We start from the raw sequence: 57671 nt of genomic DNA, 5'->3' as shown, positions 1-57671 counted from the left end.
TTTAAGTGAAAATAAAAATGAAATCGCTTGGGTGAAAGACTTATTCCCTGAGCAGCAAGGTTATCTGGATGTTTATCATCACTTTGGCTTAACCGGTTCGCATTCGGTCTTTGCCCACTGCGTGCATTTAGAAGAGGCTGAGTGGGACTGCATGCATCAGACTGACTCTGCCATTGCTTTCTGTCCGACCTCCAACCTATTTTTAGGCAGTGGATTATTTCCATTGAATAAGACTTGGGACAAGCAGGTAAAAGTTGGGCTGGGTACAGACATTGGTGCAGGGACCTCTTTTAACCAACTACAAACCCTCAATGAAGCCTATAAAGTGCAGCAGCTTCAGGGCAATAAACTGTCCGCGTTTGAATCGCTCTACCACGCTACACTGGGCGGTGCCAAAGCACTGAGCTTGGATGATAAACTCGGTAACTTTAATTTGGGCAAAGAAGCCGACTTTGTAGTGCTCGACCTCAAAGCAACCGCGCTGCAAGCATTACGTCAGCAACGTGCAAAAGGGATTGAAGACGCGTTATTTGCCCTAATGACCATGGGTGATGACCGTAATATTCATGCGACTTATATTTTTGGTCAGAAAGCCTATGTGCAAAACTAAGTAGCAAATAGCGAAAATTTAAGCAGCTAATCGAGTTTTGAAACAACTTTGATTTTCGCCTCTAAACCAAGCAGCATCCCGCCTGCAATGAAATGATTACATTTCCAGCGGGCAAAAGGGGGTGCATCTCGTTTAGAGATATATTAAAATTAATGCATATATAGAGGTGTTGCAGGTCAACGCCTTTTTTATTTTTGATTTTTTTTAATTTTTTAGGTATCTACCCATGACCGTTCAAATGAGCGTAATGATTTCTACTGAAGAGATTCAAGCGAAAGTAAAAGAGCTTGGTGCACAAATCGATGCGCATTATGCAAACAGTGATAAGGAACTCGTACTGATTGGTTTATTACGTGGTTCAGTCATTTTCATGGCAGACTTATGTCGTACCATTTCAAAACCCCATGAACTCGATTTCATGACGGTTTCGAGCTACGGTGGCGGTACGGTATCTTCACGTGATGTAAAAATTTTAAAAGATTTAGACGGTGAAATTCGCGGTAAAGATGTCTTGGTCATTGAAGACATCATCGACTCAGGCAACACCTTGAGCAAAGTATTAGAAATTTTAGAAACACGCTCTCCCAACTCAATTGAACTATGTACCTTAGTCAGCAAACCTTCACGCCGTGAAATTGAACTCGATGTGAAGTTTTTAGGCTTTAATGTCGAAGATCGATTCATTGTGGGTTATGGCCTAGACTACGACCAAAAGTACCGTCATTTGCCATTTATTGGTGAAATTGGTCTTTAAGATCAATCGACAAAAGAGTGGCCGAAGGCCACTTTTTTTATTTTTATCGTGAGCTAAGTACATAAAACATACAGTTTTTAGCAGATTTGCTCTACTGCAAAGCAGCATTATGCCCGATAATATTTTTGCACATGATGTAAAAACAAAGACATGATAAAAAAAGGAGCTGGCTCATGTGGTCACTTATTGTTGCAATCGTGATTGGTTTTATTGCAGGTCTCATCGCACGTGCTATCCATCCTGGCGATGACAAAGCAGGATTTATTGTCACCACTTTACTGGGGATTGCTGGTTCTCTCGTAGCCACTTATGGTGGTCGTTTACTCGGTCTCTATAGTGAAGGCTCTGCCGCAGGCTTTATTGCTTCAGTTATTGGAGCCATTGTTATTTTATTCATCTACAACATGATCACCAAAAAAACCTAAACTCAGACATTAAAAAAAGCACCGTTTCAGGTGCTTTTTATCTGTATATTTGAACTCTTATAAGCCCAATTCACGCCACATATTTTCAATGGTGGTTGAAGGCACAGCGCCATTCACCTTAAAGCCATTTGAGAAAATAACCACGGGCGTCCCTTGTAAACCCAGACTACGACCAAGTTGAATGTTGCGCTCAATTGGATTGGCACACGGTTTTTTCGACGTTGGCTGAGTCCCTTTTGCAATCAAATTTTTCCATGCGAGGGCAGGGTCTGCTTCACAAAACACTTGTTTCGACGGTGCAATCGATTGCGCCTTAATGGCATAAATAAAGGTATAGATGGTCACATCATTCAGTTTATTCAGCTCAGCCTCTAACTGCTTACAGTAAGGACAGTTTGGGTCTGAAAAAACCGCCAATTGGCGTTTGCCGTTGCCTTTAACGCTTTTAATGGCATCTTTTAGCGGCAGCTTGTTCCAATCAAGCGAGTTTTGTTGCACATATAAGGCAGCACTTAAATTTTTCTGATCTTTTAAACGTACCATCGAACCTGCAATCACATGCTCAGCCGCTTCGCCTAAATACACAATTTCGCCATCTAAAGATCCGCTATAAATGCCCGACATTTCTGTTTTTTGAATATTTTGAACATTAATATTTGGATAATTCTTTTTTAAGTTAGCTTGAACACTTTCTACACTGGCCATACTCATGCTTGCAATTGCACTTGTGAGTAGTGCCAAACCCAGTTTTTTTATCATCACTTTTTGCTCTTTCAATCGGAGAACCACGGCGCTAGTGTAGAGCGTATTATTCAAGCATTGAATCATTTTTTCCACGGCTTTACCGAAACCCAACACGCCTTGCTTATGAACTGGCCAAAGTTTCACGTGGAACAGTTAGAGCCTTGCCATTAACTTCCACCGAGACATGAACAATTTCCTCATGAATCGAGAGCATTGCCCGCACGCGATCCGCAGTTAAGTCTACCGTCGTTTCTAAAGCCAAAATACAGGAAAACTTGCCTTTGCCTACTTTCCAAACATGTAAATCGGTCAAGGTCGTATGCGGTAGTTCTGCCAACACTTCGCGAATTTCATCCACCACATGATGATCCATTTCAGCATCTAACAAGGTTTTTCCCGTTTCTTGCATTAAGCTCAATGCCCATTTAGCCACCAGTATTGAACCTACGATCCCAAGGGCAGCATCAAGAAAATCCCAGCCCAAATATTTACCAAAAATCAGTGCGATAATGGCAAAAATGGAAGTCACGGCGTCTGCCACTACATGCATAAAGGCAGCTTTCTGATTTAAATCATGATGATGGCTATGTACTTCTGATGCATGATCATGATGGTGATGGTGATGGTGATGGTGATGGTGATGGTGATGGTGATGGTGATGGTGATGGTGACCATCATGCAGCAACCATGCACAGATTAAATTCACCAATAAGCCTAAAATCGCAATTGGAATCGCTTCGTTATAATGAATTTGTACAGGCGAGAATAGACGCTGAATCGAGTGAAAAGCCATAAAACCCGCCACCACCATCAGCAAAATAGCGCTGCTGTAGCCTGCAAGAATTTCAATTTTCCATGTGCCGAAACTAAAGCGCTGATCATGGGCATAATGCCGTGCAGCACGATAAGCAAAATAAGCCAAACCCAGTGCCAACATATGCGAACTCATATGCCAACCATCCGCCAGCAAAGCCATTGATTGGAAAATCCATCCACCAATCACTTCTAATAACATCATGACTGCCGTTAAAATGGTCGCCATTAAAATCCGTTTTTGTGCCAGTGGATTACCGTCATCAAAATGATGCGTATGCTGACGTGATGGGGTATTTTGCATTTAAAATCATTCACCAATATACTCCCCCTTAGTATATTTATTTTTGGAGCAATGTGTTGAGTCATTTGCATGAAGATAAAAAAATTTTAAACCGTGTGAAACGCTTACAAGGGCAGGTCAACGCCGTTGAACTCTCGATCACACATCCCGATGCCAGTTGTATCGATGTTTTACAACAAGTCGCTGCTATTAAAGGCGCGGTCAATGGGCTGATGAATGAACTGGTTGAAGCACACTTACGCCATCATGTATTAGCACAAGCTGAACAGGTCAATGAAGAGGAGTTGGCTGAGTTCTTAAAACTGCTGAAACGCTATGGCTAAGTTTTATTGTGTTCTTTTTCAAGTTTTTAGTTGACCATTTTTTCCACAAACCGATACACTGTTGCACTCTATCCTTTTTCTCTTGGGCATCAAAATATTCTTGTTTTGACCGAGAGAGCCGCATGGCATTTGCATGACAACAACCACTTCTTGGCGTCCATTTTGTATGGTCAGCCTCGCCTTAATGATGGGAACGATGGGGACTGCCTTAGCCAGTCCACTTTACCCGCTGTATCAAGCCTTATGGCATCTGGTGCCGAGTCAGATCACCTATATTTTTGTGGCTTATATGTTTGGTTGTCTCGCTACTTTACTGTTTCTTGGTCGGACCAGTAATAGCATTGGCTATTTACGCACCTTACAAGTAGGGTTGGTGTTTATCAGTATAGGGTTGGTGATTTCCGCCTATGCTTCTGATGCTCTCATCTTATCTTTGGGGCGCTTTATTATTGGTATTGCATCTGGTTTGATGACCACTTCAGCCTTACTGGGACTGATGTATACCGTGCCCAAAAGCCATCAACAGATTGCGCCGCAGCTCAGTTCGATTATTACCGCAGTAGGCTTTGGCTTAGGCCCGCTGATTGGCGGCCTGATTGCTCAATTTTCAGAATACCCTTTGGTCAGTCCTTATCTACCCGTTATTCTTGGCGCTGTACTGTGTTTCTTTGGTTTATTTTGGGTTCAATCTCCCACGTTTACCGCACAGCCCTTTAGTATCGCCCCAAAGCTACTCCGACCAGAAGTGCAATATCATCAGTTGTTTTTGATTGTTGGATTTACCGCATTTAGTGCCTTTGCCGCGTTTAGCTTGTTTGCATCCTTATCTCCTTCATTTGTGCGGGATATTTTGCCGTGGCACGGCCCCCTCATTAGCGGTTCTGCCATTACCAGTATTCTCATTGTCTCTGCCGTGGTGCAGTATTTTGCCAGAAGTATTCCTGCTTATAAGTGCCTTAACTATGGCTTAATCACCTTGATTGCAAGCTTAGGCATTTTGGCGCTGTGTATACTATTTCAACTGAGTGCATTTTTCTTTATCAGTGATTTTCTCGTTGGTGTCGGACATGGCCTGACCTTGATTGGTTCCTTTGGTCTCATTCATGCCATGACCACCTTAGAGAATCGTGCTGCAGTGATGTCGACTTATCTTTTTATTGGTTATTTGGGTACGATTGTACCCATTGTAGCTGTGGGTTATTTGGCAGATCACTTTGGATTAAGCTTCGGGGTCATTAGCTTTTGCATTGTCATCGCTTTATTGTGTTTTTATCTGTGGTTTGCGCATAAGGGCAGTATACGTCTGGCTTAAAGATCAAAAGCCCTGATCAGAGGGCTTTTTCATCAATAGCAGTGTTATTTTCCAATACAGAAGGTTATTTAAAAAATAAAATTAATAAAAATCAAACAATTATAATTTAAAAATAAAATTAGTGACTACTTAGTGACTTTCTATATCAAACATATATAACTGTTTTTATTTATTCTTATTAACCTTTTTACAATCTTATCAATCAAATTAGTGAGGTCAAATCTAGAACTTTCACCTTATGTACATGATGATTACTTATATCTTCAATAAGTTATAATGTAGTCAATTTATACAAAAATTTTGGTTATAGAATAAATGACTTTAGAAATAAAGGATCTCTTTGACTTACAAACTTTGGCTGAATCCGAAGAGGTAGAATTTAAACTTGCAGCTGGTCAGGACGGTAATGGAGCTTTACCCAAAGACTTTTGGAGCTCATATTCTGCTTTAGCCAACAGTCGTGGAGGTTGGATTATTTTAGGAGTTAGAGAAAAAAAGGGATGTTTTACAATTGAAGGGGTTAAGAATTATGAAAAAGTACGTACAGACCTATTCAACCAATTAAATGACAAAGGCAAAGTAAGTGTAAATTTATTACAAGGTACATCAGATGCCGAATTCATTAATTTTAATGGCAAAACCATTATTGCTATTAGAATCAGAGCTGCTTCAAGGACACAAAAACCCGTATACCTGAACAAGTCTCCTTTAGGTAACACATATATCCGTCAAGATGATGGTGATAGACAATGCGATGAAATCACTGTTAAACGAATGTTAGCTGAACAACTATATGAAAGTCGCGATAATTTGATCCTTTCAGAGCATTATTCATTTGAAGAAGACATTAATCAAGATAGCTTAAAAAGTTACAGAAATTTATTATCGTCACATAATCCTCAACATCCATTTCTTGAACTAGATTTAAAAGATTTCTTTAAGAAAATTGGAGGATGGAGAAAAGACAGAGAAACAGGAGTAGAAGGTATTACTTTAGCTGGAATGTTAATGTTTGGAGAATGGGAGGCTATAACTTCTGCAGCCCCGAATTACTTCATTGATTATCAAGAGCGGCCTGAAGCAAAAACTGAAAATCGTTGGATTGATAGAGTTGTTCCTGACGGTACATGGTCTGGAAATCTATTTGACTTCTATCGTAAAGTATTTTCAAAAATAACCTCCGATCTAAAAATTCCTTTTGTACTTCAAGACGGACAGAGAAAAGGTGATACCCCTGTACACACAGCTCTACGTGAAGCATTAGTTAATACAATTGTACACTCTGATTACTCGGAACCAGTCCCTCTCTTAATCGTTAAACGTCCTGACCTTTTTGGCTTCAGAAACCCTGGAATACCGAGGATTCCTCTAGAAGATATTATTGAGGGAGGCGTAAGTGACTGCAGGAATCGTCTATTACATCAAATGTTTCTTTTAGTTGGTTTAGGTGAACGTGCTGGTTCAGGAATGCCTAAAATTTTCAGTGGTTGGAAATCCGTTAATTGGCGAACACCTAAAATTTGGGAAAAACAAACACCGGCCCAAACTATTCTGGAACTTTCTACTGCTAGCCTGATTCCTGAAGATGCACTGACATTATTGGATATACTCTTTGGTGACCAACTAACATACCTTACGCAACTTGAAATACTTATTCTAACTACTGCGTTAATAGAAGGATGGGTAAATCACGAGAGAGCATGTCAACTTACAAGCTTATCTTCTCGTGATGTAAGTGCATCATTAGCTAAATTAACATCTCGCGATTTTTTGGTATCATCCGGTGAATATAAGCAAAAAATCTATACTTTACCTGGTACCGAGGTACCATCTGCAGACCAAATCTTTGCAGGTGTTGAACTGACTCATAATTTAAATTTACTTAATAAATCTAACTATCTCGGAAATTCACATTCAGATAGCTCCACAGATAACAGTAGTAGCTCCACAGATAACGGTAGTAGCTCCACATATAACGCTGATAGCTCCACATATAACGCTGATAGCTCCACAGATAAAGATGAAGCTTATAATACAGCCACCTCAACGCATGAAAGAGATCAAAAAGGGCGTTTAATCAGTGAACATTTTGATGCACCCTACATCGACTCCTTAACAGCATTAGATCCTGAGTTTAGAGAGTTTCTTTTTGAAAAAGCAAATGAATCAAGAACTAAGCGTAGATTATCCCCTGAAAGCATGACTGAAATTATTCTAAGAATAAGTCAAGAGCACTATATTTCAGCTTCAGCACTGGCCACTATCTTAGATAGAAATGCTAACTCAATTAGACAACAATACTTGACACAATTAGTTGACCAGGGGAAATTAAAATTAGCAGTTCCTCAATATAAAAATGACCCACGTCAAGGATATATGGCATGTAGTAAAGATCAATAAAAAAAAATTTAAACCAATAAAAAAGCATCTAATCTGATGCTTTTTGCGGATGGTAATATATTTTTTATTTCATCTTTAGACTTTACCAAAAGTTGTTTGGAGCGCTAACCCCTTATCGGCCATACGGTGAAATTACAATAATCACTGATAAGTTTCTTTATTTCAACGAAGTATTTAATAATGATAGAAAGTTATAAGAAATTTTTAAAAGGTTTTCATAAGGATGATGGCATTCCGTTTAACTGCCCAGAATGCGAGAAAAATACCTTATGCCTAGATCAAGACTCTTGGTTCCAGAAAGAAAGGGTTTCTAGTATTTTGGAGAGGGAGCATATTGATGTTTTTGAGGCTGAATGGGTGAAATACTCCTACACAGGGACCTTTAAATGTCTAAATCCAAAGTGTGGAGAAATTGTTATAACATCTGGATCGGGATCAGTAATAGAGGAATATACTGATTATTGTTTAGATAAAGATGGTTATCCAGCGCCGTGTGAAAGTGAATATAGGGATATATTTTTTCCTAAATATTTTTATCCAACTTTAAATTTCTTTAATATTCCAGAAAAAACCCCAAAAGATATTAGGATTGCCATTACTGATGCTTTTAGCCTAACCCCTAACTCACCAAGTGCAGCAGCAAATAAAATTAGGGTGGCTGTTGAAATATTAGCTACGGAGTTTGGAATTCCTTCAAAAAAAGCTGATGGTGGTTTTATTACCCTGGATCAAAGGATAAGAAGTATAAAAGATCAAGAGAATGAACTTTACGAGCACAAGGATCTAATGCTGGCCATTAAATATATTGGTAATGCTGGTAGCCATGAAGAAGATAATGTTAGCTTTGATGAGTTATTTGATTCATTCCAAATTATAGAGGACCTACTAAAAAGAATTTATCAAGAAAAAAGTATGATCAATGAAATGGTTAGGGTTATTACTAGTAGCAAAGCGCCTATGAGTCGAGAACAACGAAAAAGTATCAGGACAAATAGATAGAAGGGATGGATAAAGGGGAAATTCCCATAACTATCCAATTTTGTAAAGGCTTAAGCATTTTATTCACCTGGTGATACCTGCTCCACCACTTGATGAGGGATTCAGACTCTGGTCCTTTATGGTGAAGCTCCTCTTTTTTAAGGCTCTTATGCTACTCGTCATTTTTGACGGCCAGGTTCACCAGTGTGATTTTGGATTTTAAATCTGCATTCAAATATAGGATTAACTTGCCCACCCTCAAACTGAGGATGGGATTTGGCTAGCAAAAAAAGATATATCCAATTTTGGATGTGCCTAAGATATTCATTCATTCAACGAATTTCTTAGCTTATTACATTCCATTGCTTACTTTTGAGCTGGGAGTGGCCACCTTCACCATACCTAATTGTTTTTAAAGGTAAATGCAATTTAGCGCTGACGTGCTACGAAACTTTCGTAGTTTGTTACTTGATTGGGAAATGACACGGCTTCTAATCAAACAATATGAGCGCCGTAGCCCAGAAGCAAGCTAGGATATAACAATACTTGTGGATCAAAGACGAAAGGACTATGAAGCTAAAATATCGGCACTGGTAGACAAGTTCTTTGCCAAGTGGACGGCGGTATGAAGGCATATTAGGAAAATAACCATGCAGGGAATATGCAATCCTCTAAATTTTTTTAAAAAATAATTCATTAATTTTCAGTTGATTATGAGTATGTATTTTTTTACATCCAATTAGCCCTAAAAATTTAGTAGGCTATTTTGAATACATTCAACAGGAAGTAACTATGATCATCTTAAATCATTACTTGGGTGCCGTTTTAGGTGGTATTCGAGAAGGTAGACAAATAACACAAGCTCAACTCGGGGAAAGTCTTGGGTGTAGAGGTAGTTTTATTTCAAATCTAGAGCATGGCAATAATGGGGACATTAGCCGAGATATGGTTGAGTTTTATTCGCAGCACTTAAAGGTGCCAGTTGATGAAATTTATAATCTAGCTATGGAATATCAGCTCGAATATTCCAATCGTGATGGGATGTTCTATGAACTAACAAGAGACATTATAAAACGAAGATTAAAAGCTAAATATCATCAAGATCGGTTTGAGCCTAGAACACGGACTATTTTTAATAGACGAATTGGGCACTAAAGATCAATAGGCTATCCATAATCTAGGGAATGATAGTGCAATTTTGCGCTGTCATTGGTGCTCAAAACCTTATAGAACCTAATGTACAAAGATACCCAGGTATGAATGCTCAAACGCTTTGAACCTGTCAAAACCTGTTATTTAAAATGCCGTGCCTGTTATCAATTGTTATGATCTGGAGTTAGTAATAAACAAGTGTGAGAACGTATTTGATTATCACCCATTATCTGCGTTGCGATTTCCACAACGCAGGTCGCAAAACAAAAAAATAGTAGATTGATTGGCTTATGCCATGTTTTGACATGTATTTGCTTACTTAAAGTCTGGAAGATATTCCAGGATAAAACTGACATACTATTGACCTATTTGCCGGTGCTCATAGCCATACATAAAACTTATAACTAAACATGTCATTTTGATGTGGTAACAGGAAACGTTACAAATGAATAAATGAGGTAGTAACAACAATATTTTGATGTAGTAACATAGTCAATGTATATAAAATAACCAAAAATTAGTCAATTCTAAGCGAAATAAAGTAAATAGTGGGAGACAGGACATGCGCAGACTCTTTAGTTTTAAAAAATGACCCTAAGTTGCAAAAAATGAAACAACAGGTCAATCGGCGTGTGAGTGACCCACATATAGTCATCTACGACCATAAAGATAAAAAATAAAACAGTATAAAAATGAAAGGGATGAAGGCGAAGAATCGAAAGAAGATGAAGGTGAATTGCTAGATTTTGACGTAATGATGGAGATTATTGATAGTGAAAAACGCGCCATCAAAAATCTACTTATGACATCCCAAATCAAGCGCAGAAACATGGCTGAGGTGATTCTTAAAGCCCGTAAGCGCATGTCCATCATGAATGATTTTTCGGACATCCTATCCGATGAACTGGCGTTAAATTTCCAGTTATTAAACTCAACACAATTTAGACAGGTGTTAGGTGAGAACGGGGCTGAGTTCCTTAACAATAAAATGAAAAGGCTGGGCCAAGTTGCATCGGTATTTAATGAACTTTCTTTTAACCGCCGTGAGGCCTTGAAGTTTGAATTGTCTCTATACGGCGTAACCATTGAAGACCTTCAAAAAGCGGGTGAAACCAGTAAAGCGATACCAATGGACGATAACACGGCGTTTGAAGCGCAGAGAGAGAAATTGCGACAAGAGAAAGAGCGTATTGCTGAGCGTAAGCGTTACATTGAATCTGGTGGGCTTCAGTCAGATGTTGATGAAGAGGTGAAAAAACGCATGGCTGAGGCTGATATAGAAAACGCTGAGGTTATAGAGATGGAGTAACTTTACCCGATTTGGGTATCCGATTGCTTTTGGGAGAGGGCAATCGGATTTTTTAGGAAGTGGGTATACTGAGTGCTCTTAATCTTTATAAGAACTTATACTATGAAAAAATCTATCATTTGTTTGGTTGTTGGGGGCGCTATGAGTATGTACTCTTTTGGCGGAAATCTAACACAAGCTCAATTTGAAAAAGTAGCGGGTGATATGATGTTTAACATGCTTGATTCAAGTAAACGAGCTGATCAAGCACTAGAAAAAAATAATCTTAAAGAGTTTACTAAGCACCAGTGTCGCCTTTTAAACATACTTGAGGATATGCAAGATATTTCAAAAGAAAATAAGGGCTTGAATAAGGCATATGATTTAAAGTTATTGGCGGATGAGCGCCTACGCGAAGAAAATGCTCGAATGGCAGAAGGTGGGGCAGACAAAGACAGTGTTTGCAGTTATAGCGTATCCTAACCTCACGAGAGGGTAGATTAAACCGCCATTTTTGGCGGTTTAATTTTAGGGGGTGTTAAGCGTATTTGTGTTCACAAACGCTTCGGTTTTTCAGATCAATGCATGCTTGGCTGGTTATAGTTTTGCCAATCTGCTTTTTAATGGATGATTTTGCGGTATTGGTGGCCGTAATCATTTGAGTAGCACCTGTTTAATTAAAGATTTTTCACATATTCGCCATGCTTCAAAGTATGGCTCTAAAATTTTCAAGATGCGCTGAGAATCATCTGCTAATACTGGAAGGTGTCTCATTTCAAATTTGGCAGGACTAGCGCACAGATCAAACTTTCAAAGATAATAATGACAACAACGGATATTAAAATACAAAAAGCCCGCTATTAGACGGGCTTAATGTAGCAACGCTTCCTAAGTCGGGAGTGTCACAAGATAAACTTGCTAAACTGATCCGCAACGCTGGTTGCCAGCTTGATAGCAGTATAGAAAAACATCAAAAGCTAGTCAATTCCAAACTAGATAAAGCAAATAGCGAAAGGTTGGACACATACTAATTCTTTAGTTTTAAAAAATGACGCTGAGTTAAAAAAATTGAGGAAGAGCGTCAATTGGCTTGTGAATGACACGCATATAGTCATCTACGACCATAAAGATAGAAAAATAAAACAGCATAAAAATGAAGAGGATGCAGACGAAGAATCGGAAGAAGATGAAGGTGAACTACTAGATTTTGACGTAATGACGGAAATTATTGATAGTGAAAAACAGGCTATCAAAAATCTACTTATGACATCGCAAATCAGGCGCAGAAACATGGCTGAGGTGATTCTTAAAGCCCTTAAGCGCATGTCCATCATGAATGATTTTTCGGGTATTATACCCGATTAATTAATAATCAATTTCCAATTGTTAAGCTCTACACAGCTTCGATAAGTGATGGTGAAATGCCTGACCTTGTGAGATTGACTAAAGGACTATATAGAAAGAGCGAACTACCATACGGCCAATAATTTAACGGTAAGTTATTTTATTTGGACGAAGTATGGCTATTAACTACGATTCAGGCGGGTTCATTATTGGGGAGCATCGCGCAAAAGAAATTGCTGATGGGGTGAATCAGACCAATGACACAACAAAGCAAATCCTAGATTTTCTCAAAAACACCATGACAGAACTGCAGGCTACGGCTGAAGAAAGAGCCAAGGCGAATAAATCTGATTTAAACAGACAAAACCGTCATGGTCGGTTAGTAGATGCAAGCAGTAGGGAGGCTGGTGCGATCCGTCAGGTGGTTGACGCATCTGAGAGCTTGGCAAGAGCAACCGAAAGAGTAAGAAGCGCGGCACAGGGGCTTGGTACTGAGTCTTCAGGTCGCTTAGGTGGTGTATCTGGCACCAGAGAGCGTTCAGAGCAAGCGCTGGAGCGTGACTCTAAGGGGCGTTTCATTGGTGCTGGGGGCATTCCTTGGGCCAGTGGGGGCTATTGGTGGTGCGGGCTTAGGTCACTATCTGGGCGGTATCTTTGGCAATAAGGTGGGCAAATGGGTTGATGAACTCAGAACGGCCGACTTGCCGACCATGTTTAAAGAGCTGGTTAAGGGTGTACTGAAGACAAATCCCGTTACAGGCATCCCATATCGTTTAGGTAAAAAGGCCTATAGTGCTGGTCAATCAATACTTGATTGGTTTGGCGGGAGTGGGGATATTGGTATAGCCAGTGGTGATTTTGCCCCTTTGCTTGATGTAATTGCTAATGGTGAGTCAAGAAGTGGAGCATTTGGCACCAGTGGCTATGATGCAATTTATAGTGGTGCCAAGATCAAGCCAAATAAGCCAAATAAGCCAAATAAGCCAAATAAGCCAAATAAGCCAAATAAGCCAAATAAGCCAAATAAGCCAATTTCACAAATGACTGTTGCTGAAGTAAAGGCTTATCAACAAAAGCTGGTGGATTCTGGACATGCTTCTACGGCGGTAGGGCGTTACCAGTTCATTAGGAATAAGGGCGCTTTTTCAAAAATGGCAGCACAGGCTGGACTAAAAGATACGGATATATTTGATGTAAAAGCACAAGATAAGTTGGCTATTCACTATTTAGGTGGTGAAAAGCAACTTAATGAGTGGATTAGAACTGGAAATAACAAGGCGCTTGCGAATAAAACTGCCCAACAGTTTGCATCAATGAAAAATTCTAGCGGTCGTGGAAACTATGATGGAGACGGTTTAAATACGGCACATCATGGAGGTGTTGATGTGATGCGTGGTGTAAGTGGTCAGATCAGAGTCAATAAAGTGAAACCAAATAAACCCCTCAATACGGCCAAAGCCAAGGCTCAAGAGGTTCCTTTATTTAATCGTCCAGCAACAAGCGGTATGGGCCCTATTCAGGTGCCAAAAGTCACAGCAGAACTTGTCAAGATTAGCCGTAATACCACGGCGCAAGCGAAGAGTAGTACACCAACTGACGTTGGTATAGGACAAGCCATTTCTGACCGTGGACTGGCTCATATTATAAGTGGTGGTATTGGTTATGACCGATATTCATAGCTACTCTTAGAGATGGATCCGTAAATTTGAACAACTCCTATAAGTGATATTCTGCTCCTCAAATGATGTTATAAACATCAATATATGGAGTATTTTATGGCACGTAGACCAAGAAGAAATCATTCAAATGATTTTAAAGCTAAGGTAGCACTTGCTGCGATTAAAGCAGAAAAAACACTTGCTGAATTGAGTGCTGAGTTTGATGTTCATCAAAACCAAATTATTGACTGGAAAAATCAATTGATCTCAGCTTCCTCGCAAGCTTTCGATCAATCAAAAGCTCCAACAGAACCACCCATCGATCTAAAAAAACTACATGCAAAAATCGGTGAGCAGGCATTAGAAATTGATTTTTTAGAAGGTGTGTTGAAGAAACTGGGCCGCTTCAACCACAAAAGTTAATCGACGACTCACTTCAGATTTCAGTATCTAAGCAAGCTAAGCTGCTGAAAGTCTCCCGTGGTTGTTATTACTATCGCCCAAAACCTGTGAGTGCATCAGATCTGAAGCTGATGCGATGTATTGATGAATTACATATGCAATATCCTTTTGCAGGCAGTCGTATGATGCGTGATTTGTTGAATCGTCAAGGACATCATATAGGACGACGTCATACACGTACTTTAATGAAGAAAATGGGTATTCAGGCGTTATATTGCAAACCAAATTTAAGCCAGGCTAATCAAGCTCACCGTAAATATCCATATCTGCTCAAAGGGTTGGCTATTCAGCGCAGTAATCAAGTGTGGTCTACGGATATAACGTATATCCCTATGGCAAAAGGCTTTGTTTATTTATGTGCTGTGATTGATTGGCATAGCCGCAAGGTACTTGCGCATAGGGTATCGATTAGTATGGAGGTGGATTTTTGTATTTCGGCTTTAAATGAAGCGATTGAAAAATATGGATGACCTGAAATATTTAATACAGACCAAGGCAGCCAGTTTACCAGTGATGCATTTATTGATGTATTGAAATCAAATGGCATTCAAATCAGTATGGATGGTAAAGGTCGATGGGTAGATAATGTGATGGTTGAACGATTATGGCGGAGCGTTAAATATGAAGAGGTGTATCTCAAAGCTTATAGCAGTGTCACAGATGCGAAAAAGCAATTAAGTGCATATTTTGAGTTTTATAATTTGAAACGACCTCATTCGAGTCTAGACAAAATGACACCAAATGAGTTTTACTATGATCAGCTACCCCAACAAAACAAGGTGGCTTAACTAGAGCGGAATATCACTTATAAATACGCTTTTAGTTGTTCAAACAAGTGGGACCACCTCTCTTTTTATACGCACATACATTCTCATTCTGAGTCAGAAGCATATGAGATTTGACATTATCTTTTAAGTCATTCAAATAAAGTGAAGGAATAAAGCCCCTAGATGGACTTTATTCCTTTATATATCAGATCATTTCTGCTTAGTTATCTTCAGTTGGCATAATTATATGTCTAGCGGGTGAATCGAGTGTATCTTCATCGAGCAATTCCATAGTTGTCATTTCAATAAAACGCATTTGGCGCGCAAAATGCTTATCAAAAAGCATAATCGTATGATTCAACTCAATTATGGCATTCACCAAATCAGGATGTTTAGAACACCAATCCATGTCGTGTGCATACTTATCTACGATATCAACTACGTTTCTGGCATGACCTCTTAGCACATCACCTTGTATTGGAGGAAGCCTACCAATCGCCTTAGACATTTGCATACAAATTTGTTCCGTTGACTCTAATACAGCACTACGCACAGACTGGAATACACGCCCAGCTGTTTTTGCCTCATCATCATCAAGTTCAAAATCTGGTGAAAGGCCCAGTAAAAAATCAGAACTCACTCCTAAAGCCTTACACATACGGTAAACAGCGATTAATTCAATACGCTTTCCCCCGCTTTCAAGCTCAGATACGCGGTTAGCATGCTTTTGATTATTGTCATATCCCCAAATGGAAGTAAGCAGCTCTTTGCGGGTGGTGCCATTAACTTCTCTAGCAAATTTGCATTTTTTTGCTACAAGCTTAAATAACTCTTTTTCTTCTCTTTCACGTGATGAAATCATTAAGACATCATTGCGGACATTCGGCATTGTTTGTACCTATCTCAACTTATATCTTGCTATAGCAGTCTTTGTGATTGCTAAATTCTTATATCAAGTTAGAGGGATTAAAATCTCAAAATCGTAGCTATTCCAGAAGTAAAAACCCCATAAAAACCATAAGGCATTGTTATATATGATTTTTATAAAAAATGCTTATATTGGTATAAACCACCAACCGAAATTCAAAATATCTTGTGTTGTTAAAACCACTATATTTTTCGCTTTAAATGATCACTTACTTTAGGAAGGAGAACATTTTCTATTGATATGAATAACTTACTTTTTTAGAGATAATAAGGAACTGCAACACATCCGCCCGAATCTCTATTACTTCCCGATCTATGCCGCTTTGGTCTTTCCATTTCCGTGTACGTAATGAACCCTCATTGTAGACTTTTCCTCTTTTCTTGGGTACTTGTCTAACTATCTTAAATAAACTCACAACCAGAACTTGCTAAGTACAATTAATGCCTTATATTTTGGTTTGAAAATAATATTGTTGTTTAAAGTGTGAGAAATATGATTACCGATAAAATACGTGAAAGTATACGTGATTACTCATTTGAAGCTCACTGTCCAAAAATTCGAATTTATCAAAAAAATGGAATAGTTCTAAAAGGATACGGCATCATAAAAATCAATGAATACGGTGTTTTTTACATAGAATTTATTTGCTTAGAAAAAAATAATATTCCAAAATTTAATTGGTCAATAAGACTGCCTGATGATCATTTTGATGAATCTCAGAAAATTTATTTGGAGGCTGTGTCAATAGATGGTATTGAATTCCAATCAGAAGATTTTAGGGTTGAACTACATGCTTTATCTATTCATAGCTCTTCAATTCATCATATTTTATTAGAAAAAATTACAATAACTGAGCCTACTAAAAACGCTAGAGATTATTTTTATATTGAATTTAATCAAACCCTCAATATTCCTAGAAACAAAAATAATAGTGTAGTGTCTACCTTAGGAAGTGAATCTTTTGCATGGAATGAATCAATAATTGAATTTGATCAAGAAAAAATTAAAATTCGCATAGTTGATGATCATGGAGCTAAAGGTTTTATCGCTATTGAGGAATGTACAAATCCTGAATTAATGTTGGATTGCATAACATTTTATTTAGGATTCTCTTCAGGCCTTTTATTGCAACCATATTATTCTAAAAATATTTCTTGCAATCAAGAAGTTAGTACTTTTTATAGTACAAATAAACTTTATCTCCAGAAAAGCTATGTTTCTGCCATTGCAAGTAACCTTTCTAATCCAGAGTTTCGCGATGGAGAATATCATTTTAATATTTTAAGAAACTCCATTCGACTATATAAAGAAAACCCAAAAAATTTTCTTAGCATATACGCTCAATGGCGTAGAGTCTGGGTGTCTTTCAAATCAGAACAAGATATTACTTACCTAGCATTAACAACTGCAATTGAGGGTTTATTAAATGACATATTTATTCCTATTTATAAAAAATCAAGAAAAGATGAAGTCTTAGAACATGACATTAAAGAAATTAAAAGAATTATTAAAAACTTAGAAATTGAAGACCTATATAAAGAAAGGCTGCAAAATTCAATTTCGTACTTAAAAATTATTACAGCTAATAAAGCATTAGCTCTACTAATCGATTCTGGAATTTTAAGTAAGGATGAAACAGAGGCATGGAAAAATCTTAGAAATGAAGTCGCTCATCCAAAAGCTAAAAGTAATAATTTATTAAGTAAATATGAAGAAAAAGAAAATTTTATATCTTGCCTTAATTTATTCAACTCTCTTATTTTTCAGACTCTTAATTACAATGGACCACGAAATTACTTTAGTCCTATTAAAGAAGCAGAAATCCACTTATTTAACTCTAAAAATCTTAATGAATAACTTCACAATGTTTAATTCTAACATCTGCTGTTCTCTTGGCTCATGTATGAGTCCGTTTTGAGATGGACATGGTGGAAAAAGTGGACAGAAGTAATTATCTACATGTTTTTAAATAATTAATTTAGTCCACCTGTATATAAATATGAATAGTAAAAAAGTGGACATTAAAAGTAGATGAGGTGGACAGGATATTTTACTTTGAATCGTGTCCACCTTATGTCCACCTATTAAAATAGATAAACTTATATAAAGTGGACATATTAATAGCTATATATAACAATAGATTAGATTTAAATATTACTACTATGTCCACCTTGTCCACTACGTCCATCCTATAAATAGTATTCTCAGATTTCACTATCTAGGTTTTGCATGGCTTCTGCGCTGAAATGCATCATACGTGGGCGTGTACCATCGGGCAGGGTGTTGCTGGATTTCTTTACATACAGCTTTTTATCACCTTCAATAAAGCCTTTAATCCAGCCATGTTTAATTAATGCCTTTTTAACACTGACCTCATTCATCCCAATGCACATTTCCTTTTTAAACATGGTTGGGGATACCAAGTAGACTTTATCTTTAGGGTCATAGTAACCAACACGGTTATGAATCCTCTGGCGTAGTACTTCACCGTCTACCTGTCTGATTATAGTTATATCCTCAAAACGGCTGGTACCATTGGCTTCAAAAAATGCCTTGATATGCTCAAGGGACTTGGTTTCTTCCATGTTTTCGCCGTGGCCTAGATTACCCAGCCATGTATTAAAGCAATGTGCTATTGCCTCAAATGCACGGCCTTTCATCCATCCTGTAATGCCTGCCTGTGTAGCTAGTTCCCCAGCAGCGGCCACAAGTGCAAAACGGCGTAAAACACGGCTAGCTTGGCCATTCTTGATTTGGCTGTGTTGTTCAATAAAACTATCTAATAGAACTTGGGCCTGTTGCATGACAGCATCTTTATCTTGGGTCAGATACTCCAACCATTTAATCCCTGCATGGCCATAGTGCTGTGATGCCAGCTCATTAATACGGTTGCCTATATCTTGTGGAGCTGTACCATAGTTAATGCAGTCAAATACGCCGTATCCTTTACCAGCATCACTGGGAATATGTGCAAAGCGTAGTAATAGCCCTGCATCCAACTCTATACTGCCACGGCGCAAATGCTCCTCAAGAGTGACTTCACCCGTAGAGGTATACATCAGACTGAATTGCTTGGTATCACGGTTTTTGCCTGCCTTAGTACTTCGGGCCTTGCCTTGTCCACCAGTCAGCATATAGACAATATCAGACACAGCTTTAGGTGCCGCTTGGCGCAGTTCATCTAGGTTTAAAAAACTATCATTTCTCAATTCTGCTTCATTCTCTAAAGCATTGTCAGTGGTGCGCCATGACTTAGAAATGTGCTTTGGATTACCCCATATACTGCATGAGGCCTTGGTGATAGTACTTTTACCATCAGTTGATGAGCCATAGAGATGAAACCCACCACTTTCAGCACCTAGAGGTAAAACTAATTGCCCAGAAAAGGCACTTGAGAATGCCAGCACCGCTAATGCATGGGCTTCAATTAATTGGCTTAATTTCTGCCATTCTTCAAAGCTCCCCGAGACGGTATAAGGGCTTTTATTGTCACTGTGAAAGAGCAGCTCCTCATCTTCAATGCTACCGTAGGTTTTATTGGGTGTAGCAAAGCATCGGCCATGCCACCCCGCACGCTCTACACAGCGAAAGCGTTGCTCTATCGGGTAGTCCTGAATGTAGTTGATGAATACATTTTTCTTATTAGCTTGGCGTGGTGGCATCAAGCCATGATTAGCAATTATCTTTAAAGCTTCTTGGGCTTCCCCCATGAAATGCTCATAAGGTATCAAAAGTCGGTGTAGGGTATTGTCCTTGTCATGGAACTGAATAACCCGCTTCCAGTTATCATTATTCGGACTTCTTGCTTCACCTAAAATAATAGCTGAATGACAGATAAAAGTACGAGTCTGTTTAAGCTCCCCATCTCCATCCCTTTTTTCTTTGATCAAATAAAGCCCCGTCTCCATGATATGTAAATATGCGCCGTCATCCATTTTGAAAGGCTTGGCCAAATGACCTTTAGGTAACAAACTCAATTTCGGTAGTTGCTCTATGGCTTCATCAATAAATGCAGTTACGTCCTCTTTGCTATCAGTTTTTAATAGCTCAGTCAGAAACTCAGCACCCATAATCGTTTGATACTGGTTCAATAATCGGACGTTGGTATTCTTTTCGAGGCTTTGAAAAGCTTCAAGGCGAATATGCTCAGGACGTACTGGCATATAAAGCTGTGTATAGCCTGCCTTTTCCAACTGGTGAATTACGAAATGCATTTGCTCAAAGTCAAATGGCTTAAGTGCTACTTGTTTGGCATTGCATACACTGGGTAATACTACTAAAGCAACGGCATAACCTGTTTGAGCAATCTTAAAGAATGCCTCTAGGTTATAGGTGATGATGATAGGCTCTGCATGGTCAAAATGACCATAGAAGGCAAGGCCTTTGGCAAATCCATCAGGCAGGGCTTGAACCTGTTGTTTATCTTGTAGTACAGCACATTGCACAAGATTTAATTGACCATCATAGATAGGTAGAATCAAAGGATTGTCATAGCTCACGCCGTTTATATCTACATCGTATTGGTCAACATAGATCGGCTGTGCTGGACTACCAAAACGCTGAATGATGGGATGATTTAGATATGTTTCATCCAGTGGATTTAGCAATGTGCAATTTGCTAAGATGGTATCGGGTTTGATGAGGGCAGTGATATTCATAGTGTCACCGCCTTTCTATCTACTTCCGCACCAACCTTTAAACCTTGGATGGTTTGAATTCGATTAAACAAAATTAAACCTCTCCACTTTCAAAAGCTAAAGGTAGAATTTGTTCAATCATTTCTAGTTTTGTTTGAAGTTCAACAATCAGATTGGCAATAATTTTTGCGTCAATCATTAACTCGTTTCCATTCTTAAAACATTGAAAAGTAGCGACAGAAATATTCTTCGCACCAGATATCAACTCAAATGCAACATCTTGAGCATTCAAATGATTTGCTTCAGGGTGTGGTATAAAAAAGGCACTAGCATTTGACGGTGGAACATAGTCATTTTTAATTTGATTAGACATGATTAGCCCCATACCTTTTTAATCATTGAAGAAATACGCTGGGTCAAACGTAAGCGTCCGCTGAACACACCTTATGAATTCATCCTATAAGCCTTAATTTAGTCCCCACTTAAAAACAAGTGGGGACTAAAATTTATGACTACAAATCACCAGACATCCATCGCATCTCTTGCGAAAAAACGAAGAACATACAGTGCTGAATTTAAACAGCAGATCGTTCAGGCTTGTAAAGCACCGGACGTTTCAATTGCTTCGGTCGCTTTGCAACATGGATTGAATACAAATCTTGTATCCAAATGGATTCGCTTAATTGATGCTAAGCCAGGGAATGATCGCTCACCACTACCGAATAAACCTGCATTTATTGCCTTATCTTGCTCTGCACCATTAGATCCTACTCCTACTGACATGTTAACGGTTCAAATTACTTTACCCCACTCAAAAGCAGAAATTGGCTTGAAATGGCAAGTATCAGAAATATCTGCTTTAGCAGAATTACTCAAGGCACTTGCAACATGATCCGCATTGATGAAATCTGGCTTTCTACCCAACCTCTGGATATGCGAGCAGGGATGGATACTATCATGGCTCAGGTGGTGAGAGCCTTTGGCTACATTAAACCGCATTGTGCTTACCTGTTCTGTAATAAACGTGGCCATCGCATGAAAGTGCTGGTACATGATGGACTGGGCATCTGGCTGTGTGCCCGGCGGCTGGAACAGGGAAAATTCCACTGGGCGCAGGTTCACCAGGGTGAAAGCATGGCGATCAGTCCGGAACAGTTACAGGCACTGATCCAGGGTTTACCTTGGCAGCGCATTGGACGACAGCAGGTGGTGACGATGCTCTAAACTAGGCTGGTCCATTCTGCTATTCTCCAAACGTTCTATTTCCTCTGCGTCATGACCTCAGGCATACTGCGGTCATGAAAATGCTGCCTGATTTAAGCCAACTGACCCATGAACAACTGCTGGAATTTACCCGGCAGTTGGCGATGCAGCATCAGTCTCTGGCACAATCAAATCAAGAATTAGAAAAATCAAACCAACAATTAGATACCAAAGTTCAGCATCTTGAAGTATCCAATCAGCAATTAGATGCTCAAGTTCAACATCTTTCTATTCTCAATCAAAAATACGAGCATGAACTCGCACTATTTAAACAGCACAAATTCGGCAGTAAAAACGAACATCTCACTGCAAAACAAATCCATCTCTGGGATGAAGCGGTCGAAGAAGATATTGCAGCCGTTGATCTGGAACTGGAACGGCTGAATGCAGATAAAACCGATGCAGCGACACAGAAAGCCAAAGCAAATAAACCTAAACGTCGACTGCTGCCCGATCATCTACACACCATCCGTATTGAGCATGAACCAACATCAACCCAATGTGCTTGTGGCTGCACCTTGCGTCGTATCGGCGAAGATATCAGTGAAAAACTGCATTTCAGACCGGCACAGTTCTATAAGGAACAGCATGTGCGTGGCAAATGGGTCTGTGATCAGTGTGACACCCTGACTCAGCAAGCGATGCCCGCCTATGTGATTGATAAAGGCATTGCTTCACCTGAATTGCTCAGCCATGTGTTGGTATCGAAGTATGCCGATCATTTGCCGCTGTACCGTCAGCGCCTGATCTATCAGCGGGCTGGCATTGATCTGTCCAGATCCACTTTATCTGACTGGATTGGTCGCTGCGGTGTGGAACTGGAACCTCTGGCCAATGCCTTAAAACAGGTGGTGTTGCAACAGCGGGTAATCCATGCCGATGAAACGCCGGTCACCATCATGCGGATGGGTGAGAATGAGAAAAAACCGAAGAAAGGTTATGTCTGGGCCTATGCCACCACACAGTACAATCCAGTTCAAGCGGTGATCTATGACTTTCAGGATAGCCGTTCAGGTCAGCATGCAGAAGAGTTCCTGAATGGCTGGCAGGGCCATCTGGTCTGTGATGATTACAGTGGTTATAAAGCACGCTTTAAATCAGGCGATGTCATTGAGGTGGGCTGCATGGCGCATGCACGTCGTAAATTCCATGAGCTACATGTGACTGGGAAAAGTCAGATCGCTGAACAGGCATTACTGATGATTCAGAAACTGTATGCGATAGAAGCAGAACTCAGGAAAAAGACCGATGGTACAGCAGAACATCGCCGCGAATACCGGCAACAGCATAGCCAACCGGTGATGCAACAACTGTATGAATGGCTCAACCAACATTATCTGACGGTGCCATCGAGTTCTCCAACCGCCAAGGCCATCAATTACAGTCTGAAGCGTTGGCCAGCCTTAAGCCGCTATCTGGATGATGGCAATCTACCCATTGACAATAACTGGGCAGAGAACTCAATGCGTCCCTGGGCATTGGGCCGTAAGAACTGGTTGTTTGCAGGTTCGCTGCGCAGTGGACAGCGAGCGGCAAATATCATGACTTTAATCCAGTCAGCAAAGCTGAATGGCTTGGATCCGTATGCCTATTTAAGTGATGTGCTGAAAAGGCTGCCGACGCATAAAGCGACCCAAATAGAAGAATTACTGCCACATCGCTGGAAATCCAACTCAAATTAAAAAATAGGCATGGGGTTCAGCGGACGCTTACGGTCAAACTTTGCTTATGTGCAAAGTCAATAGATTGGATACGCTGACGCGTAATTTGATGAATTTTACTAGTAGATTGACTCATGCCTGCACCTCTTTTAATTCATATCGTGCATGAGTTGCTTTGTTGTTTGAATTAGGTTCTCTATGAGTGACTATGTCATAGCCAATATTGCGTAAACACTTAATAACAGCACTCAAACGATAGCAATTAAAGTATGTAATAGCTTCGGTTTGGCTCAATGTCTTACCACTTTTCAAGTAATTTAAAACTTGGGTTTGATGGTTTTGCATGATTTAAACCTCCATCATTGCAATGGTGGCTTTATGACTCGCTATACGATCACTAATCCACTGGTCGACCTCTGACTCGATCCAAGCGACACGGCGTATAGATATCTGTAAGGACTGTGGAAAATCACCTTTCTTCATCAAGGCGTAAATGGATGAAGTGCAAAGCCCTGTTTTAGTTTGTACTTCTTTACGGCGGATTAGACGTTGGTTTTCGGTTTGTTTATTTTTAGATGCAGTCATCTAAACATACTCCATTCATGGAAATGCCTAGACACAAACTTGGTCACTAGAATAAAGTAGTCTTTTTATTCGTTATACGCATAGCTATTTACAAATATTTAGACATGCATCACTGAAAATTAATTTCAGTATTATTCTCAAGAGAATAAAATGGTATGCTAACTATTCGTAAATGCATAACCTTGTTTAATTATTGGGCTGTGCATATAATTTTTAAACTGATTACATTTCTAATATCTCTTAGTCTTGTGTCGTGGTAGACAAGGTTTAAAAATTAATGGCTCTTGGTAATTGACGTTACTAAGGCCACATGCTTCACAAAAAAGATCAAGTATTTGCCTACTTGGTCTTTTTTTCTTTATTGAACTCATTGAAGTTAATGAACTCTCTGTAACTCATTGAACTCGCTGTAACTCTATAAGAGTCATAATCAAATTACTACCCACATCAAAATTTCTAAAAAATCCCTTCAAGCGCTCAACACATCAAAAATCACACTATTTAAGTACTTCGCTGTTTTAAAAAACTCTCACCAAAAATCGTATATGCTTGAGTTTTATAAAAATATAAGTATTTGTTTTTTATAAACAATATGTTCAAATGAACAATATTGTTCATTTGAACATATTGTTCATTGTTACATTATTTTACAATTCAAATGCCCTTATATTTCTTAGCCTCATTAAAAAAGATCAAATTGTGCTCGTAAATTACCCCAAAAATAAAATCACTCCACTTTTGAAGCATGTTTGTACGCTCTTTTTCATATTTAGCCTTGTTATAAACCCCTCTAACACCTTTTACTGTGTGGTTTAAACACGCTTCAATTGCATCACTATTAAAACCTTGTTCATTGAGATGTGTACTCGCTGTACGACGTAAATCATGCACTGTAAAGTCGGGAATATCTGTTAATGCCAGTGCTGACTTTTGCGCCGTGTTAAAAGCGTTATGGCTGATATGTGTACCGCGCTTACGGCCAACAAATACATAAGGCTCATCGCCTGCAATTGTTTTTAATTCCTTGAATATCTCAATCACTTGATCAGACATATAAACAACCATTTCTCGGCTCTGGCCTGTAGTGCTGTCCGCTTTTGTTTCAGGAATCAACCATATCCGTTGTTCAAAGTCGATATGCGCCCATTTTGCTCTCAATAGTTCCGATTTACGCACTAAGGTAAGTAATGCTAGTAATAAGCCTAATTTTCTCGGGCGATAAATACGTGAGTTCAAAAGGGTGGTGTAGTAAGTGCGGATTTCACTGGTGCTTAAATATCTGTTTCTCGCTACGGCTCTATAAATATGACGTGTAGGGATTGCTAACACTGGATTATATTGGACAAGCCCAAGTGTAATTGCGTAATCAAACATACGCTTTAACAAACCTCTGACCTGATTAGCAGCAGCATCAAAACCTTGATCTTTCTTACGCCATATCACACGGCGCACATCATCAGCACTGATCTGATCTAAAGCGATATGTCCTATCATTGGATAAATATCGTTGCTCAAACACAGAATCATATTGTATGGGTTTTTACGCTCTTTCTTAATGACTTCGTTTAAATAGCGTTCACCGTAGTCACTGAATAAAACACTGGTGACTTTATTATTCTTACTCTGTTTTGGTGAAATACCTTTAGCAACTAATGAAGCAGATTCATCACGTAACTGTCGTGCTTCTTTAAGAGATAAATCAGGATAACGCCCCAATACAAATCGTTCCTGTTTGCCATGCAGTGAATAACGATACCACCATGACTTAACACCAGTCGTTGTTATGTCTAAAAACAAGCCATTCGCTACCGTGTCTTTCGCGGTATATCTCTTTACACCAGCTTTTAGATTTTTGATTTCCCTATCTGTCGAAAAAACTATCTTTTCTGCTTGTTTCATCATTTAGTCACCATCTAAAAAAATACAGTCACAGTTAAGCTTGTGACTTTTTAGTGACTAAAAAAATCATAGCACTAGATGAACGTATAGAACACATTGGAATAATAAAAAGACATTAAAAAAGCACTAAGCCGTTAAAACTTAATGCTATTTAATTATCACTGGAACTTATTAGAATATTGGTTTAATTTTAAATTACTTTCCAATACAGAATGATCCAAAAATTTTCCCAAGCAAATCATCCGCACTAAAGTCCCCTGTAATTTCACCGAGGGCATTTTGCGCCAAACGTAGCGACTCTGCGACCAACTCACCTGCGTTATACACCACCAATTGTTCACGAGCTTCAGCAAGGTAAAGCTGAGTACGTTTCATTGCGTCTAAATGGCGTGTACGCGCAATAAAGGTATCTTCTTCTGGCTGGAAGCCTGCATGCGCTGTAATCGCTTCTATGAGTGCTTGAACGCCAGTTTCTTGCTTTGCCGAAACCATAATATGACGGAAGCCATTAAAATCTTCGATATGCGATGTTGTTTCCATCAAATCACACTTATTACCAATCAGCATTAAACGTTTCGGTTCAATATGCTCAGCAAAATATTCTTGCGCCAGTTTGAGTGGGTCTTCGCCTTGGCTTAAGTCATAGACTAAAAGTAACAGGTCGGCTTGCTCAATTTCTTTAATGGCACGACGAATCCCTTCTTTTTCTACAATATCGCCGGTTTCACGTAAACCCGCAGTATCGGTTAAGGTAATGGGTAAACCATTCAGGATAATTTTTTCATGTAAGACATCTCGCGTCGTACCTGCAATATCCGTCACAATGGCGCGTTCAATGCCCGCTAATGCATTGAGCAGTGATGACTTACCCGCATTCGGTTTCCCTGCAATCACCACTTGTAAACCTTCACGCAGCAACTGTCCTTGACGAGCCGATTGTTGCACTTGATTCACAGCAGACGTAACACCATCTAAAAGATTTAAAATTTTCCCGTCCGCAAGAAAATCAATTTCTTCTTCAGGAAAATCAATCGCAGCTTCCACATGCAAACGTAGATGAATCAATTGCTCCAACACACGATTCACTTTAGTTGAAAATGCGCCTTGTAATGAACGTACCGCAGAACGTGCAGCCGCTTGAGACGTCGCATCAATCAAGTCGGCGATCGCTTCAGCCTGTACCAAATCCAGTTTGCCATTTTCAAAAGCACGCATAGAAAACTCACCGGCTTTTGCTGCAATCGCACCGAGCTCCAACAAACGCCCCAGTAAAGCATTTTGAATGACAGGGCCACCATGACCTTGCAACTCAACCACATCTTCACCAGTAAACGAGTTCGGGTTCGGAAAACAAAGCGCTAAGCCCTCATCCATCACTTCGCCAGATGCATCATAAAACTGGCGAAAACCAGCAAAACGCGCTTTCGGTAAGTCTTTTTGGGTCAAGGCCTGTGCAATCTCATAAGACTTGGGACCAGATAGGCGAATGACCCCCACACCACCACGCCCAGGTGGTGTTGCAATGGCAGCAATCGTGGTTCGGTTGTACATAACATTCACCTAAAATCTTAAAAGTCACACAATGAAAAATCCGCCTAAGATTACCATCTTAAGCGGATTTATTCAGCTTTTCGCGAAAAGTTGCCTCGATTAACTCGACGCACTTTCCTTATTCAAGCGGTCTTTTTCAACAGATTTGTTGATCAAGGTCTGCTGAATAATCGTGATACTGTTGTTGACAATCCAGTACAACACGAGACCCGCAGGGAAGAACAACATAAAGACTGTGAAAACAATCGGCATGATTTTGAAAACTTTCGCTTGCATTGGATCAGCCGGTTGGGGATTTAAAGACTGCTGAATGAACATCGTTGCGCCCATTAACAGCGGTAAAATAAACCACGGATCCATCGCTGACAAATCTTGAATCCAAAGTAACCATGGCGCATGACGAAGCTCAACTGACTCCATCAACACCCAGTACAACGCAAGGAAGATTGGCATTTGTAATAACAATGGCAAACAACCCGCAAGCGGATTGACTTGTTCACGTTTATATAGTGCCATCATTTCTTGAGAGAAGCGCATGCGGTCTTCACCGAACTCTTCTTTCATACGCTGCATTTCAGGTGCAATGACACGCATTTTCGCCATTGAGCGATAGCTCTTAGACGACAATGGCCAAAGAATCAGTTTCACCAAGACCGTTAACAAAATAATTGCCCAGCCCCAGTTGCCCACTAAACCGTGGAAGAACTCAAGACCCAAGAACAATAATTTCGCAATTGGCCATAACCAACCATAATCAACAGTTTGGTTTAACCCTGTTGCAAGCTCTTTTAACTCAGATTGAACTTTAGGACCTGAATAGAAGGTCGCGTCAATCTCAGCCACTGTACCAGCAGGCACAGTAATCGTCGGCGAAGTAAAACCAATGATATTCATATCATCCGTTGACTTACGCGACTCTAATTTCGCGACATAAGGTTGACCATTGGCTTGCGTCAATTTTAAGTCACCAGGAATCCAAGCACTCACAAAGTAGTGCTGAACCATAGCAACCCAGCCGCCTTTCGCTTCAACATTCAATTTTTCTTCATTGAAGTTAGCAAATTTAAGCTTGTTATAATGTTCTTCAGGCGAACCCCAAGCACCACCTAAGAAAGTGCCCAGCGTGAAAATACCTTGATCCGATTTGCCTGGATCATCAGAGTTGTCACGTTTGAGTTGACCAAACATTTGACCCTGCCAGTTTTGACCACTGCGGTTCACCACTTTATGGTTCACAACAACAGGATATTCACCTTGCTTAAAGGTAAAGGTTTTAATGATTTCCACACCATCAGCTGTTTTCAGTACCATCGGTACGGTTAACACTTTGATGCTTTTTCCATCTTCAGTTTGAACCGCTTTGGCATCATTCAATGTATAAGCAGATTTTTCAATCTCATACATTGGACGACCGCTACGGTTACTGTCTGGACCATTAAGACCAATTAAACCAGACTGCGCCACATAAGTACGTTTTGCATCACTTTCAAGCATGACAAATGCTTCGTTACTGTCTTTGCTCTTGTCATGGTTTAACAATTCAATACGAACAATATCACCACCTTTAGGATTAATCCAAAGATGATAAAGGTCAGTCTGTACTGAAATAAGCTGTTGATTTACAGATGCTTTTGCTTCTGTAGCTGGTTGCTGAGTCGCGATATTTGCTTGTGGCATATCAGACGCTGCTGAAGCCGTTTGAGCATTTGGCAAATCTGCAGATACTTCATGTGAAACTGCTGCAGCCTGTTGTGGCTGTGGCTGAGTTTCAGCATGTCCATAATCTTTTTGCCAAGCCAAAATGAGCAAATAAGCGACAACAAACATGGCCCCGAGAATGGCAAACCTGGCCCATTGTTGCATATCGATTACCCCAAGTGGTTAGAGTGATTTTGGTTCAAGAAACAATCACGAAAGGGTACAGCAACCAGATGCTTTTGAGAATCTATTTGCTGAAAATAGATAAAACGAATCCTTTTGTTTGGAACAGGGTCATACCCCGATCCACCCCAAGGATGACAACGGCAAATACGTTTAGTAGCCAACCACACACCACGCACAGCACCATGTGTATGGACTGCTTCCAATGAATATTGAGAACATGTAGGGATATAACGACAACGCGGTCCAAGTAAAGGACTAATCGCAATTTGATAAAATCGAATTAACCAATGCAGTAACCGGACCATTGGCCATCTCTACTTTTGCAGGGAGGGAGCTATTTTTTGATGCTTTTTGGCAAGACGTTGTAATTTTTGCCAAGCAAATTGTAATTGCTGGTGCAACTCTGCATTAGGCACTGCTTCTATCCCCATTTTAGGCATAACCACAATATCTAAAGTTAATTGCTGTTGATGCAAGCGAAAACTTTCGCGAGCCAAACGTTTTACTCTATTTCTTTCGTGTGCACGACGCACTTTCTTTTTAGCAACAACAATACCCAAACGACTTTGAGGTTGTTCGGTCAGTTTTGCTAGAAATAAGAAATGGGGCTGATGCACTTTAAAAAGCGCACCATCGAAGACACTTTTATAATCGGCAGCACAGCGAATACGAACCTCTGTGCTGAAGCCATAAAGTGTAGTCATAACACCCAAAATCGTTTAAGCGTTAACTATTGATTAAACAGTTAAGCTGTGACGACCTTTTGCACGACGACGAGCTAATACTTGGCGACCAGCTTTAGTAGCCATACGAGCACGGAAACCATGAACGCGCTTACGCTTTAATTCAGATGGTTGGAATGTACGTTTCATATCGAAACTCCAAAAATGATCATTCAATGAAGGTTCGCGAGTTTAGTGTTCATTGCTTGAGCTGTCAATGGAAAACCGATTTTCTTGTGAAATTAAGCCTTTTTATTTGTAACAGCAGTTTGAGCTTGCTCTTTTCTCGATAAGGTTTAAACAACTGCACTTTTTTCTTATACACAACCTAGATTATTGTTTATTAAAGTGATATAAGTTACCAACAAGATTACCCACACAATTATCCACAAGTCTTTAAATTCACTTGCTATGTATGTTTTTAAATTTAAATTCATTTTGGATCTCCAGTTATCCCCAGAAAACAGGTCTCTTATAAATAAATTCAAATTTATAAATTTAAATTTATTACTATTAGGGCTGTCTTTTTCTGTGGAAATGACACTTTTTTAATTATAAAACAATAAAGTATGGTGTGGATAAGGCTGTTTTTATAAAATTAATAGTTTGTGGATAACTTTGTGCTATATTCTATCCACAGTTTGCGGATAAACTTATCCACACCAGTGTTTGAATTTAAATTTATTTTCATAAGCAGGCTTTTTGAGCAATATCTGCAGAATTTTCCATGACAGATGTGGATAACTTGGTTAGAATGGCGACCCGCTTCGGTGGGTACATAGTGTTTTTATTAATTATCGATGGAATGAATAGGGGTTTCACATGCTTTGGACGGACTGCTTAACTCGCTTGCGACAAGAGCTCTCTGGGAATGTCTTTACAATGTGGATACGCCCTTTAGTTGCAGAAGAGTTAAATGACACACTACGTCTTTATGCTCCGAATCCCTATTGGACACGTTACATTCAAGAACATCACCTAGAGCTGATTACAATTTTAGTGGAGCAGCTCTCTGAAGGGCGTGTACGTAAAGTTGAAATTTTAGTCGACTCACGCCCAGGTGCAATTTTATCTGCGAGTGAGCAACCTGCAACCACGACTGCAGCTTTAGAGTCTGCTCCAGCACCCGTTGTGCGTCCGAAAAAAGAAAAAGAAGAAGGGAATTCTAAAAACAGCCGTAAACGGCAGTTAAATCCTTTATTTTCCTTCTCACTTTTTGTGGAAGGTCGTTCAAACCAAATGGCTGCTGAAACGTGTCGTAAGGTTTTAACCCAGTTAGGTGCCTCTCAGCACAATCCCTTATTTTTATATGGCCCGACTGGTTTAGGTAAAACACACTTAATGCAAGCAGTGGGTAATGCTTTGTTGCAAGCCAAACCGAATGCACGTGTCATGTATATGACGGCAGAAAGCTTTGTTCAAGACTTCGTTAGTTCTTTACAACAAGGCAAAGTGGAAGAATTTAAAAAAAATTGCCGATCTTTAGATCTATTGTTGGTCGATGATATTCATTTGCTGGCGGGTAAAGAGGCAAGTTTAGTTGAGTTTTTTTATACTTTTAACGCACTCTTAGATGAATCTAAGCAAATTATTCTGACCTCCGATCGTTATCCAAAAGAATTAACGGAATTAGATCCACGTTTGGTTTCACGGTTTTCTTGGGGGTTGTCGGTTGGGGTTGAGCCACCAGATATTGAAACCCGTATTGAAATTTTGCTGAAAAAAGCAGAAAGCAATGATGTGGAATTACCACGAAACTGTGCGTTATTTATTGCGCAACAAGTGGTTGCAAACGTACGTGAATTGGAAGGTGCGCTGAATAAAGTGGTGGCCATTTCACGCTTTAAGGGCACAGCTATTGATTTGGATGTTGTACGTGAGTCTTTAAAAGATGTCTTAGCCATTCGTGCACGAACCATCAGTACTGAAAATATTCAACGTGTGGTGAGTGAGTACTTTAGAATCCCACTCAAAGAGTTGGTTGGGCCTAAACGGACCCGTATTTATGCTCGTCCCCGCCAATTGGCAATGGGCTTGGCACGGGAGCTAACCGGAGACAGTTTCCCTGAAATTGGTATGGCCTTTGGCGGTCGAGATCACAGTACCGTCATGCATGCTTGTGAAAAAGTTTTAAGTCTGCGCGATGAAGATCCGATCTTCAATGAGGACTATAAAAACTTGCAACGCTTGCTGCAAAGTTAAGCAAAATTGCTCAAATTCTATTCTTGCAATGCGGCATGTTCTGCCGCATAGTACACTGCTAAAAACACATTTATTTATTATTTTATCTTCAGTTTTTCGAGGAATGTATCGTGCGTTTAAAAATCGCGAAAGAAAGCTTACTTAATGTTCTATCACATGTCGTAGGAGCGGTTGAACGTCGCCATACTTTAAACATTCTTTCAAATGTTAAAGTGCAAGTGAGCCAAGCATCGTTGACGATCACAGGTTCAGACTTAGAAGTTGAATTGGTTGCAAGTACCACGCTTGCGGAAGGGGCATGTTTACAAGCGGGTGAAACGACCGTTCCTGCACGTAAGCTGATGGATATTTGCAAATCTTTACCGACTGCAGCACTGATAGACTTACAAATTACTGAAGATCAACGTTGTATTTTAAAGTCTGGTAATAGCCGTTTTGTGTTGGGGACTTTACCCGCTGAAGATTACCCGTTATTGACCACAGAGAACACGCAAGGCACGCAAGTTGCGGTGACACAGCGTGAATTAAAGCGCCTATTTGAAAAAACTGCATTTGCTATGGCGGTGCAGGATGTGCGTTTTTATCTCACGGGAACCTTACTTGAAATTGATAATAATCAACTGCGTGCAGTGACCACAGACGGCCACCGTTTAGCTCTGTGTGAAACTGTTGCTAGCTCAAATGCGACTCAATTGATTCAAGCGATTGTTCCACGTAAAGCAGTGGGCGAATTACAACGTTTATTGAGCATTGAAGATGAACAATTGGCGTTGTTAATCGGTCGTGAACTATTGAATGTGACCATTCCTATTGCCAGTCGTGACAAAGAACAAGGGAATACCACGGTTCGTTTCACCACAAAACTGATTGACGGTAAGTTCCCTGATTATCGCCGTGTGATTCCACGTGGTGGGGATAAAAATGTGTTAATTGCACATGATGTCTTTAAGCAATCTTTACAACGTGTTTCGATTTTAAGTAATGAAAAACTACGTGGTGTGTTCTTAAACTTTGCCGCAGACACTTTGCAGCTGCGTGCCAATAACCCAGAGCAAGACGAAGCCGTAGAGGATTTGGCGATTCAATATAATAATGCGCCAATGGAAATGTCTTTTAATGCCCAATACATCTTGGAAGTCTTAGGCGCATTGGATGGTGATGATGTGTCAATGACGATGACCGAAGCAAATCAATCGGTTCTAGTGCAAGATCCAGCTCATCAAGATCAGACCTATGTGGTCATGCCAATGCGTGTTTAAGCCCTAGGTTCAGGCATGCAAATCACGCGTTTAAACATCGAACGTGTTCGAAATCTCAGAACGGTTGCTCTCCATGGATTGCAACCGTTTAATGTTTTTTATGGACAAAATGGTTCAGGTAAAACCTCAATTTTAGAAGCCATTCATCTGTTGGCGACAGGACGTTCCTTTCGTACCCATATTCCGAAACACTATATTCAAACCGATACCCACGACGCGATTGTCTTTGCCCAATCCAGTTCTGAAAAAATTGGGATGCAAAAGCTGTTGTCTGGTGAACAGCTCATCAAGGTCAATGGCGACAACATTGCCACTCAAGGTCAGTTGGCTAAGATTCTTCCTTTGCAACTGATTGATCCGCAAAGTACCGATATTATTGATCATGGTGCCAAGCCTAGACGGCAACTATTAGATTGGCTGATGTTCCACGTGGAACCTGATTTTTATCATGCATGGCAATATTATTCACGGGCATTAAAACAGCGTAATAGTTTACTAAAAACACGACGGAATCTAAGTCTGGCAGATTTGGAGCCGTGGAACAAAATGCTTGGTGATTATGGGGAAATGCTGCATTCGCAACGCGTCAGCATTGTGGAGCAGTGGAAGGGCTTTTTTGAGCAAGATTTAAAACACCTGCTGCCAGATATCGAGGTTCAGTTAGAATATAGCCCTGGCTTTCATACCGAGTTAGGGTTACTGAATGACCTGCAAAGTCATCATCAAAAAGACCTTGAACGGCGCTATACCGAGTATGGTCCACACAAGGCAGATTTGCGTTTAAAAACAAGCCTTGGCGATGCCGATGTCGTACTGTCACGTGGACAAAAAAAGCTGTTAATCATAGCCTTAAAACTGTCACAGATTGCAATGCTGCATGCTTGTAATAAGGAAACTGTGGTATTATTAGATGATCTGACAGCAGAATTAGATTTAACAGCACAACAACGTTTAATTGAGCGATTGAGCCAACTGGGTAGTCAAGTTTTTATTACCACTTTAGAGTATGAATCAGTCAAAAATCACTTACATGATTTATCTATTTCTTATCAATTATTCTGTGTTGAAAACGGTCAAGTTCAAGTTGTCGCACAATGATTTTAGATTTTACCCATCACGGGATAGACCTATTTTTCGCTAGGGAGAAACCATGAGTTCAGAAGATCAACAAGCTGCTTCTCAAACGGAACAAACCACAGAAAAAGCTTATGATTCCTCTAGTATCAAAGTATTACGTGGATTGGACGCAGTACGTAAACGTCCGGGTATGTATATTGGTGATACGGATGATGGTTCGGGCTTACACCATATGGTGTTTGAGGTGGTGGATAATGCGATCGATGAGGCGCTTGCAGGTCACTGTGATGAAATTTTGGTGACGATTCACGAAGATGAATCTGTAAGTGTATCGGACAATGGGCGCGGTATTCCGACCGATATTCACCCTGAAGAAGGGGTTTCTGCCGCAGAAGTGATTTTAACCATTCTGCACGCAGGCGGTAAATTTGATGACAATAGCTACAAGGTTTCAGGTGGTCTACATGGTGTAGGTGTATCGGTTGTAAATGCCTTGTCGCGTAAGCTGGAACTGACGATTCATCGTGCAGGTCATATTCATCAACAAGAATATAAACATGGTGATCCGGTTTACCCACTGACTGTTGTGGGCGATACGGATACCACAGGAACAACTGTCCGTTTTTGGCCAAGTGCTGAAACTTTTAGCCAAACCATTTTCAATGTTGATATTTTGGCGCGTCGTTTACGTGAATTGTCGTTCTTAAACGCGGGCGTGCGCATTGTTTTGCGTGACGAGCGTATTCATGCAGAACATGTGTTTGACTACGAAGGCGGTCTGTCTGAGTTTGTGAAATATATTAACCAAGGCAAAACCCATCTGAATGACATTTTCCATTTCACCGTACAGGCTGAAAATGGCATTGGTGTTGAAGTGGCGTTGCAGTGGAATGATACCTATCAAGAAAATGTACGTTGCTTTACCAACAACATTCCACAAAAAGATGGTGGAACGCATTTAGCGGGTTTCCGTGCGGCATTAACGCGTGGTCTAAACAGCTACATGGAAAATGAAAACTTACTCAAAAAAGAGAAAGTAGCGGTTTCTGGTGATGATGCACGTGAAGGTTTAACTGCGATTGTTTCAGTGAAAGTGCCTGATCCGAAGTTTTCTTCACAAACCAAAGAAAAGTTGGTTTCCAGTGAAGTGAAACCTGCGGTTGAGCAGGCAATGAATAAATCATTCTCTGAATATTTGCTTGAAAACCCGCAAGCGGCAAAATCGATTGCTGGAAAAATCATTGATGCGGCTCGTGCTCGTGATGCAGCACGTAAAGCGCGTGAAATGACGCGTCGTAAAAGTGCATTAGACATTGCAGGCCTACCAGGTAAGCTTGCGGATTGCCAAGAAAAAGATCCAGCCTTGTCTGAATTGTATCTAGTCGAGGGTGACTCTGCAGGCGGTTCAGCTAAACAAGGTCGTAACCGTAAGATGCAAGCGATTTTACCGTTGAAGGGTAAAATCCTAAACGTGGAACGTGCGCGTTTTGATAAGATGATTTCATCTCAAGAAGTCGGCACGCTGATCACGGCATTGGGTTGTGGTATTGGTCGTGAAGAGTACAATCCGGACAAGTTGCGTTATCACAAAATCATCATCATGACCGATGCTGACGTGGATGGTTCGCATATTCGTACCCTATTGTTGACCTTCTTCTTCCGTCAAATGCCTGAGCTAGTGGAGCGTGGTTATATCTATATTGCTCAGCCACCGCTGTATAAACTGAAAAAAGGCAAGCAAGAGCAATATCTTAAAGATAATGATGCGCTTGAAACCTATTTAATTTCAAACGCGATTGATGAGCTTGAATTGCACATCAGCGATGCTGCACCTGCAATCCGTGGTGAAGCTTTAGCGAATGTGATTGCAGACTATCAAACGTCTCAGAAGAGCTTACAGCGTTTAACTGTACGTTATCCTGCCAGTGTCTTAGATGCGTTGATTTCGGTTGAAGGCTTTAAGCTTGATCAAAACCATGACCGAGCTTATGTTGAGCAGTGGGCTGAACAAGTGCGCAGTGCTGTGGCAGAGATTCAACCGAGCTTGCGTCCTGAGTTAAGCTTAGAAACGTTTGAAAAAGAACTGGCAGATGGTCAAAAGATCGAGACTTACTTACCTCGTATCACCATCTATGTACACAATCTGCCGCACAGCTACTTATTAGATGCAGGCTTATTGGGTTCTGGTGAATATGCACGTTTGTTGAAGAATTCCAAGAGCTGGTTCACGTTGCTTGAAGATGGTGCTTACCTGCAAAAAGGTGATCGCAAGATTGCAGTCACCAACTTCCATCAGGTATGGCAGCATATTTTATCTGATTCTCGTCGTGGCATGATGATTCAGCGCTATAAAGGCTTGGGTGAGATGAATGCAGACCAGCTTTGGGAAACCACCATGGATCCTGAAAACCGCAACATGTTGCAAGTCACGATTCAGGATGCGATTGAAGCCGATCGTATGTTCTCTTGTTTGATGGGTGATGATGTGGAACCACGTCGTGCATTCATTGAAGAAAATGCATTGAATGCGGATATTGATGCTTAAGCGCTTTACAAAATAAGCCATAAAAGCACCCTGCGGGGTGCTTTTTTTACAGCATTTTTTATGCTTTTGAATAAAATATAAGCAATGTACACTGTTATTAAACTGACTTATAGCGATGTCATGATGTGAGTATCAAGTCTTTTGCACAGTGCAGAATGTGAGGTCATTATGATGGATAACCAACTAGAACAAGTACGCGACATTTGGGTGAATGCATTTTTTACGGGCAATTATGAGGTTTTAGCTCAATATGAAGATGAGCATTTTAAAGTGGTCTATGAACAAGCTGATCGTGTAGAGAGTAACTATACGCGCTATGAAAAGATCGCGCATGCTGTGAAAAATGGGGTTTGGAAACCTCAAAAACCCGACGTCGAATTTGAAGAATTTGAGTTTAACCGTGACCAAACATGCTGTCAGGTCTTGATCGGTTTGGTTGAAAATCGCCAACAAATCGAAGAAACATGGGTCTTTGATCAGGGATGGAAAATACAAGAATTACGTTTTTTAAAGGCGCAAAGAGCCGTATTAAATTAAGGAAAAAGAGCGCAAAAAAGAGGATGGATTTGCCTAAAACAACTGGATAAATAAACAGCGCTGGCCTGTGGATAAATAAAAATAGCACTTTATATCAGTTGCTAAAATACGTATAATTTTATCCACAGTTGTTTCAAGTGTGGTTTTTAAATTTAAAACCATGCGTTATCTTTTAAATTTAAATCGGATCTTTTAAATTTATTCCCTCTTTTTAAATTCAAAACTTGTTGTGTTGAAAGGTGCATGTCTGAACATGATGGATATTCGCTGTCTGTTGTGAAGGTTGTATTTGGCTTTAAGCAGTGAAAAGCATGGAAATAGGGCTGTATATAGTTGAATATTCAATTAATTAAGCTAAATTAAACAATCTATTTTTTTGCTTTTTAAGAATATCTAAACAATAAAAATCAATAAATTTATCGCTTTATTTATTAAGAAATAATTTTAATTTCAATCACTTATGACTTCTTAAAATGCTCAGACTATTTGGGTGCATTTCCTATTGAGTTATATGCATAGGCCGAAAAGGCACGTTTTTCCAGATCGATTGGTGTTGCAGCAAAGTAAATCAATCAAAATGGTTAAGACATAAAAATGCCCGCCATGCATAAACAGAGCGGGCAGGGTGTATGAGGAAAGATTATTCGTTTTCGAATGAGCTTTCGAGCTCTTCAAGTTCCATCATCAGCTCTAGCATTTGTTCTTCAGCTTCACTGACTTGGTTTTTAAGTTCGGTTTGCTCATTCATCAGTTTCATGAGTTCATCTTTGCGTGCAGCGTCATATAGGCCAGCATCACCGAGTAAATGTTCAATGTCGAGTAAACGTGGCTGGTGTTTTGCTAGCAGGCTTTCACATTTTTCGATATTTTTGCGAATCGGGCGCGTTTGTTCACGGCGCTGTGCGGCCAATTTACGCTGCGCTTCTTTATCAACTTTAGAAACGATGGTTTTTTGAGTGCTGACTTTAGACACGATCGGCGCTACGATTCCACCTTGTTTAATCATCTCTAGACGTGCTTGGCGTAACCAGTTGGCATAATCGTGTAGATCGCCTTCAAATTCGGTGGATTTTCCAGCATGGACTAAAATGAGGTCATCACATACGCTGGCAATCAGTTGGCGTTCGTGTGAAACCAAGACCACAGCACCTTCATAGTCTTGTAAAGCCATGGTCAGCGCATGGCGCATATCTAAGTCTAAGTGGTTGGTCGGTTCATCTAGAATCAAGACATTGGGACGTAACCACACGATTAAAGCCAATGCCAAACGGGCACGTTCACCACCTGAGAAGCTCTCGCAAGGGGTATCCATCCGTTCGCCACTAAAGCCGAAGCTGCCTAAAAAGGCACGTAAGGTCGCTTCACTGATTTTTTTATCCGCAATCCGTGCCAATTGCAGCATTGGGCTGGCCGATTCATCCAGTGAATCCATTTGATGCTGTGCAAAATAGCCAATATTCAGCAGTTCTGAGGCTTTGCGTTGTCCTGCCAATAAAGATAAATCGCCGACCAAGGATTTGATTAAAGTCGATTTACCTGCACCATTCATCCCCAATAAGCCAATCCGGCTCGTCGGGGTGATTTGTATATTGATATTGGTGGCAATCAGTTTGTCGCCATAACCAATATCAGCCTGCTCTAAAGTCAGCAGTGGTGAACTCATTTTGGTGGGTTCACGGAAGCTAAAGGTAAATGGGGTATCGACATGTGCAGGAGCAAGCAACTGCATCCGTTCCAGTTGTTTAATTCGGCTTTGTGCTTGACGTGCTTTAGTGGCTTGGGCTTTAAAACGGTCAATATATTTTTGAATATGTGCCCGTGTTTCGAGCTGCTTTTCATAAGCTTGTTGTTGTTGTGCCAAACGTTCTGCACGAGTGGTTTCAAAGGTTGAATAGTTGCCGCTATAGAGGGTGAGTTCTTGATTTTCGATATGCAAAATACGATTGGTAATCGCATCTAAGAAATCGCGGTCATGCGAAATTAAAATTAGGGTGCCCGTATAGGCATTTAACCAATCTTCTAACCATAAAATAGCATCGAGATCTAAGTGGTTGGTCGGTTCATCCAGTAATAATAGATCCGAACGGCTCATCAAAGTACGCGCTAAGTTTAAACGCATTCGCCATCCACCAGAGAAACTCGAAACCAAGAGTTGGTTTTGATGTTCCATAAAACCCAGACCCGCCATAAGCTGAGCGGCTTTAGCGGGCGCGGAATAACCGTTAATTTCGTCGAATCGGCCATGTAAATCAGCCAGTTCAGTGTCAGTTAACTGTTCAGGATGGTTGAGCTGTTGTTGAATGTTCCAATATTCTTCATCACCGGTCAGGACGAAATCAATCGCAGCCATATCTAAGGCTTTTACTTCCTGTGCCATGTGTGCCACCGTCCATACGGCAGGGCGGCTCAGGGTGCCATCATCAGGACCTATCGAGCCTAAGAGCGCAGCAAACAGGGTTGATTTTCCAGCACCATTGACACCAGTGAGACCAACTTTCCAACCTGGATGGATTTGCATGGAGGCTTTTTGAAATAACACTCGTCCACCACGGCGCAATGAAACTTGATCAAGCTGAATCATGGAACTATCAAATATCAGAAAAAGGTGCGCCTATTCTAATGGATGCGTCAGCAAAAGACTAAACATTCAAAATTTATCTGAACTGAAATCTCTCAGCGTTTCTTTATAAGGGGAGAATGAAACCATTTGACCTTTGGTCGGAAAGCTAAAAGTTGACCTTTTTTGACCTATATTGAGGAATAGCACACAGATATATTTCCCCAGTAAAACAAAAAATATGAAGGGATAATAATGAAAAGAAAAGGATTTTTTATTTTATCGACGCTAGCACTGTGCGCTTTCTCCAGTATAGTGCTAGCGAAGCAGCAGGTGTGTGTCTTCGACCTACTGGGTAAAGCAGGGGAGTCTTATAAATTTTTAGAAGAATGAGCTTTGGTCAGTAAAAAATGGGGTGCACAGGTACAGTTGATTTCGTTTCAGGACGAAGACTTGGCCGATAAAGCCTTTCAAAATGGTAAATGCGATGCGGTGTATATGACCTCAATGCGCGCGCGCGCCTATAACAAGTTCGCAGGTTCGATTGATGCCTTAGGCGGAGTGCCAAGCAATAAAATTGCACAAAAGGCGGTGGAATATGTGTTGGATCCTAGAAATACCAAGCGTATGACCACCACATTACAAGGTGAAAACTATGAAGTGGCTGGTATTGGCTTGATTGGTTCAGCCTATATTTTTGTAAAAGACCGAAGTCTGAATACCATCGAAAAAGCACAAGGCAAAAAATTTGCCATCCTGCATTATGACCGCGCACAACGGGTGATGGTAGAGCGAGTGGGCGCTGTACCTGTGATGTCGGATATTTCCAACTTTATAAAAAAGTTTAATACAGGCGAAGTCGATGTGGTTGCTGCACCTGCATATGACTATAAACCCTTAGAAATTGAAAAAGGTCTAGGCTCTAAAGGGGCTATGCTTAACTTTCCCGTGGTCAATGTCACTGCAGATTTAATTGTAAGACCCGAGCGTTTTCCTGCTCAATTTGGCGAGCAATCGCGGCAATGGTTTTTACAAAAAATTCCGCAATCCTTTGCTATGGTGCAACGACTAGAAGCTGCCATTCCCAGTAAAATCAAAATGCAGCTCAGCAAGGAAGACAAAGAAAAATATCAGCGCTTGCTACGGGATGGGCGTATTGATTTAACCAAACAAGGGGTTTATGACCCAGGCATGATGCGCGTGCTGAAAAAAGCCCGTTGTACGGTCGAACGCACCAACTTTGAATGTTCATTGGGTGGTGAATAAGGCGAAAATCTATATTTCTTTGTAATATTAAGCATCGTTCATGTAAAACGAATGATGCAGGCTTTTTATTTTAATATAATGAATTTAAAATGCTTTTATAAATCCTTTGAAAATAAAAATTAGAGAAAAGAAAAAAATTTGCCCAATTGACAGTAATTTTTGAGTAAATGCTCTATTTTTTTAATTTTAACTTGCTTAATATTTTGCATGTGTATGGACACCTGTCAAATAACAAAACGAACAAGGACACAAGAATGAAAAAATTAACCCTCGCACTCGCTGCTTTTTCTGCTTTGGGTGTAGCGTCGACAGCACAAGCGGCTAAAGTGGACATCTGTGTATTTGACTTGCTTGGCAAATCCGGTGAGTCGTACCAAATGGCGCAAGAATGGGCTTTGGCGGCAAAAGGCTGGGGGGCTGAAATTAATTTAATCCCTCGTCAAGATGAAGCCGTTGCCGACAACGACTTTAAAGCAGGCAAGTGTGATGGCGTGTTTATGACCGCTATGCGTGCGCGCCAGTACAATAAATTTGTCGGTTCTATTGATGCTTTGGGCGGAGCGCCAAGCAATGCCATTGCACAACGTGCGATTACTTTTGCATTGGATCAGCGTAATGCGGCAAAAATGGTGACCAATCTTGGTGGTAAAAAATATGAAGTGGCAGGGATTGCACCTTTAGGTTCAGCTTTTATTTTTGTACGCGATAAAAGTATTAATTCCATTGAAAAAGCAGCAGGTAAAAAGTTTGCAGTCTTGGGCTATGACGATGCTCAAAAAATCATGGTACAACGCGTCGGTGCGCAAGCGGTGATTTCCGATGTGTCTAACTTTGTGGCGAAGTTTAATAATGGTCAAGTTGATATGGTCGGGGCACCGGCTTATGCTTATAAACCTTTAGAAATTTATAAAGGTTTAGGCACGAACGGCGCAATGTTTAACTTCCCTGTACTACAAGTGACAGCTGACTTTGTGATTCGCCCAGATCAATTTCCCGCAGGCTTTGGACAAAAATCGCGAGATTGGTTTGTGAAAAACCTACCGAAAAGCATCGCGATGATTGGTCGTTTAGAAGCAGGCATTCCTGCAAAATACAAAATGAATCTTACAGCAGAAGACAAAACCAAATATCAAAAAATGCTGCGCGATGGTCGGATGGATATGACCAAACGAGGCATTTATGATCCAGCAATGATGTCGGTCTTGAAAAAAGCCCGTTGCTCGGTGGATAAAGCCAACTTTGAATGCTCACTGGGCGGTGAGTAATTTGCCGAGTGTAATCAAAGAAAGCTCAGTTTAAATTGGGCTTTCTTTTTTGCTTTTAATCGACCAATTTAAATGGATTTGACGCAGCTAATTTGTATAGCGCGTAAGAAATGAGTGGTTTTGAACCAATTGAAGTGTCAGTCGGGGCATTAAAAATAACAAAGAGCACAAGTGAATGGCTCATCACAACAAACAACAATAAGTCAAAAGGAAGATATATGAAACAGTGGATGAAAAGCCTCAGTGTCGGGACATTAGTCATTTCTGCAACAGCGATGGCACAGGCCAAACAAATGGTTTGTGTATTCGACTTAGTCGGTAAAAATGGTGATGTATATAGCTTGATGAAAGATTATCAGTTGGCGGCTAAAAACTGGGGCGCGGATATTGAACTGCGGGTCGGACAAAACGAAGCCGTGATTGCTGAGGATTTTAAAGCAGGAAAATGCGATGCCATTAGTGTTACGGGCATGCGCGGGCGTCAATTTAATTCGTTTACAGGTTCACTTGACGCGATTGGTGCGATTCCCGATCTCAATTTAGCGGTTAAAGTGATGCAAGGCTTGGCCAGCCCAACTTTTGCTAAACATATGGTCAATGGTAAGTATGAAGTGGCAGGTGTGATTCCTGTGGGGGACGCCTTTTTATTGGTGAATGACCGTAGCATCAATACTGTAGCGAAAGCCGCAGGCAAGAAAATTGCGGTTTTAGACTATGATCAAGCGCAAAAAGTCATGGTTCAACAAATTGGTGCGCAAGCTGTGAGTGCCGATGTCACTAACTTTGGTGCAAAGTTCAATAATGGTCAAGTCGACATTATTGGTGCGCCTGCTGCGGTTTTTAAGCCCTTAGAGTTACATAAAGGCTTGGGAACGAAAGGGGCAATTGTGAATTATCCGATTTTACAGGTCACAGGTAATATCATTATTCGACCAGATAAATTCCCTGCAGGTTATGGACAAAAATCACGGGAATGGGTCAAAGGCCAGCTACCGCGTGCATTCGGTATCTTGGGTAAAATGAAAGCTGAAATTCCGCAAAAATATTGGATGCAGGTGCCCGCTGCAGATCAACCGGGTTATCAAAAGATGATGCGGGAAGCACGAATTGATCTCACCAACCGCGGTATTTACGATAAGCGAATGATGAAACTGTTATGGCAATTCCGTTGTAAGCAAGCGGCGAAAAACTTTGAATGTGGACTACAGGATGAAAATTACAAACAATCTTGAGGAAATTAGTCTGATTTGACTTTAAATATTCAAATAGGGACCATATATTGAGTATGCTATACTCGAAATATGGTCTTTTTGATTTGAAAGACAGCTGAACCGAACTGAGGAATCTAAGATGAATGCCCAAGCACTTGAACTAAGCGACAATGCCGCAAATAAAGTACGTCAATTACGTGACAGTGAAGGGAATCAAGATTTAATGCTCCGTGTGTATGTCACGGGCGGTGGTTGTTCAGGTTTTTCTTATGGTTTTAACTTTGCTGAAAACCAAAATGAAGACGACGCAGAATTTATCAATGGTGATGTGAAAATGTTGGTTGACTCATTGAGTTATCAATATTTGGTCGGTTCAGTGGTGGATTATATTGAAGGTTTGGAAGGTTCACGTTTCATCGTGCAAAACCCAAATGCAACGACGACCTGTGGTTGTGGTTCATCTTTCTCGATCTAAACCTGATCTGATTAAAAAAGCCCTCATGATGAGGGCTTTTTTATGTGCAATCATTCGCTTTCAATCGAGTTTAATCGCATCCAGTAAGTCAAAAATAATCGTGGTGACATCTTGGCTTAAGTCACGGTTATTAAAAACTTCATAGGCAGTAATGGTGACATCGGTGTCACTCGGTAACAGTTTCTGTTCTTCTTCAATCAAGTCATTGATTGGTAAAAGCGTCTGTTTAACTTCCAGATGTAAAACATCCTTAAACTCTAAATTTTCATCTTCAAGTTCTAACAGCTGCTCGTTAAAATAGGGCAATAGAATAGAATGGAGATAAGGTTGAATCTCAACAATATCAAAGATTTCGATATCACGAGTTTCTTCAATCGTACTGATGTGGTCATTTACTTCGATTAAGATATGGTAGTAACTCACATTCGTCTCCAAAGCTTCTAGTGGATATTCAATTATTTACAATAACACGAACCCGAGTCAAGATGTACTGTGATTGTATTTCATACACATATTGAAATTAGGGGATTGTTTTTAGCAATCCAGCACTTCAACGAGCATTGAACAAGGCAATATCGGCACTTTGTAAACGAAAATGCTGCATGTCTTGCTCTTCTAGCATTGGGTACATCAGGGCTTTCGGATCATTATGATGTTTCATTCCGAGGGCATGGCCAAATTCATGCGCTAAAGTCAGACGTAAGTCTTCTTTGGACTCAAACTCATAAATATGAATTTCACGCCCATTGAACAGTCCTTTATCAAATAGACGGGGTTGGAAGCGTTGGTTGAACTGGTCGATGGCCAGATTATGGCCTTGATCTAAGCGGTTCAGTTCATCTACCTTTTGATTGTAGGCATTCACTTGCAGGTTAAAGCTGGCAATTTGTTGGTCTAAAACGTGTTGCTGTTGACGCAGCTGCACCAAACTCTGTTGTACGGCCGCTTGCTGCGAAGCAGGGACTCCGCCGTGCTGGTTATACTGACGGATCATGGCATTATAGTTTTGACTAAGGTCTTGTAGACTCTGTTTTTGCACATCTAAAGCCCCTGAGTGACGTGCCAGATTTTGTTGCATGGCTTTGAGTTCAGTATTTTTTTGACTCAGCCCGTGTTCATTTTGTGTCAGTTTAGACAGTTGATCACGGCGTTGTACCGACTCATCTTGACGTTGGTCATAAATGAGTCGAATACTGAGCCGAGCATTGGGGTCATAGACAAAATAGTCTTGGCCTAAACCCTGTTTCCAAATATCCGTGGCTTGCTGGCTAATGTACTTTAACTCATGTTCACTAAGACCAAAACGCGGATCGACTTCCGTAATACGATAGCGAATACGTTGATCGAATGGATGAGTGAGTCGATCCAGCAGTGGATTGAGACGCAGCTGGGGCTGTTGCATATTTTGATACAGAATCAACCCTAAAAAGCCCAGTAAAGCAAACAAGAGACTTTGACGCATATTTCATTCATATATCTTTATTTTTAGCCACTTTAGCGTAAAAAATACTTTTGCAACATAAAAAATGCGTCTTCTCTGTAGGCTTAAATTATCCCCAGTGTTATCAGACTTTGTTTGACCAGTTGCTCACGCACGCTGGCTGAAATTCCTGTTTTCATCTGCATATTCAAAGCAAAATACACTTTTTCACCTGTTGCTGTTTCGACCCAGCCTGTCCACCAGCCCACTTGCGGTTCTAGGTCCATGCCCCAACCAGATTTGGCGTAGAGTTTATAATTCGGTTTTTGTTCAATCAGCAACATGTCTTGTACGGTATGTTGCACATCTGGCTCAAAAGCGAGTTGTGTATTGGCCAGCTTCTCTACAAAAAGGACTTCTTGAACAGGCGTAATTTGCAGTGGACCGACTAACCAAAAATTATCGACAACGGTGCCAATCTGTTGATTGCCATATCCAATGCGCTGTACTTCTTTTTGCATCAGGTCTAGACCAATACGCCGTGCAAGCTCCTGATAAACGGGAACGGCAGATGCTTGCATGGCTTGCCCTAAAGTCATGTCTTTTTCCCAGGCAGGGAAGCTGCGCTTTTGACCATCCCATTTAAACACCTCGGTTCTGGTTGCTTTACCATGTTCTAGTCCGATTAAGGCATTCAGCATTTTAAAGGTAGAGGCGGGTACATAGGGTGTCTGAGCACGGCTCAAGTCATTGCCGTAGCTGTGTAAGCCATGCTTATCCTTAATGACAATCACCCCAGTGGTTTGGAGTTGATCGAAGGCCTGTTGGATCTGCTGCTGCGCGCTTTGTTGCTGGTGATTTTTAGCTGTTTCTACTGAGGGGCTTATTGTGGTACATGCAGAACCGAAGGTTGTAATGAGGGCGATGAGTCCAAATTGTAAAGTTTTCATGGTGGCTAAGATCTAAATTTTTTATCAGCCTAATGTAAAAGTAGAAAGTGAAACAACAATATTTAGGTAATAAAAAACCGCGCTTTCGCGCGGTTTTTTATTAAAGAGACAAATTATTTTTTGTCATCTTTTACTTCAGTGAACTCAGCATCTACAACGCCATCGTCCGCTTTCTGTTGTTGACCAGCGTCACCACCGAATGCATTCGGGTCGAAACCTTCAGCACCGCCTTGACCTTGCGCAGCTTCATAAGCGCGTTGCGTGATCGGCATGATGATGTTTTGAAGTGCTTCAGTTTTCGCTTTGATGTCTTCTACATCATTTTCTTTAGTCGAAGTTTCAAGCTCAGCGACTGCAGTTTCAATGGCAGTTTTTTCATCGCTTGTTACTTGCTCGCCTAGATCTTTCACTGCTTTTTGAGCAGAAGATACCAATGCATCCGCTTCGTTACGTGCTTTCGCAAGTTCTTCAAACTTACGGTCTTCTTCAGCATTCGCTTCAGCATCTTTGATCATTGCTTCGATTTCAGCATCAGACAAACCTGAGTTTGCTTTAATCTGGATGGATTGCTCTTTACCAGTGCTCTTATCTTTAGCCGATACTTTTAAGATACCGTCAGCGTTAATGTCGAACGATACTTCAATTTGTGGCACACCACGTGGAGCAGGTGGAATATCGCCCAATTGGAAGTTACCCAACAATTTGTTTTGCTGTGCCATTTTACGTTCACCTTGGAACACAGAAATGTCTACAGCAGGTTGGTTGTCCGCAGCAGTTGAGAACACTTGAGATTTCTTCGCAGGAATCGTGGTGTTTTTCTCAATAATTGCTGTTAACACGCCACCCATGGTTTCAATACCAAGTGTCAACGGAGTAACGTCAAGAAGAAGTACGTCAGTTTTGTCACCAGACAATACCGCACCTTGAATCGCAGCACCCATTGCTACCGCTTCGTCAGGGTTCACGTCTTTACGTGGTTCACGACCGAAGAACTCTTGTACTTTTTGTTGTACAAGTGGCATACGAGACTGACCACCCACCAAGATCACATCAGAAATCTCAGAAGTTGAAAGACCTGCATCTTTAAGTGCAATACGGCAAGGTTCGATTGTACGTTCAACCAAATCAGCCACTAAACCTTCAAGTTTTGCACGTGTCACGTTGATCACTAAGTGTTTAGGACCAGTCGCATCCGCTGTAATGTACGGTAGGTTAATTTCAGTTGCATTTGATGAAGAAAGCTCAATTTTTGCTTTCTCAGCGGCTTCTTTCAAACGTTGTAACGCAAGTGGATCATTTTTCAAGTTCACACTTTGTTCTTTCTTGAATTCTTCAACCAAGAATTCAATTAATGCGTTATCAAAGTCTTCACCACCAAGGAAGGTATCACCATTGGTTGATAACACTTCGATTTGTTGGTCGCCATCAAGGTCTGCGATTTCAATGATTGATACGTCAAAAGTACCACCACCTAAGTCGTAAACCGCGATTTTACGGTCGCCTTCTTTTTTGTCCATACCGAACGCAAGTGCAGCAGCCGTTGGTTCGTTGATGATACGTTTAACATCAAGACCTGCAATTTTACCTGCATCTTTAGTCGCTTGACGCTGCGCATCGTTAAAGTAAGCAGGAACCGTAATCACGGCTTCAGTAACCGTTTCACCTAAGTAATCTTCTGCTGTTTTCTTCATCTTTTTCAAGATTTCAGCAGAGATTTGTTGTGGTGCAAGTTTCTTGTCGTTTACTTCAACCCAAGCATCGCCATTGTCCGCTTGAATGATTTTGTAAGGGACAAGACCGATGTCCTTTTGAACTGCTTGGTCTTGGTACTTACGACCGATCAAACGTTTGATCGCGAATAATGTGTTTTTAGGATTGGTTACCGCTTGACGTTTAGCAGATTGACCCACCAAAATTTCGCCATCTTTGTACGCAATAATTGATGGAGTTGTACGAGTGCCTTCAGCGTTGTCGATAACTTTAACTTTGTCACCTTCAAGTACTGCTACGCAAGAGTTTGTAGTACCTAAATCAATACCAATGATTTTAGCCATTTGGATGCTTCCTCAAAATTATTTTTTGCAATGTTTTTGCTTGTTATTCGATATGAGAGCCGTTCAATTTTTTTCAAGTGATAATCAAGAAAAAATTTTACAAACTCTCGAATTTATAGAGTTTATGCGCCAACCATGACCATTGCTGGACGAAGCAAACGACCATTTAAGGTATAACCTTTTTGTAATACCGTTCCGATCTCGTTGGCTTTCGCATTTGGATCAATCCCGACTGCTTGATGCAAGTCCGCATTGAAACCATTTGCTGTATCAACTGCGACCACACCAAATTTTTCCAGTGCAGTCAGTAACGATTTCAACGTCAGTTCCACACCTTCAAACATTGGTGTTTTTTCCTCACCCGATGCGCTAAGGGCACGTTCTAAATTATCCACTGAGTCCAGTAACTCTTTTGCGAATTTTTCGAGAACGGTGTCTTTATGCTTCTCTGATTCACGTTGAATACGCTCTACACTTTTTTGTGCTTCGTATACAGCATTTGCAGTGCGGGCTTTTTCAAGTTTTAAACTTTCTTCCAGATTAGTGATCTGGGCTTGTAAATCTTCAACTGAAACTTCAGCTTGCTCCGTTTCAGCTTGAGTTTGTGCTGTTTGTTGATCAGCTTGCTCTTGCCCTAGATCTTGAGCTTGTTCGTTTTGCTCAGCCGCCATAGATTTACTCCGTTTAAATGGGTTCTTAAACATGTACAGTCCTTTTGGCTTCAGTGCTAACTGGGTTAATCCTGAACTGCCATGAGTGATAAAATTCATGATTAATACAAAGGTCGGGGCAACAGCCAAAAATTCAAGCGGCTTCAGTGATTAATTCATGTATTTTTGGTAAAAAATTGCTGAAATCAGGCTTTCTAGGTGCTTATTCTGTCCGAAGGTCCATTTCCAATTCTGCTTGAGTTTTTTTATGTTGAAAAAGGCTAATCGTTACATTGAATTATTTTAATTAAATTTATCTGTTTTACTAATTTTTCGCTTGACCACATAATGAGTTCATCAGCGGTGATCATACTTTGTGGAGAGAGCAAAGTATGGTGACTGCGACCTATTTGCATAGCTTGGGGAAACTCTCCCATTTAGAGATTTAGGTTTTTGAATAGTACGTCTCCCAAAAGTACTTTATTCAGTGCAAAGGTATAATGCTGTCAGGATGATTCGAGCTTTGCGCTCAAAATTCGATTTTTAAGGCTGTGGTTTCTTTATTTTTGTATGCTTTTTCGAGCTTAATCCGCCTTGGGTTAAGCTTTTTTTTTTGCTTAAAATTTAAAAGTAACATTATTTAATCGTGTATCAGCATACAAGAGTTCTGCAATGCTGAAGAGTTGAGAGGCTCAGTATAGATTTCCTTTTGTGCTGCTAATCGAAGAGAGAAACAATGAAGAATCAGCACATTAACTTGCATTGCTGTGGAGATGTAGTGCTAAGGCGGCATTTGTGCGCAATTAATAAAAAATTGCACAAGTTGTACTCGAGTCTGCAAAAACTACAACTCAGCACGTGTGTAAAAGTTTTCAGATTTGACAAAGATAGGCAGGGCAAAGTTTGGCTTTGCTATTTTTGTATGACGTAAAAGGAAATGAAAGAATGTTAAATAAGAAAACTGCATTATTGTCTCTAGCGCTTTTAGGTTCAGCATTTGCCATTGTGGGCTGTAGCTCAAATGAAACCAGTACAGCGCCTGAGTCCGCTCAAGTGACCACTGCACCGGATGCAACAGCAACCGTTGAGGGGAGTGCTGGAGTCGAGGTTCAAGCAGATCCTGCGGCTCAGATTGAACCCATCCAATCTACACCTGCGACAACACAACAATAAAGCTTAAAAGAGAACGTTCTCTTACACTCGCTTTGTTCAAGACCTTCACCGGATGCCGTGAAGGTCTTTTTTTAGAGGGTAAATCACTAAAGCTGCTCAGCCGTGTTATTTCATCAGTCTGATGTACGATGACGATTTTCTCGTTCTTGACGTGAGTTATCCCAACCTTTGTTTTGATCGCGGCGTTGATCATCGGGATGTTGCTTACGATCGTTATGGGATTGTTTGCGTCGATCTTCAGTCCGTTGACGCTCTTGCTCGCGACGTTGGCGTTCGGCATTTTGTCGTTGCTGACGTTCAGCATCATAACGTTTACGTTCTTGGTTTAATCGCTCTTGATCACGCTTTTTCTGTTGCCAATCGTGATGACGTTGATTGGCGATCCGTTTGCGCTCAGCTTCAATACGTTGCCGTTCTTGTTCACGGTTTTGACGTTCCCATTCAGCATGTCTTTGGCGGTTTCGGTCTGCCTCGCGACGTTCGCGCTCGATACGGTTTTGTCGTTGTTGGTATTCCCAACGTTGGCGGTCTCGTTCACGTTCATAGCGATCATGCTGGTCGTAGCGTCGATCATCATAATCATAGCGGTGGTCGTAGCGTCCGTCATAATAGCCATCCTCAGGAAAAGCCACACAGCCAACAAACAAAGTGCTGATGAGCGAGAGGAATATTATTTTTTTAGTCATGGCAGATCTCCTTCATAAAACGGAGTAGCAAAACACTCCTAAATCGGCATAAAAATTGTCAATGACAAGCTCTTAAAAGAAGATTAGCGTATAGGGCGTATTGCTATGTATCTTGATGTGAAGACTTATATAAGAGAATGGTCACATAAGTGCTGATCATGTAGAGAATATGAAGAACGATAAAAGGATATTATTGACATGGGCGTGTTGAATCAAACTTTACAACAATGGATGGAACAAGGCCAAGGCAGTGCGGCGCGTGTAATTGATCGCTTACCGACAGTAGCACAAGAAGGCTTGGTGAAAGTACTGGGTTATCCTTACCAGTTTGAACAATTAGATCCCTTTATCAAATGCTTAATGGCAGCTCAATATAAGCAAGGCAAATCGGGCTTTATTTTTGAAGACTACCATCGTTCGCGTAGATTGTTTGATCATCAAATTCAAATGTTGACCGCGAAACCCAGCGCGGTAAAACAAGTGGAAGATTTACGTCTACCTTTACAAAGTGGAACTGTGTTTGCACGGCATTATCATCCTGCACCGAATAAGAAACTTCCGATGCTGGTGTTTTATCATGGCGGCGGCTTTGTGGTTGGCAGTCTCGACAGCCATGATGAAGTCTGTCGCTTACTGGCGATCCATGCCAAAGTGCAGGTGCTCAGTATTGATTATCCTTTGGCACCTGAAGTTGGCCCAAATGTATTGATTCAATCTTGTGAAGATGCTTTGGCTTGGGTCTATCAAAACCGTCGTCAGTTCAAAATTTTGAAAAACCGAATTGCGGTTGCAGGCGATAGTGCAGGTGGTAATATCAGTGCCGTAGTGGCGCAGCGAACTGCTGCAAAAGCTTATGCGCCAAGTGCACAACTGTTAATTTATCCTGTAGTCGATTTCAAAAGTCGCCATCCATCGTTCTTTGCTTATAAAGATGGACTGACCTTAACTGGACAAGATGTCGATAGGGTGACGTCATTGTATGCTGAACAACATCAAGTAGCTCTGGATGATCCTATTGTTTCGCCAACCTATGGCGTATTAAAAAGTGTCGCCCCCGCTTTTGTCATCACCGCAGGTCATGATTTATTGCATGATGAAGGTGAAATTTATGCCATTAAATTAAAGCAACAGGGCAATAAGGTTTATTATCAGAATTATCTAGATCAACCGCATGGCTTTGTGAACTTCACCATCATTTCTCGTCGAGCAAAAAAAATCACCATAGAAATGGCAAAGAACTTTAGAAAATTTTGGGATAAGAATGCCAAATAAAAAAGCATGAATTTTCAAAAGAATGTTTCACGTGGAACATTTTTTTTATTTAGAGCGGATTTTGGCTTCTGGAAAAACGAGCTGAAAGCTCGGGACATAAAAACTTTGTAGAGCCTTGGCTTGGCCAAAGTCTGGAAAGAGAGTGGTATGGTTTTGCCATTCAAATTTTTTCAGCTTCATTAGCTTTGCGCGGAACTGTGGAGAAAACTCATAACGTTGACCTTGCCATGCTTGCTGTATTTTGAGCATAGAACGTGGAATGTGATGACTATTAATATAAAACGGACGTGCCTTTTTACATTGGGTGAGTGTTAAACACAGCGTTTGGTTTTGAGTACTAAGCTGGCATTGTGTAGTTTCATTCTGCGTATGCCAATCAAACTGAGCAAACTCTTTCGGAATGCCCCAAAGTTGTTGACCATGTTCAACTGAAATCTGTGTAGACACATAAATTTTAGGAATCGAGCTTAAACGCCGTTTGCTCAGTAAAGGATGGTCAAGCAAAAGCAGTTCATCATAAGGTCCAACAGGGGATTGATGATAACGAACCAACATGATTTGAACCACACGACCAATCGGGGAAGGCGCGATACGAAACGCTTTATATTGTCGGATAAATTGCGGACTGATCCAATAATTCAAAATAAAGGCTTCACCTTGTAAATGCCAAGGTGGAAATTGACTCAATTGAGACAGGGCTAAAGCTTCATTCATCGTTATTCTCGTTTTCTTAGAAGAAGTAGTGTTTTATTTATACTGAACGATTAATATACCGAAATCTAATAACATCTGAATGCTGTGAGTAACGAAATGTTAAAGAAGAGTTTAGTTGCAGTGGCGGCTACATGTATGAGTATGGCGGTCATGGCAAATAACACGATTGTTGAAATGAAAACATCAATGGGCAACATCGAAATTGAACTGTTTAATGATAAAGCACCAATCTCAGCAAAAAACTTTGAAGACTATACGAAAGCTAAGTTTTATAACGGCACGATCTTTCATCGCGTCATTCCGGGTTTTATGGTGCAAGGTGGGGGCATGACTGCTGACCTGATAGAAAAACCAACACGACCAGCCATTCAAAATGAATCAAGTAATGGTCTATCGAATAAACGTGGCACTTTGGCGATGGCACGAACCAACCTACCGCATTCTGCAACCAGTCAGTTCTTTATTAATGTGGTGGATAATAACTTTCTAGATAGAAGTACCAATAACGCAGGTTATGCGGTTTTTGGTCAGGTCACTAAAGGTATGGATGTGGTGGATAAGATTACTAAAGTACCGACAGGACGTGCAGGGCCACATCAAGATGTACCAAAACAACCTATTAAAATTCTCAGTGTGAATATTAAAGCAGCAGCAGTGCAAAAGTAATGAAAAAAGAGAGCAGAAATATTAAATCTATATTTCTGCTTTAAAATTATTGGGTTAAGTGCGTGGTTGTATATTTTTGAACCTTTTTAGTGCGTAAAAATACAACACCCGATAAAACAACCAGTTAAAAGCACTTGCAAAGCTTTAGAAATCCTCTAGAATGCACCCCATACCGACGAGATAGACGGAAACGAACGAAGCACGAAGTGCTGAGTTGTTGAGTGTATTGAGTCCAGCTTCTAGCACTGACGAGGTGTTAGGAAGATCATTAAGAGATTATGAAGAACAACTTGTGTGGATTTTTACTGATTGATCGATCGAAAATATTTCATTGATTGATGGTAGAAATTACTCGAAGTTTATTTGAGAAATATTTGTCAGAAAATTGATGAGCCAAGATTTGTAGCCATAAGCTACTAATGATTTTTAACTGAAGAGTTTGATCATGGCTCAGATTGAACGCTGGCGGCAGGCTTAACACATGCAAGTCGAGCGGGGAAAGGTAGCTTGCTACCTAACCTAGCGGCGGACGGGTGAGTAATGCTTAGGAATCTGCCTATTAGTGGGGGACAACATTCCGAAAGGAATGCTAATACCGCATACGCCCTACGGGGGAAAGCAGGGGATCTTCGGACCTTGCGCTAATAGATGAGCCTAAGTCAGATTAGCTAGTTGGTGGGGTAAAGGCCTACCAAGGCGACGATCTGTAGCGGGTCTGAGAGGATGATCCGCCACACTGGGACTGAGACACGGCCCAGACTCCTACGGGAGGCAGCAGTGGGGAATATTGGACAATGGGCGAAAGCCTGATCCAGCCATGCCGCGTGTGTGAAGAAGGCCTTTTGGTTGTAAAGCACTTTAAGCGAGGAGGAGGCTACTTTGATTAATACTCTAGGATAGTGGACGTTACTCGCAGAATAAGCACCGGCTAACTCTGTGCCAGCAGCCGCGGTAATACAGAGGGTGCGAGCGTTAATCGGATTTACTGGGCGTAAAGCGTGCGTAGGCGGCTTTTTAAGTCGGATGTGAAATCCCTGAGCTTAACTTAGGAATTGCATTCGATACTGGGAAGCTAGAGTATGGGAGAGGATGGTAGAATTCCAGGTGTAGCGGTGAAATGCGTAGAGATCTGGAGGAATACCGATGGCGAAGGCAGCCATCTGGCCTAATACTGACGCTGAGGTACGAAAGCATGGGGAGCAAACAGGATTAGATACCCTGGTAGTCCATGCCGTAAACGATGTCTACTAGCCGTTGGGGCCTTTGAGGCTTTAGTGGCGCAGCTAACGCGATAAGTAGACCGCCTGGGGAGTACGGTCGCAAGACTAAAACTCAAATGAATTGACGGGGGCCCGCACAAGCGGTGGAGCATGTGGTTTAATTCGATGCAACGCGAAGAACCTTACCTGGTCTTGACATAGTAAGAACTTTCCAGAGATGGATTGGTGCCTTCGGGAACTTACATACAGGTGCTGCATGGCTGTCGTCAGCTCGTGTCGTGAGATGTTGGGTTAAGTCCCGCAACGAGCGCAACCCTTTTCCTTATTTGCCAGCGGGTTAAGCCGGGAACTTTAAGGATACTGCCAGTGACAAACTGGAGGAAGGCGGGGACGACGTCAAGTCATCATGGCCCTTACGACCAGGGCTACACACGTGCTACAATGGTCGGTACAAAGGGTTGCTACCTAGCGATAGGATGCTAATCTCAAAAAGCCGATCGTAGTCCGGATTGGAGTCTGCAACTCGACTCCATGAAGTCGGAATCGCTAGTAATCGCGGATCAGAATGCCGCGGTGAATACGTTCCCGGGCCTTGTACACACCGCCCGTCACACCATGGGAATTTGTTGCACCAGAAGTAGGTAGTCTAACCGCAAGGAGGACGCTTACCACGGTGTGGCCGATGACTGGGGTGAAGTCGTAACAAGGTAGCCGTAGGGGAACCTGCGGCTGGATCACCTCCTTAACGAAAGATTGACGATTGGTAAGAATCCACAACAAGTTGTTCTTCATGACGATGTATCTGAGGGTCTGTAGCTCAGTTGGTTAGAGCACACGCTTGATAAGCGTGGGGTCACAAGTTCAAGTCTTGTCAGACCCACCAAATCTGACTAACAAGCATTGTTAAATGCTGAATACAGAAAAACAGAGACATTGACTTATTGATAAGCTGGGGACTTAGCTTAGTTGGTAGAGCGCCTGCTTTGCACGCAGGAGGTCAGGAGTTCGACTCTCCTAGTCTCCACCAAATTTTAAGAATAGAAAACTTAAAGCACTGCTTTAAGGCTTTTCCTTGAAATTTAAGCAAGAAGCTATGCTTCGCGCAGATAGGTTGGATTACAGAAATTAGTAAGAAGTAGATATTGGTTTACATTTTATTAACTTCTGTGATTTATCACAGTTTCCTGACCTGACGAAGGCTGGAAAAATCATTAACAGAATATATTTGAGTTGAAATAATTTGTTCATACTCGTTTTTAAGATTGACATTAACAGTGATTTATTACTGATTGATGAAGGTTGAAGAAATGAGTTACTAGCGAAATTAACTGAATCAAGCGTTTTGGTATGTGAATTGAATTGAAGCTGTACAGTGTTTAAGTACACAGAACAACAAACTGTAAGGAAGTGATGAGAAATCATCATAGACTGTCTTAATCCTACTTGTAGGGATTAACGACTGTTTGGGGTTGTATAGTCAAGTAATTAAGTGCATGTGGTGGATGCCTTGGCAGTCAGAGGCGATGAAAGACGTAATAGCCTGCGATAAGCTCCGGGGAGGCGGCAAATATCCTGTGATCCGGAGATTTCTGAATGGGGAAACCCACCTGTCATAAGGCAGGTATCGTATGATGAATACATAGTCATACGAGGCGAACGAGGGGAAGTGAAACATCTCAGTACCCTTAGGAAAAGAAATCAATTGAGATTCCCTCAGTAGCGGCGAGCGAACGGGGAAAAGCCCATTAAGTCATATAAGTTCTAGTGGAATGCTCTGGGAAGTGCAACCATAGTGGGTGATAGTCCTGTACACGAAAGGGCTTATATGATGATGTCGAGTAGGGCGGGGCACGTGAAACCTTGTCTGAATATGGGGGGACCATCCTCCAAGGCTAAATACTCCTGACTGACCGATAGTGAACCAGTACCGTGAGGGAAAGGCGAAAAGAACCCCTGTGAGGGGAGTGAAATAGATCCTGAAACCGCATGCATACAAGCAGTGGGAGCC

The 57671-nt window shown here is 40.9% G+C and carries 50 protein-coding genes, 2 tRNA genes, 2 rRNA genes and 2 pseudogenes (1 of these 56 running past the window's edge); 34 read left to right on the top strand and 22 right to left on the bottom strand.

What is annotated here, in order from left to right; translation table 11 throughout:
• The 3 genes from guaD to F986_RS16870 all read left to right on the top strand — a co-directional run.
• Positions 1–610: the final stretch of a guanine deaminase gene (guaD, locus tag F986_RS16880; protein WP_004697482.1), read on the top strand. 707 nt of this gene lie to the left of the window's left edge; 610 of the gene's 1317 nt are visible here — the last part of the coding sequence; its start codon lies off the left edge, out of view; the stop codon is at positions 608–610.
• Between the two features lie 226 nt (positions 611–836).
• Positions 837–1364, top strand: coding sequence for a hypoxanthine phosphoribosyltransferase (hpt, locus tag F986_RS16875; RefSeq protein WP_004697480.1), 528 nt, complete (start codon positions 837–839; stop codon positions 1362–1364).
• A 173-nt stretch (positions 1365–1537) separates the two neighbouring features.
• Positions 1538–1789 (top strand): GlsB/YeaQ/YmgE family stress response membrane protein, encoded by a 252-nt coding sequence (locus F986_RS16870; RefSeq protein ID WP_004697478.1) that lies wholly within the window; start codon positions 1538–1540, stop codon positions 1787–1789.
• 57 nt (positions 1790–1846) lie between these two features.
• Here the strand turns inward: F986_RS16870 and F986_RS16865 are convergent, their stop codons facing one another.
• Complete coding sequence (locus F986_RS16865) at positions 1847–2548, bottom strand: DsbC family protein (RefSeq protein WP_004697476.1); 702 nt, start codon at positions 2546–2548, stop codon at positions 1847–1849.
• Between the two features lie 106 nt (positions 2549–2654).
• On the bottom strand, positions 2655–3650 hold the full coding sequence (gene dmeF / locus F986_RS16860) for a CDF family Co(II)/Ni(II) efflux transporter DmeF (RefSeq protein WP_004697475.1): 996 nt from the start codon (positions 3648–3650) through the stop codon (positions 2655–2657).
• 56 nt (positions 3651–3706) lie between these two features.
• Here dmeF and F986_RS16855 point away from each other — a divergent pair, with 56 nt between their 5' ends.
• From F986_RS16855 to F986_RS18145, 11 genes and pseudogenes are all read left to right on the top strand, one after another.
• The gene (locus F986_RS16855) at positions 3707–3973 is read left to right on the top strand and encodes a metal/formaldehyde-sensitive transcriptional repressor (protein ID WP_004697473.1); all 267 of its coding nucleotides are present in this window, start codon (positions 3707–3709) and stop codon (positions 3971–3973) included.
• Between the two features lie 133 nt (positions 3974–4106).
• Entirely contained in the window at positions 4107–5285 is a 1179-nt protein-coding gene (locus F986_RS16850) for an MFS transporter (RefSeq protein ID WP_017397014.1), read from the top strand.
• 315 nt (positions 5286–5600) lie between these two features.
• Positions 5601–7685, top strand: a complete 2085-nt coding sequence (locus F986_RS16845; RefSeq protein ID WP_004697470.1) for an RNA-binding domain-containing protein — start codon at positions 5601–5603, stop codon at positions 7683–7685.
• A 180-nt stretch (positions 7686–7865) separates the two neighbouring features.
• Positions 7866–8684 (top strand): DUF4145 domain-containing protein, encoded by an 819-nt coding sequence (locus tag F986_RS16840; RefSeq protein WP_004697468.1) that lies wholly within the window; start codon positions 7866–7868, stop codon positions 8682–8684.
• A 771-nt stretch (positions 8685–9455) separates the two neighbouring features.
• Complete coding sequence (locus F986_RS16835; protein WP_004697467.1) at positions 9456–9818, top strand: helix-turn-helix domain-containing protein; 363 nt, start codon at positions 9456–9458, stop codon at positions 9816–9818.
• A gap of 751 nt (positions 9819–10569) precedes the next feature.
• Positions 10570–11124, top strand: coding sequence for a hypothetical protein (locus F986_RS16830; protein WP_004697465.1), 555 nt, complete (start codon positions 10570–10572; stop codon positions 11122–11124).
• 102 nt (positions 11125–11226) lie between these two features.
• Entirely contained in the window at positions 11227–11586 is a 360-nt protein-coding gene (locus tag F986_RS16825) for a hypothetical protein (RefSeq protein WP_017397012.1), read from the top strand.
• A 609-nt stretch (positions 11587–12195) separates the two neighbouring features.
• Entirely contained in the window at positions 12196–12468 is a 273-nt protein-coding gene (locus F986_RS16820; protein ID WP_017397011.1) for a hypothetical protein, read from the top strand.
• Between the two features lie 154 nt (positions 12469–12622).
• Positions 12623–13111 (top strand): hypothetical protein, encoded by a 489-nt coding sequence (locus F986_RS16815; RefSeq protein WP_004697459.1) that lies wholly within the window; start codon positions 12623–12625, stop codon positions 13109–13111.
• The gene (locus F986_RS16810; RefSeq protein ID WP_227555146.1) at positions 13029–14126 is read left to right on the top strand and encodes a lysozyme family protein; all 1098 of its coding nucleotides are present in this window, start codon (positions 13029–13031) and stop codon (positions 14124–14126) included. The genes F986_RS16815 and F986_RS16810 overlap by 83 nt, the downstream gene beginning before the upstream one ends.
• 84 nt (positions 14127–14210) lie before the next feature.
• A pseudogene (locus F986_RS18145) lies at positions 14211–15355 on the top strand (IS3-like element ISAba14 family transposase).
• Between the two features lie 199 nt (positions 15356–15554).
• Here F986_RS18145 and F986_RS16790 read toward each other — a convergent pair.
• A complete protein-coding gene (locus F986_RS16790; protein ID WP_004697453.1) occupies positions 15555–16223 on the bottom strand; it encodes a hypothetical protein in 669 nt (222 codons plus the stop codon).
• Positions 16224–16494: 271 nt separating this feature from the next.
• On the bottom strand, positions 16495–16677 hold the full coding sequence (locus F986_RS18140) for a single-stranded DNA-binding protein (RefSeq protein ID WP_227555147.1): 183 nt from the start codon (positions 16675–16677) through the stop codon (positions 16495–16497).
• Between the two features lie 77 nt (positions 16678–16754).
• On the opposite strand from F986_RS18140, the gene F986_RS16785 reads away from it, so the two are divergent.
• On the top strand, positions 16755–18119 hold the full coding sequence (locus F986_RS16785; protein WP_004697451.1) for a hypothetical protein: 1365 nt from the start codon (positions 16755–16757) through the stop codon (positions 18117–18119).
• 347 nt (positions 18120–18466) lie between these two features.
• Here the strand turns inward: F986_RS16785 and F986_RS16780 are convergent, their stop codons facing one another.
• Positions 18467–20920 (bottom strand): DUF927 domain-containing protein, encoded by a 2454-nt coding sequence (locus tag F986_RS16780; RefSeq protein WP_004697450.1) that lies wholly within the window; start codon positions 20918–20920, stop codon positions 18467–18469.
• 73 nt (positions 20921–20993) lie between these two features.
• Positions 20994–21272 (bottom strand): hypothetical protein, encoded by a 279-nt coding sequence (locus F986_RS16775; protein WP_004697448.1) that lies wholly within the window; start codon positions 21270–21272, stop codon positions 20994–20996.
• A gap of 135 nt (positions 21273–21407) precedes the next feature.
• Between F986_RS16775 and tnpA the strand changes: the two genes are divergently transcribed.
• The 3 genes from tnpA to tnpC all read left to right on the top strand — a co-directional run bounded on the left by tnpA (position 21408) and on the right by tnpC (position 23844).
• Positions 21408–21791, top strand: a complete 384-nt coding sequence (gene tnpA / locus F986_RS16770; RefSeq protein ID WP_004691518.1) for an IS66-like element accessory protein TnpA — start codon at positions 21408–21410, stop codon at positions 21789–21791.
• On the top strand, positions 21788–22123 hold the full coding sequence (gene tnpB, locus F986_RS16765) for an IS66 family insertion sequence element accessory protein TnpB (protein ID WP_004691519.1): 336 nt from the start codon (positions 21788–21790) through the stop codon (positions 22121–22123). Before tnpA ends, tnpB begins: the two co-directional genes overlap by 4 nt.
• Positions 22124–22197: 74 nt before the next feature.
• Complete coding sequence (gene tnpC / locus F986_RS16760; RefSeq protein ID WP_004697445.1) at positions 22198–23844, top strand: IS66 family transposase; 1647 nt, start codon at positions 22198–22200, stop codon at positions 23842–23844.
• A 111-nt stretch (positions 23845–23955) separates the two neighbouring features.
• Here the strand turns inward: tnpC and F986_RS16755 are convergent, their stop codons facing one another.
• The 8 genes from F986_RS16755 to rpmH form a co-directional block, all read right to left on the bottom strand.
• Positions 23956–24168 carry a helix-turn-helix domain-containing protein gene (locus tag F986_RS16755; protein WP_004697442.1) on the bottom strand — a complete coding sequence of 71 codons (213 nt, stop codon included), beginning with the start codon at positions 24166–24168 and terminating at the stop codon, positions 23956–23958.
• Between the two features lie 3 nt (positions 24169–24171).
• The gene (locus tag F986_RS16750; protein WP_004697440.1) at positions 24172–24408 is read right to left on the bottom strand and encodes a helix-turn-helix transcriptional regulator; all 237 of its coding nucleotides are present in this window, start codon (positions 24406–24408) and stop codon (positions 24172–24174) included.
• A 654-nt stretch (positions 24409–25062) separates the two neighbouring features.
• Positions 25063–26310: a tyrosine-type recombinase/integrase gene (locus F986_RS16745; RefSeq protein WP_004697439.1), complete on the bottom strand. Its 1248-nt coding sequence runs from the start codon at positions 26308–26310 to the stop codon at positions 25063–25065.
• A 192-nt stretch (positions 26311–26502) separates the two neighbouring features.
• Complete coding sequence (gene mnmE / locus F986_RS16740; protein ID WP_004697436.1) at positions 26503–27858, bottom strand: tRNA uridine-5-carboxymethylaminomethyl(34) synthesis GTPase MnmE; 1356 nt, start codon at positions 27856–27858, stop codon at positions 26503–26505.
• 99 nt (positions 27859–27957) lie between these two features.
• Positions 27958–29721, bottom strand: coding sequence for a membrane protein insertase YidC (gene yidC, locus F986_RS16735; RefSeq protein WP_004697434.1), 1764 nt, complete (start codon positions 29719–29721; stop codon positions 27958–27960).
• Positions 29722–29726: 5 nt separating this feature from the next.
• The gene (gene yidD / locus F986_RS16730) at positions 29727–30047 is read right to left on the bottom strand and encodes a membrane protein insertion efficiency factor YidD (RefSeq protein ID WP_004697432.1); all 321 of its coding nucleotides are present in this window, start codon (positions 30045–30047) and stop codon (positions 29727–29729) included.
• A gap of 9 nt (positions 30048–30056) precedes the next feature.
• The gene (rnpA, locus tag F986_RS16725; RefSeq protein WP_004697431.1) at positions 30057–30446 is read right to left on the bottom strand and encodes a ribonuclease P protein component; all 390 of its coding nucleotides are present in this window, start codon (positions 30444–30446) and stop codon (positions 30057–30059) included.
• Between the two features lie 33 nt (positions 30447–30479).
• Positions 30480–30614, bottom strand: a complete 135-nt coding sequence (gene rpmH, locus F986_RS16720; protein ID WP_000831329.1) for a 50S ribosomal protein L34 — start codon at positions 30612–30614, stop codon at positions 30480–30482.
• 672 nt (positions 30615–31286) lie between these two features.
• Between rpmH and dnaA the strand changes: the two genes are divergently transcribed.
• The 5 genes from dnaA (at position 31287) to F986_RS16695 (ending at position 38084) form a co-directional block, all read left to right on the top strand.
• Entirely contained in the window at positions 31287–32666 is a 1380-nt protein-coding gene (dnaA, locus tag F986_RS16715) for a chromosomal replication initiator protein DnaA (protein WP_004697428.1), read from the top strand.
• A gap of 110 nt (positions 32667–32776) precedes the next feature.
• Complete coding sequence (gene dnaN / locus F986_RS16710; RefSeq protein WP_004697425.1) at positions 32777–33925, top strand: DNA polymerase III subunit beta; 1149 nt, start codon at positions 32777–32779, stop codon at positions 33923–33925.
• Between the two features lie 15 nt (positions 33926–33940).
• Complete coding sequence (recF, locus tag F986_RS16705) at positions 33941–35023, top strand: DNA replication/repair protein RecF (RefSeq protein ID WP_004697423.1); 1083 nt, start codon at positions 33941–33943, stop codon at positions 35021–35023.
• A 52-nt stretch (positions 35024–35075) separates the two neighbouring features.
• On the top strand, positions 35076–37547 hold the full coding sequence (gene gyrB, locus F986_RS16700; RefSeq protein WP_004697421.1) for a DNA topoisomerase (ATP-hydrolyzing) subunit B: 2472 nt from the start codon (positions 35076–35078) through the stop codon (positions 37545–37547).
• A gap of 168 nt (positions 37548–37715) precedes the next feature.
• Positions 37716–38084 (top strand): hypothetical protein, encoded by a 369-nt coding sequence (locus F986_RS16695; protein WP_004697419.1) that lies wholly within the window; start codon positions 37716–37718, stop codon positions 38082–38084.
• A 640-nt stretch (positions 38085–38724) separates the two neighbouring features.
• On the opposite strand, the gene F986_RS16690 is transcribed toward F986_RS16695, so the two are convergent.
• Complete coding sequence (locus F986_RS16690; protein WP_004697418.1) at positions 38725–40665, bottom strand: ATP-binding cassette domain-containing protein; 1941 nt, start codon at positions 40663–40665, stop codon at positions 38725–38727.
• A 231-nt stretch (positions 40666–40896) separates the two neighbouring features.
• On the opposite strand from F986_RS16690, the pseudogene F986_RS16685 reads away from it, so the two are divergent.
• From F986_RS16685 to erpA, 4 genes and pseudogenes are all read left to right on the top strand, one after another.
• Positions 40897–41907 (top strand): annotated as a pseudogene (locus F986_RS16685) (putative solute-binding protein).
• 254 nt (positions 41908–42161) lie between these two features.
• Entirely contained in the window at positions 42162–43172 is a 1011-nt protein-coding gene (locus F986_RS16680; protein ID WP_004697413.1) for a putative solute-binding protein, read from the top strand.
• A gap of 230 nt (positions 43173–43402) precedes the next feature.
• Positions 43403–44404, top strand: a complete 1002-nt coding sequence (locus F986_RS16675) for a putative solute-binding protein (protein ID WP_406935418.1) — start codon at positions 43403–43405, stop codon at positions 44402–44404.
• Positions 44405–44522: 118 nt separating this feature from the next.
• The gene (gene erpA, locus F986_RS16670) at positions 44523–44858 is read left to right on the top strand and encodes an iron-sulfur cluster insertion protein ErpA (RefSeq protein WP_004697409.1); all 336 of its coding nucleotides are present in this window, start codon (positions 44523–44525) and stop codon (positions 44856–44858) included.
• Positions 44859–44918: 60 nt separating this feature from the next.
• On the opposite strand, the gene F986_RS16665 is transcribed toward erpA, so the two are convergent.
• The 5 genes from F986_RS16665 to grpE all read right to left on the bottom strand — a co-directional run bounded on the left by F986_RS16665 (position 44919) and on the right by grpE (position 49953).
• Positions 44919–45293 carry a hypothetical protein gene (locus F986_RS16665; RefSeq protein WP_005401765.1) on the bottom strand — a complete coding sequence of 125 codons (375 nt, stop codon included), beginning with the start codon at positions 45291–45293 and terminating at the stop codon, positions 44919–44921.
• Positions 45294–45408: 115 nt separating this feature from the next.
• Positions 45409–46320, bottom strand: a complete 912-nt coding sequence (locus F986_RS16660; protein WP_004697405.1) for a matrixin family metalloprotease — start codon at positions 46318–46320, stop codon at positions 45409–45411.
• Between the two features lie 83 nt (positions 46321–46403).
• Positions 46404–47228 (bottom strand): OXA-211 family carbapenem-hydrolyzing class D beta-lactamase OXA-281, encoded by an 825-nt coding sequence (locus F986_RS16655; protein WP_004697403.1) that lies wholly within the window; start codon positions 47226–47228, stop codon positions 46404–46406.
• Between the two features lie 113 nt (positions 47229–47341).
• Positions 47342–49282, bottom strand: coding sequence for a molecular chaperone DnaK (gene dnaK / locus F986_RS16650; RefSeq protein ID WP_004697401.1), 1941 nt, complete (start codon positions 49280–49282; stop codon positions 47342–47344).
• Positions 49283–49404: 122 nt separating this feature from the next.
• Positions 49405–49953, bottom strand: coding sequence for a nucleotide exchange factor GrpE (grpE, locus tag F986_RS16645; protein WP_004697399.1), 549 nt, complete (start codon positions 49951–49953; stop codon positions 49405–49407).
• 924 nt (positions 49954–50877) lie between these two features.
• On the opposite strand from grpE, the gene F986_RS16640 reads away from it, so the two are divergent.
• On the top strand, positions 50878–51105 hold the full coding sequence (locus tag F986_RS16640) for a hypothetical protein (RefSeq protein ID WP_004697397.1): 228 nt from the start codon (positions 50878–50880) through the stop codon (positions 51103–51105).
• Between the two features lie 113 nt (positions 51106–51218).
• Here F986_RS16640 and F986_RS16635 read toward each other — a convergent pair whose 3' ends face one another.
• Positions 51219–51791, bottom strand: a complete 573-nt coding sequence (locus tag F986_RS16635) for a hypothetical protein (RefSeq protein ID WP_004697394.1) — start codon at positions 51789–51791, stop codon at positions 51219–51221.
• 198 nt (positions 51792–51989) lie between these two features.
• Between F986_RS16635 and F986_RS16630 the strand changes: the two genes are divergently transcribed.
• Positions 51990–53063 (top strand): alpha/beta hydrolase, encoded by a 1074-nt coding sequence (locus F986_RS16630; RefSeq protein ID WP_004697393.1) that lies wholly within the window; start codon positions 51990–51992, stop codon positions 53061–53063.
• 45 nt (positions 53064–53108) lie between these two features.
• On the opposite strand, the gene F986_RS16625 is transcribed toward F986_RS16630, so the two are convergent.
• The gene (locus tag F986_RS16625) at positions 53109–53777 is read right to left on the bottom strand and encodes an acetoacetate decarboxylase family protein (RefSeq protein WP_004697390.1); all 669 of its coding nucleotides are present in this window, start codon (positions 53775–53777) and stop codon (positions 53109–53111) included.
• Positions 53778–53873: 96 nt separating this feature from the next.
• Between F986_RS16625 and F986_RS16620 the strand changes: the two genes are divergently transcribed.
• The 5 genes from F986_RS16620 to F986_RS16600 all read left to right on the top strand — a co-directional run.
• Positions 53874–54443 carry a peptidylprolyl isomerase gene (locus tag F986_RS16620; RefSeq protein ID WP_004697389.1) on the top strand — a complete coding sequence of 190 codons (570 nt, stop codon included), beginning with the start codon at positions 53874–53876 and terminating at the stop codon, positions 54441–54443.
• 427 nt (positions 54444–54870) lie between these two features.
• Positions 54871–56408, top strand: a 16S ribosomal RNA gene (locus F986_RS16615).
• 61 nt (positions 56409–56469) lie between these two features.
• Positions 56470–56546: transfer RNA gene (locus F986_RS16610), tRNA-Ile, on the top strand.
• Between the two features lie 68 nt (positions 56547–56614).
• Positions 56615–56690: transfer RNA gene (locus F986_RS16605), tRNA-Ala, on the top strand.
• Between the two features lie 448 nt (positions 56691–57138).
• A 23S ribosomal RNA gene (locus tag F986_RS16600) occupies positions 57139–57671 on the top strand; the annotation flags it as partial.

The organism is Acinetobacter johnsonii CIP 64.6 (assembly GCF_000368045.1).
GTDB classification, from domain to species: domain Bacteria; phylum Pseudomonadota; class Gammaproteobacteria; order Pseudomonadales; family Moraxellaceae; genus Acinetobacter; species Acinetobacter johnsonii.
Note: the sequence above shows the minus strand (reverse complement) of the source record. Positions and strands in the feature narration are given on the sequence as shown.

Coding starts and splice junctions, on each gene's coding strand:
- F986_RS16755 (WP_004697442.1), bottom strand. CDS start 24,168: ATGCAAAACCATCAAACCCAAGTTTTAAATTACTTGAAAAGTGGTAAG.
- F986_RS16750 (WP_004697440.1), bottom strand. CDS start 24,408: ATGACTGCATCTAAAAATAAACAAACCGAAAACCAACGTCTAATCCGC.
- F986_RS16630 (WP_004697393.1), top strand. CDS start 51,990: ATGGGCGTGTTGAATCAAACTTTACAACAATGGATGGAACAAGGCCAA.
- F986_RS16785 (WP_004697451.1), top strand. CDS start 16,755: ATGATTACCGATAAAATACGTGAAAGTATACGTGATTACTCATTTGAA.
- F986_RS16690 (WP_004697418.1), bottom strand. CDS start 40,665: ATGATTCAGCTTGATCAAGTTTCATTGCGCCGTGGTGGACGAGTGTTA.
- F986_RS16830 (WP_004697465.1), top strand. CDS start 10,570: ATGATGGAGATTATTGATAGTGAAAAACGCGCCATCAAAAATCTACTT.
- F986_RS16865 (WP_004697476.1), bottom strand. CDS start 2,548: ATGATAAAAAAACTGGGTTTGGCACTACTCACAAGTGCAATTGCAAGC.
- dmeF (WP_004697475.1), bottom strand. CDS start 3,650: ATGCAAAATACCCCATCACGTCAGCATACGCATCATTTTGATGACGGT.
- F986_RS16825 (WP_017397012.1), top strand. CDS start 11,227: ATGAAAAAATCTATCATTTGTTTGGTTGTTGGGGGCGCTATGAGTATG.
- tnpC (WP_004697445.1), top strand. CDS start 22,198: ATGAAAATGCTGCCTGATTTAAGCCAACTGACCCATGAACAACTGCTG.
- F986_RS16870 (WP_004697478.1), top strand. CDS start 1,538: ATGTGGTCACTTATTGTTGCAATCGTGATTGGTTTTATTGCAGGTCTC.
- F986_RS16790 (WP_004697453.1), bottom strand. CDS start 16,223: ATGCCGAATGTCCGCAATGATGTCTTAATGATTTCATCACGTGAAAGA.
- F986_RS16835 (WP_004697467.1), top strand. CDS start 9,456: ATGATCATCTTAAATCATTACTTGGGTGCCGTTTTAGGTGGTATTCGA.
- yidD (WP_004697432.1), bottom strand. CDS start 30,047: ATGGTCCGGTTACTGCATTGGTTAATTCGATTTTATCAAATTGCGATT.
- recF (WP_004697423.1), top strand. CDS start 33,941: ATGCAAATCACGCGTTTAAACATCGAACGTGTTCGAAATCTCAGAACG.
- F986_RS16840 (WP_004697468.1), top strand. CDS start 7,866: ATGATAGAAAGTTATAAGAAATTTTTAAAAGGTTTTCATAAGGATGAT.
- F986_RS16625 (WP_004697390.1), bottom strand. CDS start 53,777: ATGAATGAAGCTTTAGCCCTGTCTCAATTGAGTCAATTTCCACCTTGG.
- F986_RS16675 (WP_406935418.1), top strand. CDS start 43,403: ATGAAAAGCCTCAGTGTCGGGACATTAGTCATTTCTGCAACAGCGATG.
- F986_RS16850 (WP_017397014.1), top strand. CDS start 4,107: ATGACAACAACCACTTCTTGGCGTCCATTTTGTATGGTCAGCCTCGCC.
- F986_RS16775 (WP_004697448.1), bottom strand. CDS start 21,272: ATGTCTAATCAAATTAAAAATGACTATGTTCCACCGTCAAATGCTAGT.
- tnpB (WP_004691519.1), top strand. CDS start 21,788: ATGATCCGCATTGATGAAATCTGGCTTTCTACCCAACCTCTGGATATG.
- grpE (WP_004697399.1), bottom strand. CDS start 49,953: ATGGCGGCTGAGCAAAACGAACAAGCTCAAGATCTAGGGCAAGAGCAA.
- F986_RS16640 (WP_004697397.1), top strand. CDS start 50,878: ATGTTAAATAAGAAAACTGCATTATTGTCTCTAGCGCTTTTAGGTTCA.
- F986_RS16620 (WP_004697389.1), top strand. CDS start 53,874: ATGTTAAAGAAGAGTTTAGTTGCAGTGGCGGCTACATGTATGAGTATG.
- F986_RS16695 (WP_004697419.1), top strand. CDS start 37,716: ATGATGGATAACCAACTAGAACAAGTACGCGACATTTGGGTGAATGCA.
- mnmE (WP_004697436.1), bottom strand. CDS start 27,858: ATGTACAACCGAACCACGATTGCTGCCATTGCAACACCACCTGGGCGT.
- gyrB (WP_004697421.1), top strand. CDS start 35,076: ATGAGTTCAGAAGATCAACAAGCTGCTTCTCAAACGGAACAAACCACA.
- F986_RS16680 (WP_004697413.1), top strand. CDS start 42,162: ATGAAAAAATTAACCCTCGCACTCGCTGCTTTTTCTGCTTTGGGTGTA.
- dnaA (WP_004697428.1), top strand. CDS start 31,287: ATGCTTTGGACGGACTGCTTAACTCGCTTGCGACAAGAGCTCTCTGGG.
- rnpA (WP_004697431.1), bottom strand. CDS start 30,446: ATGACTACACTTTATGGCTTCAGCACAGAGGTTCGTATTCGCTGTGCT.
- erpA (WP_004697409.1), top strand. CDS start 44,523: ATGAATGCCCAAGCACTTGAACTAAGCGACAATGCCGCAAATAAAGTA.
- F986_RS16745 (WP_004697439.1), bottom strand. CDS start 26,310: ATGATGAAACAAGCAGAAAAGATAGTTTTTTCGACAGATAGGGAAATC.
- tnpA (WP_004691518.1), top strand. CDS start 21,408: ATGACTACAAATCACCAGACATCCATCGCATCTCTTGCGAAAAAACGA.
- F986_RS16635 (WP_004697394.1), bottom strand. CDS start 51,791: ATGACTAAAAAAATAATATTCCTCTCGCTCATCAGCACTTTGTTTGTT.
- F986_RS16815 (WP_004697459.1), top strand. CDS start 12,623: ATGGCTATTAACTACGATTCAGGCGGGTTCATTATTGGGGAGCATCGC.
- F986_RS16845 (WP_004697470.1), top strand. CDS start 5,601: ATGACTTTAGAAATAAAGGATCTCTTTGACTTACAAACTTTGGCTGAA.
- hpt (WP_004697480.1), top strand. CDS start 837: ATGACCGTTCAAATGAGCGTAATGATTTCTACTGAAGAGATTCAAGCG.
- F986_RS16655 (WP_004697403.1), bottom strand. CDS start 47,228: ATGAAAACTTTACAATTTGGACTCATCGCCCTCATTACAACCTTCGGT.
- yidC (WP_004697434.1), bottom strand. CDS start 29,721: ATGCAACAATGGGCCAGGTTTGCCATTCTCGGGGCCATGTTTGTTGTC.
- F986_RS16780 (WP_004697450.1), bottom strand. CDS start 20,920: ATGAATATCACTGCCCTCATCAAACCCGATACCATCTTAGCAAATTGC.
- dnaK (WP_004697401.1), bottom strand. CDS start 49,282: ATGGCTAAAATCATTGGTATTGATTTAGGTACTACAAACTCTTGCGTA.
- rpmH (WP_000831329.1), bottom strand. CDS start 30,614: ATGAAACGTACATTCCAACCATCTGAATTAAAGCGTAAGCGCGTTCAT.
- F986_RS16660 (WP_004697405.1), bottom strand. CDS start 46,320: ATGCGTCAAAGTCTCTTGTTTGCTTTACTGGGCTTTTTAGGGTTGATT.